Source organism: Pseudoalteromonas sp. SG41-1, from assembly GCF_014164575.1.
Lineage (GTDB): Bacteria > Pseudomonadota > Gammaproteobacteria > Enterobacterales > Alteromonadaceae > Pseudoalteromonas > Pseudoalteromonas rhizosphaerae.
On sequence record NZ_JACJFL010000018.1, the window covers coordinates 1 to 57,671 of the forward strand.

General features: G+C 45.9%; 57 protein-coding genes (1 of these 57 running past the window's edge). 41 read left to right on the forward strand and 16 right to left on the reverse strand.

Annotated features, from left to right (window positions below; genetic code table 11):
- Positions 1–32: 32 nt before the first annotated feature.
- The gene (locus tag H5203_RS11725; protein ID WP_145238009.1) at positions 33–737 is read right to left on the reverse strand and encodes a 2OG-Fe(II) oxygenase; all 705 of its coding nucleotides are present in this window, start codon (positions 735–737) and stop codon (positions 33–35) included.
- A gap of 31 nt (positions 738–768) precedes the next feature.
- On the opposite strand from H5203_RS11725, the gene H5203_RS11730 reads away from it, so the two are divergent.
- A complete protein-coding gene (locus H5203_RS11730; RefSeq protein ID WP_145238012.1) occupies positions 769–1,167 on the forward strand; it encodes a thioesterase family protein in 399 nt (132 codons plus the stop codon).
- Positions 1,168–1,174: 7 nt separating this feature from the next.
- On the opposite strand, the gene glpD is transcribed toward H5203_RS11730, so the two are convergent.
- From glpD to H5203_RS11765, 7 genes are all read right to left on the reverse strand, one after another.
- Positions 1,175–2,668, reverse strand: a complete 1,494-nt coding sequence (gene glpD / locus H5203_RS11735) for a glycerol-3-phosphate dehydrogenase (protein ID WP_145238015.1) — start codon at positions 2,666–2,668, stop codon at positions 1,175–1,177.
- Between the two features lie 47 nt (positions 2,669–2,715).
- Entirely contained in the window at positions 2,716–4,218 is a 1,503-nt protein-coding gene (gene glpK / locus H5203_RS11740) for a glycerol kinase GlpK (RefSeq protein ID WP_145238018.1), read from the reverse strand.
- Between the two features lie 175 nt (positions 4,219–4,393).
- Positions 4,394–4,639: a YdcH family protein gene (locus H5203_RS11745; RefSeq protein WP_145238021.1), complete on the reverse strand. Its 246-nt coding sequence runs from the start codon at positions 4,637–4,639 to the stop codon at positions 4,394–4,396.
- A 450-nt stretch (positions 4,640–5,089) separates the two neighbouring features.
- On the reverse strand, positions 5,090–5,293 hold the full coding sequence (locus H5203_RS11750; RefSeq protein ID WP_055647226.1) for an AlpA family transcriptional regulator: 204 nt from the start codon (positions 5,291–5,293) through the stop codon (positions 5,090–5,092).
- 88 nt (positions 5,294–5,381) lie between these two features.
- The gene (locus H5203_RS11755) at positions 5,382–6,608 is read right to left on the reverse strand and encodes a phage integrase central domain-containing protein (protein WP_182819754.1); all 1,227 of its coding nucleotides are present in this window, start codon (positions 6,606–6,608) and stop codon (positions 5,382–5,384) included.
- Between the two features lie 14 nt (positions 6,609–6,622).
- On the reverse strand, positions 6,623–6,766 hold the full coding sequence (locus tag H5203_RS11760) for a hypothetical protein (protein ID WP_182819790.1): 144 nt from the start codon (positions 6,764–6,766) through the stop codon (positions 6,623–6,625).
- A 125-nt stretch (positions 6,767–6,891) separates the two neighbouring features.
- Positions 6,892–7,866 carry a ParM/StbA family protein gene (locus H5203_RS11765; RefSeq protein ID WP_182819755.1) on the reverse strand — a complete coding sequence of 325 codons (975 nt, stop codon included), beginning with the start codon at positions 7,864–7,866 and terminating at the stop codon, positions 6,892–6,894.
- 464 nt (positions 7,867–8,330) lie between these two features.
- On the opposite strand from H5203_RS11765, the gene mobI reads away from it, so the two are divergent.
- Positions 8,331–8,774, forward strand: a complete 444-nt coding sequence (gene mobI / locus H5203_RS11770) for a conjugative transfer protein MobI(A/C) (RefSeq protein ID WP_000348524.1) — start codon at positions 8,331–8,333, stop codon at positions 8,772–8,774.
- Positions 8,775–8,897: 123 nt separating this feature from the next.
- Positions 8,898–9,563 (forward strand): pentapeptide repeat-containing protein, encoded by a 666-nt coding sequence (locus H5203_RS11775; RefSeq protein WP_099821775.1) that lies wholly within the window; start codon positions 8,898–8,900, stop codon positions 9,561–9,563.
- A gap of 200 nt (positions 9,564–9,763) precedes the next feature.
- Here H5203_RS11775 and umuC read toward each other — a convergent pair whose 3' ends face one another.
- Together umuC and umuD are read right to left on the reverse strand one after the other, a co-directional pair.
- The gene (gene umuC / locus H5203_RS11780) at positions 9,764–11,032 is read right to left on the reverse strand and encodes a translesion error-prone DNA polymerase V subunit UmuC (protein WP_182819756.1); all 1,269 of its coding nucleotides are present in this window, start codon (positions 11,030–11,032) and stop codon (positions 9,764–9,766) included.
- Between the two features lie 7 nt (positions 11,033–11,039).
- Positions 11,040–11,489, reverse strand: coding sequence for a translesion error-prone DNA polymerase V autoproteolytic subunit (gene umuD, locus H5203_RS11785; RefSeq protein ID WP_007105028.1), 450 nt, complete (start codon positions 11,487–11,489; stop codon positions 11,040–11,042).
- A gap of 655 nt (positions 11,490–12,144) precedes the next feature.
- Here umuD and H5203_RS11790 point away from each other — a divergent pair.
- From H5203_RS11790 to H5203_RS11870, 17 genes are all read left to right on the forward strand, one after another.
- On the forward strand, positions 12,145–13,050 hold the full coding sequence (locus tag H5203_RS11790) for a 3'-5' exonuclease (RefSeq protein ID WP_182819758.1): 906 nt from the start codon (positions 12,145–12,147) through the stop codon (positions 13,048–13,050).
- Between the two features lie 87 nt (positions 13,051–13,137).
- Positions 13,138–13,437, forward strand: a complete 300-nt coding sequence (locus tag H5203_RS11795; protein ID WP_182819760.1) for a hypothetical protein — start codon at positions 13,138–13,140, stop codon at positions 13,435–13,437.
- Between the two features lie 317 nt (positions 13,438–13,754).
- Positions 13,755–14,678, forward strand: coding sequence for a WYL domain-containing protein (locus H5203_RS11800; RefSeq protein WP_182819762.1), 924 nt, complete (start codon positions 13,755–13,757; stop codon positions 14,676–14,678).
- Positions 14,679–14,791: 113 nt separating this feature from the next.
- Positions 14,792–17,221 (forward strand): class I SAM-dependent DNA methyltransferase, encoded by a 2,430-nt coding sequence (locus H5203_RS11805; RefSeq protein WP_182819764.1) that lies wholly within the window; start codon positions 14,792–14,794, stop codon positions 17,219–17,221.
- Positions 17,221–18,528 carry a restriction endonuclease subunit S gene (locus H5203_RS11810; RefSeq protein ID WP_182819765.1) on the forward strand — a complete coding sequence of 436 codons (1,308 nt, stop codon included), beginning with the start codon at positions 17,221–17,223 and terminating at the stop codon, positions 18,526–18,528. The genes H5203_RS11805 and H5203_RS11810 overlap by 1 nt, the downstream gene beginning before the upstream one ends.
- A gap of 9 nt (positions 18,529–18,537) precedes the next feature.
- Complete coding sequence (locus H5203_RS11815) at positions 18,538–19,701, forward strand: DUF4268 domain-containing protein (protein ID WP_096991886.1); 1,164 nt, start codon at positions 18,538–18,540, stop codon at positions 19,699–19,701.
- Between the two features lie 14 nt (positions 19,702–19,715).
- Positions 19,716–22,733: a type I restriction endonuclease subunit R gene (locus H5203_RS11820; RefSeq protein WP_182819767.1), complete on the forward strand. Its 3,018-nt coding sequence runs from the start codon at positions 19,716–19,718 to the stop codon at positions 22,731–22,733.
- An 18-nt stretch (positions 22,734–22,751) separates the two neighbouring features.
- The gene (locus H5203_RS11825) at positions 22,752–23,837 is read left to right on the forward strand and encodes an ATP-binding protein (RefSeq protein ID WP_129980164.1); all 1,086 of its coding nucleotides are present in this window, start codon (positions 22,752–22,754) and stop codon (positions 23,835–23,837) included.
- 22 nt (positions 23,838–23,859) lie between these two features.
- Positions 23,860–24,411, forward strand: coding sequence for a helix-turn-helix domain-containing protein (locus H5203_RS11830; protein ID WP_015066549.1), 552 nt, complete (start codon positions 23,860–23,862; stop codon positions 24,409–24,411).
- 304 nt (positions 24,412–24,715) lie between these two features.
- Positions 24,716–25,084, forward strand: a complete 369-nt coding sequence (locus H5203_RS11835; RefSeq protein WP_129980165.1) for a metal-dependent hydrolase — start codon at positions 24,716–24,718, stop codon at positions 25,082–25,084.
- A 9-nt stretch (positions 25,085–25,093) separates the two neighbouring features.
- Entirely contained in the window at positions 25,094–26,248 is a 1,155-nt protein-coding gene (locus tag H5203_RS11840) for an SAVED domain-containing protein (RefSeq protein WP_182819769.1), read from the forward strand.
- The gene (locus H5203_RS11845) at positions 26,241–27,431 is read left to right on the forward strand and encodes a nucleotidyltransferase (RefSeq protein ID WP_182819770.1); all 1,191 of its coding nucleotides are present in this window, start codon (positions 26,241–26,243) and stop codon (positions 27,429–27,431) included. Before H5203_RS11840 ends, H5203_RS11845 begins: the two co-directional genes overlap by 8 nt.
- The gene (locus H5203_RS11850) at positions 27,432–28,145 is read left to right on the forward strand and encodes a hypothetical protein (RefSeq protein WP_182819771.1); all 714 of its coding nucleotides are present in this window, start codon (positions 27,432–27,434) and stop codon (positions 28,143–28,145) included.
- Between the two features lie 116 nt (positions 28,146–28,261).
- Positions 28,262–30,412 carry a MobH family relaxase gene (gene mobH, locus H5203_RS11855; protein WP_182819773.1) on the forward strand — a complete coding sequence of 717 codons (2,151 nt, stop codon included), beginning with the start codon at positions 28,262–28,264 and terminating at the stop codon, positions 30,410–30,412.
- 47 nt (positions 30,413–30,459) lie between these two features.
- Positions 30,460–32,280 (forward strand): conjugative transfer system coupling protein TraD, encoded by a 1,821-nt coding sequence (gene traD, locus H5203_RS11860; protein WP_113603069.1) that lies wholly within the window; start codon positions 30,460–30,462, stop codon positions 32,278–32,280.
- A 9-nt stretch (positions 32,281–32,289) separates the two neighbouring features.
- The gene (locus H5203_RS11865) at positions 32,290–32,850 is read left to right on the forward strand and encodes a conjugative transfer protein (RefSeq protein WP_182819775.1); all 561 of its coding nucleotides are present in this window, start codon (positions 32,290–32,292) and stop codon (positions 32,848–32,850) included.
- Complete coding sequence (locus tag H5203_RS11870; RefSeq protein ID WP_182819777.1) at positions 32,837–33,472, forward strand: DUF4400 domain-containing protein; 636 nt, start codon at positions 32,837–32,839, stop codon at positions 33,470–33,472. The genes H5203_RS11865 and H5203_RS11870 overlap by 14 nt, the downstream gene beginning before the upstream one ends.
- A 25-nt stretch (positions 33,473–33,497) precedes the next feature.
- On the opposite strand, the gene H5203_RS11875 is transcribed toward H5203_RS11870, so the two are convergent.
- Both H5203_RS11875 and H5203_RS11880 read right to left on the reverse strand, forming a co-directional pair.
- The gene (locus tag H5203_RS11875; protein WP_000058216.1) at positions 33,498–33,776 is read right to left on the reverse strand and encodes a helix-turn-helix domain-containing protein; all 279 of its coding nucleotides are present in this window, start codon (positions 33,774–33,776) and stop codon (positions 33,498–33,500) included.
- Positions 33,773–34,096 carry a type II toxin-antitoxin system RelE/ParE family toxin gene (locus H5203_RS11880; protein ID WP_001896384.1) on the reverse strand — a complete coding sequence of 108 codons (324 nt, stop codon included), beginning with the start codon at positions 34,094–34,096 and terminating at the stop codon, positions 33,773–33,775. The genes H5203_RS11875 and H5203_RS11880 overlap by 4 nt, the downstream gene beginning before the upstream one ends.
- 180 nt (positions 34,097–34,276) lie before the next feature.
- Between H5203_RS11880 and traL the strand changes: the two genes are divergently transcribed.
- The 6 genes from traL (at position 34,277) to traA (ending at position 38,383) form a co-directional block, all read left to right on the forward strand.
- Positions 34,277–34,558 (forward strand): type IV conjugative transfer system protein TraL, encoded by a 282-nt coding sequence (traL, locus tag H5203_RS11885; protein WP_000433889.1) that lies wholly within the window; start codon positions 34,277–34,279, stop codon positions 34,556–34,558.
- On the forward strand, positions 34,555–35,181 hold the full coding sequence (locus H5203_RS11890; protein WP_000667170.1) for a TraE/TraK family type IV conjugative transfer system protein: 627 nt from the start codon (positions 34,555–34,557) through the stop codon (positions 35,179–35,181). The genes traL and H5203_RS11890 overlap by 4 nt, the downstream gene beginning before the upstream one ends.
- Positions 35,165–36,061 carry a type-F conjugative transfer system secretin TraK gene (locus tag H5203_RS11895; RefSeq protein WP_182819787.1) on the forward strand — a complete coding sequence of 299 codons (897 nt, stop codon included), beginning with the start codon at positions 35,165–35,167 and terminating at the stop codon, positions 36,059–36,061. Before H5203_RS11890 ends, H5203_RS11895 begins: the two co-directional genes overlap by 17 nt.
- A gap of 2 nt (positions 36,062–36,063) precedes the next feature.
- Positions 36,064–37,353, forward strand: coding sequence for a TraB/VirB10 family protein (locus tag H5203_RS11900; RefSeq protein ID WP_023266687.1), 1,290 nt, complete (start codon positions 36,064–36,066; stop codon positions 37,351–37,353).
- 74 nt (positions 37,354–37,427) lie between these two features.
- A complete protein-coding gene (traV, locus tag H5203_RS11905; protein ID WP_146008853.1) occupies positions 37,428–38,000 on the forward strand; it encodes a type IV conjugative transfer system lipoprotein TraV in 573 nt (190 codons plus the stop codon).
- The gene (gene traA, locus H5203_RS11910; RefSeq protein ID WP_000180225.1) at positions 37,997–38,383 is read left to right on the forward strand and encodes a TraA family conjugative transfer protein; all 387 of its coding nucleotides are present in this window, start codon (positions 37,997–37,999) and stop codon (positions 38,381–38,383) included. The genes traV and traA overlap by 4 nt, the downstream gene beginning before the upstream one ends.
- A gap of 66 nt (positions 38,384–38,449) precedes the next feature.
- Here the strand turns inward: traA and H5203_RS11915 are convergent, their stop codons facing one another.
- A complete protein-coding gene (locus H5203_RS11915; protein ID WP_138686592.1) occupies positions 38,450–39,370 on the reverse strand; it encodes a nucleotidyl transferase AbiEii/AbiGii toxin family protein in 921 nt (306 codons plus the stop codon).
- Positions 39,360–39,896, reverse strand: a complete 537-nt coding sequence (gene abiEi / locus H5203_RS11920) for a type IV toxin-antitoxin system AbiEi family antitoxin (protein WP_007105006.1) — start codon at positions 39,894–39,896, stop codon at positions 39,360–39,362. The genes H5203_RS11915 and abiEi overlap by 11 nt, the downstream gene beginning before the upstream one ends.
- Positions 39,897–40,274: 378 nt before the next feature.
- On the opposite strand from abiEi, the gene H5203_RS11925 reads away from it, so the two are divergent.
- Positions 40,275–40,967 carry a DsbC family protein gene (locus tag H5203_RS11925; protein ID WP_001228924.1) on the forward strand — a complete coding sequence of 231 codons (693 nt, stop codon included), beginning with the start codon at positions 40,275–40,277 and terminating at the stop codon, positions 40,965–40,967.
- Positions 40,967–43,378 carry a type IV secretion system protein TraC gene (traC, locus tag H5203_RS11930; RefSeq protein WP_008305508.1) on the forward strand — a complete coding sequence of 804 codons (2,412 nt, stop codon included), beginning with the start codon at positions 40,967–40,969 and terminating at the stop codon, positions 43,376–43,378. The genes H5203_RS11925 and traC overlap by 1 nt, the downstream gene beginning before the upstream one ends.
- A gap of 62 nt (positions 43,379–43,440) precedes the next feature.
- On the opposite strand, the gene H5203_RS11935 is transcribed toward traC, so the two are convergent.
- Positions 43,441–44,544, reverse strand: a complete 1,104-nt coding sequence (locus H5203_RS11935) for an RNA-guided endonuclease TnpB family protein (protein WP_032479266.1) — start codon at positions 44,542–44,544, stop codon at positions 43,441–43,443.
- A 129-nt stretch (positions 44,545–44,673) separates the two neighbouring features.
- On the opposite strand from H5203_RS11935, the gene H5203_RS11940 reads away from it, so the two are divergent.
- From H5203_RS11940 to H5203_RS11970, 7 genes are read left to right on the forward strand one after another with little or no spacing between them, the layout of a single operon-like run.
- On the forward strand, positions 44,674–45,021 hold the full coding sequence (locus H5203_RS11940; protein ID WP_008305502.1) for a hypothetical protein: 348 nt from the start codon (positions 44,674–44,676) through the stop codon (positions 45,019–45,021).
- Positions 45,005–45,517: a S26 family signal peptidase gene (locus tag H5203_RS11945; RefSeq protein WP_169666767.1), complete on the forward strand. Its 513-nt coding sequence runs from the start codon at positions 45,005–45,007 to the stop codon at positions 45,515–45,517. The genes H5203_RS11940 and H5203_RS11945 overlap by 17 nt, the downstream gene beginning before the upstream one ends.
- A 10-nt stretch (positions 45,518–45,527) precedes the next feature.
- Positions 45,528–46,652 (forward strand): TrbC family F-type conjugative pilus assembly protein, encoded by a 1,125-nt coding sequence (locus tag H5203_RS11950; protein ID WP_182819788.1) that lies wholly within the window; start codon positions 45,528–45,530, stop codon positions 46,650–46,652.
- Complete coding sequence (locus tag H5203_RS11955) at positions 46,636–47,664, forward strand: TraU family protein (protein WP_182819778.1); 1,029 nt, start codon at positions 46,636–46,638, stop codon at positions 47,662–47,664. Before H5203_RS11950 ends, H5203_RS11955 begins: the two co-directional genes overlap by 17 nt.
- A gap of 2 nt (positions 47,665–47,666) precedes the next feature.
- Positions 47,667–51,359, forward strand: a complete 3,693-nt coding sequence (gene traN, locus H5203_RS11960; RefSeq protein WP_182819780.1) for a conjugal transfer protein TraN — start codon at positions 47,667–47,669, stop codon at positions 51,357–51,359.
- A gap of 52 nt (positions 51,360–51,411) precedes the next feature.
- The gene (locus H5203_RS11965; protein ID WP_259401943.1) at positions 51,412–51,921 is read left to right on the forward strand and encodes a hypothetical protein; all 510 of its coding nucleotides are present in this window, start codon (positions 51,412–51,414) and stop codon (positions 51,919–51,921) included.
- Positions 51,922–51,951: 30 nt separating this feature from the next.
- Positions 51,952–52,614, forward strand: a complete 663-nt coding sequence (locus H5203_RS11970) for a hypothetical protein (RefSeq protein ID WP_153644092.1) — start codon at positions 51,952–51,954, stop codon at positions 52,612–52,614.
- Between the two features lie 90 nt (positions 52,615–52,704).
- Here the strand turns inward: H5203_RS11970 and H5203_RS11975 are convergent, their stop codons facing one another.
- Positions 52,705–53,307: a hypothetical protein gene (locus H5203_RS11975; protein ID WP_012368370.1), complete on the reverse strand. Its 603-nt coding sequence runs from the start codon at positions 53,305–53,307 to the stop codon at positions 52,705–52,707.
- Between the two features lie 369 nt (positions 53,308–53,676).
- Between H5203_RS11975 and H5203_RS11980 the strand changes: the two genes are divergently transcribed.
- The 6 genes from H5203_RS11980 to H5203_RS12005 all read left to right on the forward strand — a co-directional run.
- A complete protein-coding gene (locus H5203_RS11980) occupies positions 53,677–54,003 on the forward strand; it encodes a hypothetical protein (protein ID WP_022609746.1) in 327 nt (108 codons plus the stop codon).
- A gap of 15 nt (positions 54,004–54,018) precedes the next feature.
- Positions 54,019–54,438 (forward strand): single-stranded DNA-binding protein, encoded by a 420-nt coding sequence (locus tag H5203_RS11985; RefSeq protein ID WP_008305489.1) that lies wholly within the window; start codon positions 54,019–54,021, stop codon positions 54,436–54,438.
- A gap of 79 nt (positions 54,439–54,517) precedes the next feature.
- Positions 54,518–55,336, forward strand: coding sequence for a phage recombination protein Bet (gene bet / locus H5203_RS11990; protein ID WP_000414662.1), 819 nt, complete (start codon positions 54,518–54,520; stop codon positions 55,334–55,336).
- A gap of 81 nt (positions 55,337–55,417) precedes the next feature.
- On the forward strand, positions 55,418–55,561 hold the full coding sequence (locus tag H5203_RS11995) for a hypothetical protein (RefSeq protein ID WP_001963282.1): 144 nt from the start codon (positions 55,418–55,420) through the stop codon (positions 55,559–55,561).
- Between the two features lie 60 nt (positions 55,562–55,621).
- Positions 55,622–56,638, forward strand: a complete 1,017-nt coding sequence (locus H5203_RS12000) for a YqaJ viral recombinase family protein (protein WP_115113641.1) — start codon at positions 55,622–55,624, stop codon at positions 56,636–56,638.
- A 209-nt stretch (positions 56,639–56,847) separates the two neighbouring features.
- Positions 56,848–57,671: the 5' portion of an AAA family ATPase gene (locus H5203_RS12005; RefSeq protein ID WP_109247983.1), read on the forward strand. 136 nt of this gene lie beyond the right edge of the window; 824 of the gene's 960 nt are visible here — the first part of the coding sequence; the start codon lies at positions 56,848–56,850; its stop codon lies off the right edge, out of view.

A 57,671-nucleotide genomic window follows, 5' to 3' on the forward strand; every position in this document is an offset into this window, starting at 1 on the left:
CCGCTTACCGCTTACCGCTTACCGCTTACCGCTTAGGCCTGTGGCTGCCCGTATATTTGCTCTGCGCGGTTAAATAGCACCCACGATGTTAAAATATATTTATCATTCGATACTGGCTTATTACCGCGATGAGTATGAGTAAAGTAGCCTGGGGCAATCACCATAGTGCCTTTTTTCGGAGCTATCTTACGATTTTGATAATAAAACTCGGTTTCACCGCCTTCTTCAACATCGTTTAAATAAAACATAAATAACAATACTCGATGCAGTGCTTCGTTATGGTGTAACTGTGGGTACACTTCACTATGCCAATACGGGTAGCCGCCTTTGTTAACTTCGTATTTTTGCGCTTGGATATTACCGAGTCGAAAAATTTGCTGTACCAATAAAGGTAATTGCGGTTTACCTACCTCGTCAAAATTAGCTTGCGTTAAATCAACAGGTTGTCCTGTTTGGGGGTGGTACACTTTTAAACCAAACGCCCCAATCATTATAAAAATATGTTCTTCAATGTAGTTAAAAACATATTGTGCAGTAGTTTGTTGAATATGTTTTAATTGCTCAGCGTATTCAGGATGATTGTTTAAGTGTAAGTCGTGGCTATCTTTTTTATTAAGATCTATGCCGCCTGATGTCATCCCTTGTTTTATATGCGGGCTTTGCGAAAAGGTGGTGATAAAGTTATCGCAAAAGTCATTACTGAGCGCGTTGTCATACACGCGGATAAAGTCCGTCATGAGTTACCTGTTTAATTATTATTGGATTATTATGTTTACTGAAAAAGTGATGCCGCGCTTTAGCGAAACGGATGCACTCGGACACATCAACAATACCGTACTCCCTGTTTGGTTTGAAGCCGCACGTGCACCTATTTTTAAATTTTTTACCCCCGATTTAAATCCTCACGATTGGAAGCTTATTATTGCTAAAATTGAGGTGTCGTTTGTAGGTGAGTTGTTTTACTCGCATGAAGTAAGTATTAAAACATCGGTAGAGCATATTGGCAGCAGCTCATTTGTGCTTCGCCAAGAGGCATGGCAGCAAGATAAATGCTGCGCAATCGGTAAAACAGTGCTGGTACGTTACGATTTTGCCGCTAAAGCTAAGCAAGCTTTATCTCGTGTTGAAAAAGCAGCCTTAAATGAGCATTTTATTGCAGCTTCTTAATGTGTAGTTAGTAATTTAAGGTGCGCAAGTAGTTATCTAAAGCGGTGACTTGCGCTTTCCTAAAGCATAGCCCGAGCTTTGTTCTGCGCCACAATATGTCATCGCTGGTTTTTGCCCACTCTTTGTTAATTAGGTAATCGACTTCTTGAGCGTATAGACCATGGCCAAAATGACAACCTAAGTCAGCCAATGCACTGCAATTACCTAGCAGTGCATTAGTTAGCGTGCCATAGGAGCGTACCAGCCTATTTAATAATAACTCAGGCAACCAATTATATTTTACTTGTAGTTGCGTTATTAACGTCGCTTTTTCACTAAAATCTCCGCCTGGTAACGGCGCGCTTTTTGTCCACGCTTCAGTCATATGAGGATAAAATAGCGCGAGTTTGTCCACAGCATTTTCTGCCAGTTTTCGATAAGTAGTTATTTTTCCGCCAAACACACTTAACAAAGCAGCCTGATTATCATCATTATTTAATATCAGCTTATAATCGCGGGTTACAGCTTGAGCATCTGCTGAGTGGTCATCGAGTAATGGCCGTACGCCACTGAATGTATGTACTATATCAGTCGCTTCAATCGGAGTTTTAAAGTAATGATTAGTAATATTGATTAAGTAACTAATTTCTTGTTTGCTAATTTTTACATCTTTAATATTGCCGGTATATTCTTCATCAGTAGTGCCAATGAGAGAATAGTCATCTTCAAAGGGAATGACAAAAACAATACGTTGATCTTCATTTTGGAGAATATAGGCACATGGCTCGTCATGAATACGTGGCACCACGATATGGCTGCCTTTGACTAAGCGAATATGCTGTGGTGATGGCTGAATAAATACATTATCAAACAATGAAGCAACCCAAGGGCCTGCGGCATTAACAATGCATTTGGCTTTGATTTGTAGTTGCTGCTGGGTCGTTTGTTGCGCTAGAGTTACATCCCAATGTTCAATATTGCGCTGTGCCTTTATACAACGAGTACGTGTTGCTATGGTTGCTCCGTGTTGTTCGGCGGCAAGGGCGTTTAAGATCACTAAACGCGCGTCATTTACCCAGCCATCAGCATATTCAAACCCTTGTGTAATTGATGCATTTAGCACACTGTCTTTTGTGAAAATAATCGACTTGGAAGCGGGTAGCGTGTCTCGTTTTCCTAGATGGTCGTAAATAAATAATCCTAGGCGGATCATCCATGGCGGCCGCAAATGTGACTGATGAGGAAGCCTAAACGAGAGCGGCCAAATAATATGCGGTGCTTTTTTTAATAACACTTCACGCTCTAGCAATGCTTCTTTTACTAACCTAAATTGATAGTGCTCTAAATAGCGCAGCCCGCCATGAATAAGCTTACTGCTGTTTGATGAGGTGGCTGAGGCTAAATCGTCTTGCTCACACAATAATACTTTCAAGCCTCTACCACTTGCATCTGCTGCAATACCAGCACCATTAATGCCACCGCCAATGACAAGTAAATCATATTCGTTATCGAGTAACTGCACGGGTGAACCTTAAAGTTAGTTGTTAATGCCAGATTATATTAACGCGATTAGCCGTCATTCTGCGGATTATTAGCAAGCGTCACTTGCGCAATACAATGTAGCCATTTTGCATATAAATCGTTACGCTCAAAGCTACTCATAGTTGGCTCAAAGCGGCGGTCACATCGCCACATAGTTGCCAGTTGTGCTGTTGATTCATAAACACCACTTTGCAGGCCTGCTAAATAGGCGACGCCAAGCGAGGTGGTTTCGGTTAAGGTGGGGCGCTCAACACTCGCACCTAAAATATTAGCTAAAAACTCCATAGCCCAATTATTATTAGCCATACCGCCGTCAACGCGCAAGATGCTGGGGCGCAAGCCATCCCCTTCCATCGCTTTTTGTAAATCTTTAGTTTGATAACCAACTGATTGCAAAGCTGCAGCGACAATCGTACTAATACCTGAATCTCGAGTAAGCCCTAAAATAGCACCTCGGGCATTGGCATCCCAATAGGGAGCGCCTAAACCTGTAAAAGAGGGCACTAAAAATACCCCATGATCTAAGGGAACACCTTTGACGAGGGCTTCACTTTCTCCCGCGCTTTCTAATAATTTCAAGCCCTCTACAATCCACTGCATGGTGGCACCTGCCATAAAAATACTGCCTTCAATGGCATACGTAGGTTTGCCGTTAAGTCTATATGCGATGGTGGTTAATAAGCGATTGTTTGACTTTAGTGCTTTATCGCCGGTGTTAAGCATTAAAAAACAGCCTGTTCCGTAGGTGCTTTTTGCCATACCTTCTTCAAAACAAGCTTGGCCAATTAAAGCGGCTTGCTGATCACCCGCTATGCCGTTAATTGGAATTTCACCACCAAATAACTCGCTGCTAGTAACACCAAAGTCAGCCGCTGAGTCCATTACTTCAGGTAGCATCGAGGCTGGAATATCAAATAAGGCGAGTAAGTCTTCATCCCAGCATTGCTGGTGAATGTTAAACAGTAATGTGCGAGAGGCATTGGTTGCATCGGTTTTGTGTACTTTACCATCGGTTAATTGCCATAGTAAGTAGGTGTCTACCGTACCAAACGCCAGCTCACCTGCTTGTGCTTGCTCTTTAGCGCCAGTGACGTTATCTAAGATCCAACGAATTTTGGTGGCAGAAAAGTACGGATCGAGTAATAAGCCGGTTTTATCATTGACGATTTTACTGTGCCCAGCATCGCGCAAACTATCACAGTACTGGCTAGTGCGTCGGTCTTGCCACACAATCGCGTTGTAAATAGGTTGCCCGGTTTTTTTACTCCACACTAAGGTGGTTTCTCGTTGATTAGCAATGCCTATGGCAATAATGTCGGCAGCCGTTACCCGTTGCTGCGCCAATACGTTTTTAACGCTCGCGAATACGGTTTGCCAAATATCTACAGGATCGTGTTCAACCCAACCATTTTGCACAAAGTGCTGCGGGAAGGTTTGTTGGGCTGTGCCAAAAACCTCGGCATCTTTGGTGTATAAGATGGCGCGAGAGCTCGTCGTTCCTTGGTCAATCGAGAGTATGTATTTGCACATAAAATATAATGCTATTTAACTTAGATAAAGATAGCTTGTCTCTAAGCTAAACGAATAGCAATGCTTTTGCACCATAATGGATGTAATTTTAGGCAAATAGGATGAGTGAAAGGGAGTTAAGGCTCAGTGCTGGCGCTTAGTTTTAAATAAGCGCCAGATATATATAATATAATTATTAGTTGGCAGCATCAGCTAATTGCTGATGGAGCCAATCTTTTAATGCCATTCTATCGTGTTTTAATTGATGCATTGCTTCATCATCAATAGGGGCATCTTGTAACTCCAGGACACGGATTTCTTTATCAATTGCATTGTATTGCTTTGCCCTTGCCGCGAACTCTTCATTATCAGTGTTGAGCTTAGTGATAGTGCTTTGGTATTCAGGGAAATCTTTAGTTAATGAATGATCTTCGCCTAACATAGGTCGCTCCTTATTAAAGCGTGTTACATATTAATCTCGATAGATAAACACGCATGGGTTTTAGTCAAATTAAATGCTCTGAGGCGTTTTGCCAATACAATAGAGCTTGGGCTGATTTAAAATAAATCAACATCAAGCTCAGTATTATCGTTATTAAAGTAATTTCCCTTTGCCTGAATACAAAACACTGACACTCGTGCGGGCTTAAGTTAGAATATGAACGCAGGCAGTTGCCTGCAAACAATTTCTATTTTGAGTGCTTTATTACATGCTTTTAATGATCGATAATCTGCATGAGTATCTAGCGTTGTGTATAAACGTCCAGTAGTTACAAGTCATTTGGTTGATTACAAAACTTTTTTTTCCTGTAGCGTTTATTGCTATCTAGCACCATCTTGATAAATTGCGGGTATGAATGCGGGTATGATTCTGGCCATACCCGCACTATCTTTAGTTACTGGATGCATAGTGTTGAGTATATGATGCTCTGGTATTTATCCAGTTGGTGATATCCTGCTCCTTCCACCCCACAGCCCTTTGTCCAAGCTTGATGTTGAGCGGAAATTCTCCAGTCTTCATGAGTGCATAAATTGAGCTTCGACTGAAACCAGTTAACTCAATAACTTGGGGTAAACGTAAAATTCGATTATCCATGACTAACTCCTAATGTTTAATTCAGAAGTATTATGAAGTGTGAGGAGAGCCGGTGCTGGTCAGCAAGATGCAAAAATTTATCACTTAATCAATCAACCACCAGTGCCTTAGATTCGATTTCATCCAAATAATCCGCCCACCATTGCATCATCTCTCTGCGCTTAGATAGATGCTGAGCATGGTTATAAGCTTTTACTACAGAATTTCGTTCGGCATGCGCGAGTTGCCTCTCAATAATTTCGTGTGGCCATTCGTGCTCATGAAGCACTGTTGATGCCGTACCTCTGAATCCATGCGAAGTAATACGGGCTTTATAGCCCATGTACTCTATGGCTCTATTTATCGTGGTGTTGCTCATCGCCGTATTTGCAGTAGAGCGATTTGGAAAAATAAAACCAAATGGCCCTGTAAAAGTTTTAAGCTCTTGCAAAAGTTGCATGGCTTGTTTGGATAATGGTACAACATGGGGCTCCCGCATTTTCATACGTTCGCCAGGAATTCGCCATATCGCATTTTCTAGGTCAAATTCATCCCAAATTGCAAGACGTAGCTCGCCGTTTCGAACAAAGGTAAGCAGTAGTAACCTCAATGCAATTATGGTTTGTCGCATTCCTCGTTCTTCATAGGCGTTTAACGCTCTCATAAAACCGCTTAGTTCTGGGCCTTCTAAATGAGGGTGATGCCTGACTCTCGGTCTTGTAATAGCTCCTTGAATGGGGGCTGCTGGATCGTACTCAGCCCTTAATGTTACAACTGCATACCGGAAAATTGCTCCGCACCATTGCTTTACAAGCAATGCAATTGAAGGTGATCCTTTCTTACCTTTTCTTTTATCAACACCTTGTTTCTCTATTTTCTGGACAATTACCAAAATATGGGCAGATTCAACAGACTTGATTGGCAACTTGCCAATTGACGGAAACACATAACGCCGTAAATTGATTTCAATCTGGCGCTTGTAGTTTTCGGACCACTTGGACTTATTCTTTTCTATCCACTCATGCGCCAACGCTTGAAAGGTATTAACGCTTTCCCATTCGTTTTTAACCTTTCGAGACTGTCTGATTGTCGTTGGATGTTTACCTTCTTTTACTAGTTCAGTCGCCTCTTGGCGCTTAATTCTGGCTTCACTAAGGCTAATTGTAGGATAATCACCAATTGTAAAAATTGTTTCTTTTCCAGCAATGCGATACCGGTAACGCCATTTTTTTGCTCCTGATGGTTTAATTTCTAAATACAGACCTGCGCCATCGGTTAATTTTTGTATTTTTTCGGTAGGTTTGATATTTCTGCATTTTGCATCTGACAACTTCATAAATACCCGCCTATTTAGTCAAACCGAAGTTTTGATTTTAATGATTGTTTACGTGATTCTGCTTTGGGTTCTGGCGCTGTACTCATGGAAGTAACGTCACCATCTGGTGCATGGCCATCCACCGGTACAGATGTCATGGATAGATTGGGTTGGCTCATGTGAATTAACCCAAAGGTGGCCAGCATCCGCAGACGCTCAGCGCGTTCCCGTGGCGGAGTCTTTTCTAATTCTTTTAGCAGTTCAGGGTGGCTCCCTGGGGGAATGTTGACGACAACTCTCATGATCAGGACCCATAAAACCAGAAGCCTCGGACGTTCGCCAAAACAGACTGTTCCGGCACGATGATCTTGCTTCGTGAAAAAATCTCCTTGGCCGCTTCCTTATAAGCCATGGCTCCACCTCCGGCGATCAATACCAAGTCCGCATTAATGCTTTCGTCACGCATGGATTGGCGCATGGCTGTAAGAGCAACAGGCGCTACCTTTTTCATGGCAGCATTTAGATAAGGTGAAATATCGACCTTTTCTCCAAACAGCAGGACCTGCAAGTCGCCGGTTCTCATGGCTTTTTCAAGTCGATCCATACCTACTTTGGCACCGTGATCTTCCGAAATCAGCTTATCAATGGTTTCCAGTAGCACGGACATTGCCTGAAGACTGGTTCCTGATGAGCTGTAGCGAATTTCTCCGGCCTCAAGGGCAACCCAGTCAACAGAAAAAAAGCCGGGATCGATGACGACGACGCGACCTTCTTCAATCAAGCCCAAATCTCCACCTGTTTGAACCAGATCCATATAGGCACCGGCAGGCTGCGGCAGCACTTTGACGTCATGAACAGTGATGCTGCGCTTAGGCGTCACTTGATGGACACCTTTTAAACGCTGCACAAGGTCAGACTTACGTTGTGGTTCATGAAACTGGGAAACCGGTAATCCAGTGACAACCAAATCGATGGATTCTGTTTCAGCCATTAACAAGGCGGCATGAAAAAGTGCCTTATAGGTTTTTGTGGTGGGATATTCCGGGTGAAGCTCTCGTTCCCAGCCTTGAAGGCGTCCAGCTGGCACACCGGCGGCCCAACGCTCATTATCGACAGATACATACAAACAAGTTTCATCATCGCCTCCACCGATACGCTCCGGCATACGTTCCGCAGGACCGGCACCCGCAGGCAGAATAATGGTTTTCGGTTCACTGCCTGATTGGCCAATTGCCAGCTTCAGGTTTGAGTAACCGATATCTACGCCTAGTACAAACATACTTATCTCCTGTGCACTCAAAGTGCTCTAACGGTTTTCAATCAACCGCACTGGTCACGCTTGGGCATTTCCAAGTGCTCTGGCGGTTCACTCAAATGTCATTATCAGGATTTGGTGCACTGGCGGTGGGCAGAAAGGTGACAAATCCTTTCATCTATCTGCCTATTGCATTTTCGCAAAAGTATGAGAATAGGCTTTGTTTGGCGGCTGGTGATCTAGCCAAAAAAATCGAGACGCCAAACGTCGTTTGCATTCTGGCCTGAACTTGCCAAACGGTTTGTATCCTCATGGCGATACGTCTTTTTAGGTGTTTTTAAGTGAATTCAGCCTGTATCCCTTGTCAGGTATGGGATTGCGCGAGTTGATTTATATCGAGACGCCAAATAGTGATTGTTACGGCAGTTTTACGTTTGGCGTTTCGATCCAAAAGCCAAACGGATAGTGGTTTTGGCTTTTGGGGTTAATTGGATGGGGAAATTGGTTTGGTAGAAATCGTCAATGAACAATGGAAAGCAGATGTATCAGATTTACTTCAGCAAGAAACGGACAGGCTAAAAGCACTGGCACGAGCTGAAGTTGATGACTTTTGGGTTACCCATTACAAGGTTCGAGAGAATGAGCCCTTTAAAGACTGGGGTCTGCTTGGTGTCCGTATCAGAGACTTTAAGTATGGCTTTGGCATAGAGTGGTACATCAACAGTTTTCACGGTCAACGAGGCAAACGCGTGGTCTTTAGCAAGGGGCTGCGTATTTCAAAGACGAAGCTGAGATACGCATTTTTGGACTGCCAAGGTTTGGCCAAAGAATGGGAGTTAGCGCTGGCTATGGAGAAAGAAGAATTTTTCAGTGATATTCGACGCCAGGTTGATAAGCTCAACATGCTTCGTCGAAGAGTCAATGCATATTGACGTATTTGATTTTCTAAAGCAGCAAAAAAACAGAAATGGCGTATATGATCTCCTTAAAAATCAAGGAGACTAGTCTCTCCTGTTGTATAGTTGCTTGAAAATTTAGGCTTAACAGGAAGAGTTATGGCAAGGAACAAAAAAAATAATCGATATAGTTATGTGCAAAAGCAGGCAGAGCACACTAAATTTTACAACAAAAACTTCAATAAAACTTCGAGTTTTAGCTCCGTATTCAGCGAGTCACATTTCAAAAATACATCTCTGGTTGGTGCAAAGTTCAAATATTGCAACCTCAATAATGTGAGATTTGAAAACTGTTTTTTACAGGGAACTCATTTTAAAAAGTGTACACATGACGGCCTTAAGTTTGAAAGATGCATATTGATTTCAACTTCCTTTGAGCGTATGCAGTTACATGGTGTCGAATTTGTTGATTGTTATATTTTAAGTACTAACACTCATGCATGTAAGCAGTTTCAAAACAGCAAGGTATATAACAGTTTTCCTGATGGTGCCCAGTATCCTTCTGATTTAATGAGTATTGTTGATGTTTTGAGAGAGAATTCTTTTATAAGAAAATCCGGGGTGCTTCATAGGAAGGGCGGCAAAGTAAATACAATTGCACTGGATTTTTTGCTTGATGAATTCGGAGTTAACTACCTAATCAATAACTTGTCTAAGCTAAACACACTAGAGTCCGATTTCTATACATTGAGTTATATTTCGGCATTCTTGCGGAGGGTTGGAAATCCTGATAGCTTAGACATTACCCGGCCCACAGCAACATAGAAAATACCTACGATAACGGACGGATACCAGTCTACGGACCGATGCGGGTTGAAAGTTGAAGTCGTTAAAACGTTAGTGGAGGTGATGCCTATGGTGTTGGATTTTATGACAGTGACAGCATTTTTTGTTCTTTGTGCCTACAAACTTTTAGTAAAGCTCCTTTCTATGTCTAGCTGTGTGGTTAATTTACATTTATTTCATTACTTCACTCGCGGTAACTGGTCCCAGCGTGTTGTGTAGGCGGGAGACAAATGCTCTCGCTTCATTGACCAATCTTTCTTCGTACCTTGTCCAGCAAAGAAAACCTTTCCGGCACCGCTTTGATTAATAGTGTCCAATACAGACATCAGCTGCTGGCTATTAGAGCGGGTCGATACGTCATCGAATAGTCCTGGTTGAAACATGCCGGGATCGTAAAAGTCAGACAGCATGACGCCCGCTTTGGCATAACGAAAACCATCCTTCCAAATCCGCTTGAGTAAGTGATTGGCCAGCTCAATAAAATCCCGCGTATCACAACTGGGGATCAGCAACTCACCCGATGCGGAGTTGCTGTATTGCGGCTCGCTGTCCTTAAAGGGGCTGGTTCGTATGAACACGGTCATCACTTTGGCTTGCTGCTGTTCTTTGCGAAGCTTCTCAGTGGCGCGGGTTGCGTATTCGCAGACGGCTTCACGTAACAATTCAAATTGCGTTACTTTTACGCCAAATGAACGGCTACAGACGATTTGTTTCTTAGTTGGCGGGATCTCTTCAAGTTCAATGCACGACTCACCATTGAGTTCTCTGACGGTTCTTTCTAAAACCACCGAGAACTGGTCTCTGATGGCTCTAGGAGAGGCGTTGGCGAGGTCTAGGGCTGTGGTGATACCCAACGCATATAAACGCTTAGAAAGCCGTCTACCAACGCCCCAAACATCATCAACTGGGACTAATGCAAGCAATCGACGTTGCCGATCTAGATTGGTCAGGTCTACAACCCCCTGAGTGGCTGGGTACTTTTTGGCTGCATGGTTTGCCAGTTTGGCGAGTGTTTTAGTCGGTGCAATGCCTACACAGACGGTGATCCCGATCCAGTGACCTATCCGCTCTCGCACTTGTTGTCCGAACTCGACGAGGGATATGGCAGACTCAATACCGGTTAAGTCCAAAAACGCTTCGTCAATGGAGTAAACCTCTACTCGTGGTGCCATCTCCTCCAAAGTGCGCATCACTCGACTGCTCAAATCTGCGTACAGCGCGTAATTGGACGAGAATGCCAAAATACCATGACGCTGCATTTCAGCTTTGATTTGAAAGACGGGTACGCCCATTTTAATACCGAGTAACTTAGCTTCACGTGAGCGTGCAACCACGCAGCCGTCATTGTTAGACAGAACCACAACCGGCGTATCTTTTAAATCAGGACGAAACAGCTTCTCACAACTGGCGTAAAAGTTGTTGCAGTCCACCAAGGCAAATACTGGCATGGGATAGTCACGACTTACGGCGCATGTTTCGCACCACATTGGTGACCACACCAAATATCTCTAACTCTGTCCCTTCAGGAATATGAATGGGCTCATACACCTGGTTTCTTGGGATCAGCATGACGCACGGCCTTAGTTGAAGCTCCTTTACCGTGAGTTCACCATGGATACCAGCGATGACAATGTCACCGTGTTCTGCTTGGACAGAGCGATCAACCACCAAAATATCATCTGGGTGAATCCCGGCATCAATCATTGAATCACCTTCAACACGCACAAAGAACGTTGCAGCTGGTCGCTTGATGCACAGCTCGTTGAGGTCGAGCGTTTGCTCAACATAATCCTGCGCTGGGGAGGGAAAACCAGCAGAAACACGTTCCATGAACAATGGAATACGAAGGCGCTTGGCTTTGATGAAGGCAAGTGCGCCGCTACGGCCTATCAGCGAGACACTCATGACGAACCTCGAAAAATCATAATTAATACTGTTTGTTTATACAGTATCTAATGCTATGCTGATTTCTACAAGTAAAATTGTAGGTAAAACTGTAGTTGTTCGAGTAAGACGCTGTGTTGTGGGTGATTTATTTTTTGTGATGAAAAACTAGATGTGGGGGATCGCTCGCCCTCGTCAAAGCCTGCAAGGCTTGGACAATACTGCTTCTGCCTACTGCTCTTGTTTCTGTTACTGATCCTGTTACTGCTACTGGTTAACGCATGGGTCAAGTAACCGTCAGACAAGGCTTGTTGAACCCTTTGCAAAGGGTTTCAAAACAGTTAGTAAAATTCTGCTTCGTATTGAATTTACAGGCTTAAAGCGAAGTCAGGAGCATCATTAAAATGCTCAGTCGAACTCAGTTCAAGCCTTTTGCAACCGTTTGAAAAGGGGTTGGCTAAGCCATACGTAAAGGGTGTCGGTAAGGGTTACCTAAACGGTTTAGCTAAGGCTTTCTGAAAGGCTTAGCCAAAGCCTTCATACATGGGTTCACCCAGTAGAAAGATTAAAAAAACGCTGAGGTATCCAAGGTGCATTTTGTACAAAAGCGTTTATAAACGAACAGGGCACAGTGAAATAGCCCAAAGCGAACAATAGAATTGAAGAGGAACCATCAATGACAAGAGCCCCTGCGCCATTTCCGCTAGAGCGCCTGGCGGATATCCCAGAAAGACCAGAAGATTTTAGATTGCTGGAGCGTATTCCATTAACGCGTGAGCCGCAGTCCTGGCCACTTGAACTATCTCCTGTAGTAGGTGACGAACAGCCAATAGTGCTGCTCGATACAGAGACAACCGGACTGTCTGCCGAAGATGAGTCCATTATTGAGCTTGGTATGGTTAAGGTGCTTTACAGCCCCTCTGCTAAGCAGATTGTGTCGATTGTTGATGTGATCAGCATGTATGAAGATCCCGGCAAGCCAATCCCCGAGCTGATCACCGAGTTAACCGGTATCACCGATGATATGGTGCAAGGCCAGCACATTGATGATTCACTGGTAGCGAGTTGGTTATCCGATGATCCGCTGGTGGTTGCACACAATGCACAGTTTGATCGTCCTTTCTTTGAAAAGCGGTTTGCTGCATTAGGCCATCTATCTTGGGCCTGTTCAGCCAGTGGCATAGATTGGAAAGCACTGGGCTTTGAAAGTCGAAAACTTGAGTACCTGCTGCTTCGCTTAGGTTGGTTCTATGAAGGACACCGCGCTGCAACCGATTGTTTGGCGATGGCCTGGTTGTTTCATTTGTTGCCCGATTCCGTTGCAAACTTGTTGTCTGAAGCAGACAGGCGAACTGTGTTAGTTCGTGCGTTTGGTGCGCCGTTTGACGTAAAGGACTATTTAAAAGAGCGTGGTTACCGCTGGCATGACGGTGTTAAAGGTGCCAACAAACATTGGTGGCGCGAAATCAGCGAAGACGAGTTGCCGCAGGAACAAACTTACCTGGATGATTTGTATCATCGTGGCTCAGAACATGCCCACTATGACTACAAAGATGCCCGCAATAGATTTAAAGCTTTGTAGCTCTCTACAAGGTAAGCCTTGCATATTTGAAAACCTCTGGAAAATGGAAAGTGAACTCATGGTTTAACCAATAAGAGGAATCTTTCCATGTACCAAGACACCTACATTGAATACTGGGGCGAAATCTTCGTCTCTGCCCGCATCATTGAATTTGGCATCACGTTCGAGCGCTTTCTTAAAGATCCATGGAAGCATTTGATGTCCTGTGGCCAAGAGTCTGCCCCAGAGGCGATTGCTGAAGGGATGCTGCCATTGCTACCAGCCCAGGCAGAAGTTGCCAGGCGCATTCGGGAGAGTGAGCAACGGGCTCTGCTGTCTACAGAGTCGGACAAAGGGGTATCTCATCGCAGTAAAATCGTGGTGCCACTGGTTCGGGTAGCGCATTGATAGCGGCTATCATCAATGGTATGAAACAATGTCTTCACGCCCATACCTGAGCGGCAATTGCAATCCAGATCAAAAAGTTGCCGCTTAGTCTTCCCTACAAAATAATTTGTGATAGGATGATACCTAATAAAATTAATTAGGTTGAAGCCTATTCAGTGTTTTATGGCCATCTGTCCAGCTTCAACCGGTAGAGATTGCTAAGTCATTGCGAATGAAGAGCAGCATTGAGTGATGCTTTTCAATGTGATTACGCGATGTCGGTCCTTACTGTATAAACAGAGTTTTAAGAAACTGGTTGAATTGGATAAACAAGACGCATGACAAATGATGGTCTGAAACAAACAGTAGTGGCGAAGTCAGATAGGCTTTTGCAGATAGCGCAGTTGCCACAAGCAACCAGGGATCGCATTGCCCACATCGATTTCACCTTATTGTTTAAGGGAGAAGCGGTACGGGCGGACTTAGTCGATCGCTTCAGCATAGCCGCTGCACAGGCAACGAAAGACTTCACAATGTACAGAGAGCTCGCGCCAGGCAACATTGAGTATGACCAAAAGCTCAAGTTGCATAAGCGTGGTGAAGCTTTTGAACCCTTGTTCGACTACGACGTTGTGAGAACACTGGCAACCATTAGCCAAGGGTACGGTGATGGCTTCACTGGAAAGGTAAAACCACCACTGGCGTGTGAAGCGCCTTATCACTTAAACAAGCCAAGCCTATTTATAGTGGCGAAAGTCACCGAGGCCATACACAAAGGCGAAGCCTTGAGTATCACCTATGTGTCGTTATCGAGTGGTGAAACAACGCGTGAAATTGTTCCGCATACGCTGGTGGACAATGGCCTGCGTTGGCATGTTCGTGGTTTTGACCGCAAACATAATGAGTTCCGTGACTTTGTACTGACCCGCATTAAAGCAGCGGTTGTGCTTGAAGACTCTACGTTGTCTGAAACGGAGCTCGAAACCCAAGATCGGCAATGGAATCGCTTTGTAGAGCTGGAGTTGGTGCCGCACCCACGCATAGAGCATAGCGAAGCGATTGAGCTGGATTATGGTATGACGGGTGGCGTTCTAAAGGTTGAGATTAGAGCAGCAACCGCTGGGTATTTACTACGCCAATGGCATGTGGATTGTTCTACGGAACACTCATTAATGGGCTTTGAGTATCAGCTTTGGTTGCGTAACAGCCAGGCACTTTATGGTGTCACAAACTTAAGCATTGCGCCGGGTAGAACAAGTTAATCGAACGATGTAGCGACCATTGAGACGTTACATAAAGAACAGAATTTTAAATTTATAGTGAAGCCGTTGCAGCAACCAAGTGGGGTGCAACCAACACTGAACAGGAAAATAAAATGGATCATAGTGTACATAACAAGCTCATCTCATTTATTTGGAACATTGCCGACGACTGTTTACGTGATGTGTACGTTCGCGGTAAGTACCGCGATGTGATTTTACCTATGGTGGTATTACGACGTTTAGATACGTTACTAGAACCTACCAAAGAAGCCGTGCTTGATGAGGTAAAGTTCCAAAAAGAAGAGATGCAAGCCACGGAGCTTGATGATGAACCATTAAAGGCGGCCAGTGGCTATGTTTTTTACAATACATCTAAATGGACGCTGAAATCCCTGTTCAACACCGCGACTAATAACCAACAGATATTACTCGCCAACTTTGAAGAGTACCTGCTTGGCTTTAGCGATAACGTTAAAGAGATCATTGAATGCTTTAACCTCAAATCGCAAATTCGTCACATGGCCTCCAAGCAAGTCCTTCTTGATGTCGTCGAAAAGTTTGTTTCCCCTTACATCAACTTAACTCATGAAACGGTCGAAGACCCGGATGGCAACAAGATGCCAGCCCTTACTAACCTGGGTATGGGTTACGTGTTCGAAGAGTTGATCCGCAAGTTCAATGAAGAAAACAACGAAGAAGCAGGTGAACACTTTACGCCACGTGAAGTGATTGAATTGATGACGCACCTGGTGTTCGACCCAGTCAAAGACCAGTTACCGCTTACCATGACAGTGTATGACCCTGCGTGTGGTAGCGGTGGTATGTTGACTGAATCTCAAAACTTCATTGAAGAGAAATACCCGAACGACAGCCGTGATGTTTACCTTTACGGCAAAGAGATCAACGACGAGACCTACGCGATTTGTAAATCGGACATGATGATCAAAGGTAACAATCCTGAGAACATCAAAGTAGGCTCAACCTTGTCTACCGATGAGTTCGCGGCTTCACGCTTTGACTTTATGTTGTCTAATCCGCCATACGGTAAGAGTTGGGCGTCTGAACAGAAGCACATTAAAGACGGCAGTGATGTGATTGACCCACGTTTTAAGGTTAGCCTGAAAGACTATTGGGGAAATCTCGAAGTGGTGGATGCCACGCCACGTTCAAGTGATGGCCAGCTGCTCTTTTTAATGGAAATGGTCAACAAGATGAAAGATCCGAGCGTAAGCCCATTAGGCAGCCGGATTGCTTCTGTTCATAACGGCTCATCGCTCTTTACCGGTGATGCGGGCGGTGGCGAAAGTAACATTCGTCGCTTCATCATTGAAAACGACATGCTAGATGCCATCGTTCAGTTACCTAATAACCTGTTCTATAACACCGGCATTACCACTTACATTTGGGTGTTGAACAACCATAAACCTGAAGCACGCAAAGGCAAGGTGCAACTGATTGATGCCAGCTTGCTATACCGTAAGTTGCGTAAGAACTTAGGTAACAAAAACTGCGAATTTGCGCCTGAGCACATCACGGAAATCACCGATACTTACCTCGCGTGTATGGACGTTGAAAGAGCACTTGATGCAAACAATGATCCTGTTGGTATCGCCAGCAAGGTGTTTAGTAATGACGATTTTGGCTATTACAAAGTCACTATCGAGCGCCCAGATCGCCGCAAAGCCAAGTTCACTCAAGATGCAATAGCACCACTGCGTTTTGATAAGCAGCTCAGTGAAGTGATGGAGCACGTTTACGCAGAGCATGGCGAACGCGTTTACGAAAAAACTGGCTATGGTCCTGACAAGAAAAAGAGCTTCTTAAAATCCATTGAGAAGGACATTCTTTCTTGGTGTGAAGAAAACGACATCAGTCTCAATGCCAAGGCTAAGGCTAAACTGCTTGATGTGAAACACTGGCTGGCGCTAAAAGCATTGCTTGAAACTGCACAAACGCTGATGGCTGACATCGGTAGCATTGAATTTGATGACTTCAATAGCTTTAAAACCCAAGTTGATAAATCGCTAAAAGCCCACGCCATTAAGCTTTCAGCACCTGAGAAAAATGCCATCTTGAACGCAGTGAGCTGGTATGACGAAACCGCCAAGAAAGTGGTTAAAAAGATCGTTAAATTAACGGGTGATAAATTAAACGACCTGCTGGAGCGCTATGAATGTGAAGTCGCTGACCTGCCAGATTTTGGTTATTACCCCGTTCCTACAGCAGAAGGCGGTAAAAAAGGTGAGTTCATCACTTACGAGACCAACTCAGACCTGCGAGACACAGAATCTGTCCCGCTGAAGCAAAGCATTTATCAGTACTTCCTAGACGAAGTGAAGCCTCATGTTGATGAAGCATGGATAAACCTAGATACGGTGAAAATTGGCTATGAAATCAGTTTCAATAAGTATTTCTATCGTCACAAACCGCTGCGTAGTTTAGAAGAGGTCGCAACCGACATCATCAACTTAGAACAAAAAGCCGAAGGTCTTATTGCACAGATATTGGGTGTGAAAGTGGCGGAAGTTCAGGGAGAAGCGTAATGGAAAGTTTAGCGTTGATGCCGAAATATGAGTCTTATAAGGAGTCTGGGGCAGAATGGTTAGGAGATATACCGGACTCGTGGGAGCTGCTTTCGAATAAGCATATTTTTACACTTAAGAAGAAACTTGTCGGTAAAAGGTCAGCTGATTACGACCTTCTTTCTCTAACCCTTAGAGGCATAATTAAACGAGATATGGATAATCCTGAGGGGAAATTTCCTGCTGAGTTTAATACATATCAAGAAGTTAATTGTGGTGATTTTGTTTTTTGTCTCTTTGATGTGGAAGAGACACCTCGAACAGTTGGTTTGTCCTCTTATGACGGGATGATTACGGGTGCTTACACCGTTTTCCAGACAAATGCAGGGTTCGACAATAAGTTCCTGTATTATTTTTATCTGAATCTTGATTCAACAAAACGCCTAAAGCCTTTATATAGGGGGTTGAGAAATACAATTCCTAAAGATTCATTCATGAGTTTTAAGACGTTTGTTCCTCTCCTTGGGCAACAAACCCTAATAGCCAACTTTCTCGACAAGAAAACGACTCAAATTAACGACGCGATTGCGATCAAAGAGCAGCAAATTAACCTGCTCAAAGAGCGTAAGCAGATCATCATCCAACAGGCTGTGACCCAAGGGCTTGATCCTAATGTGCCAATGAAAGATTCCGGTGTGGATTGGATTGGAAAGATTCCAGAGCATTGGGAAGTTAAGCGACTGAAGTATGTTTTAGAAGAGAGAAACGAACGCTCTAAAACAGGGGAGGAACCTTTGTTTATGGTCAGTCAAGTTCATGGGCTTGTTGTGAGAGCTGATTATCACGACAAGGCAGAAGTGGCTGCCAGTAATATCGATAATAAAGTCGTTTATAAGAATGATTTGGTTTTTAATAAGCTTAAAGCACACCTCGGAGTCTTCTTTAAAAGCAACATTGAATTCAAAGGATTAGTTAGTCCTGATTATGCCGTCTATAAATGTAAGGAACATATTTATGACGCCAAATACTTAGAGATATTATTCCGTCACCCTTCATATATTCAGCAATTCATTATCAGGGCGACAGGAGTTGTTGAAGGATTGATTCGCCTTTATACAGGTGATCTTTTTGATATTCCCGTGCCAGTAGCACCATCAGGTGAACAAGCTGAAATTTTGGCATATACAAAAAGTCAGTCTAGTGCATATGAGAAAGCTATCGAGATACAACAGAATCAAATCGAAATGCTCAAAGAATACAAAACCTCCCTGATCAACAGCGCCGTGACAGGAAAAATCAAGATCACCCCAGAAATGGTTGAGCAATAGGATACGATTATGTTCACGGTAAATCATCAGACCAATAGGATTAGTCCGGTTAAGACGAAGAAGTTCAGTGAGTTGGGCTTTACTGAGCGCAAGCATCTTCAGGAATGGTTGGCACACGAACCTTCCGCACTGGGTGAAGAGCTACTGATTGTTCAAAAGGAGTTCGATGGCTTTGATGATACCCGTGAACGCTTAGATTTACTGGCACTGGATAAAGATGGCAACTTGGTCATTATTGAAAACAAGCTGGACGACAGTGGCCGAGATGTAGTTTGGCAGGCGCTTAAATATGCCTCTTACTGTGCCAGTTTAACCAAAGCGCAAATAGTTGAAATTTACCAGCAGTATTTAGACCGCTATGAGCCTGTAACAGGAGAGGTTGACCTGTTAAATGCCCCTGCAAGTGCTTCGGCGAGAATATGTGAGTTTTTGGATGCGCCCGATCTGGATGAGTTAAAGCTCAACCTGGGTAACAGCCAGCGCATTATGCTAGTTGCGGCAAACTTTCGCAAAGAAGTGACCAGCACAGCGCTGTGGTTATTGGGTCAAGGAATTAGCATTGCCTGCTTCAAAATTACGCCTTATTCACTGGGTGAACAGCTACTGATTAATATTGACCAGATCATTCCAACGCCAGAAGCGAAAGAGTTGATGATCGGCATTAATGCCAAGGAAGCGGAAGAAAAAACCACCGAAGTGGTACTAAAAAACCGCCATACCGTGCGTCGCGAGTACTGGGAGCGTGCCTTAGAGGCGTTTCAGAAAAGCTCTTGCCAACTCTATAACAACATTAGCCCAAGCAAAGATCATTGGTTATCAGCAGGCTCAGGGCTAAGTGGATGTCCGTATAACCTGATATTTCTGCAAAAAGAGCTTCGAGTAGAGCTTTGGATCAGCCGTGGGGTTACTGAAGAGAATAAATACCTTTTTGATTTGTTGAGTCAGTCCAAACAAGACATTGAGCATACTTTTGGTGCAGAACTTGAGTGGATGAGGCTGGATGAGAAGAAATCTTGCCGTATTCAGTTTTCGACCAAAGCTGATGGGTTTAACAAAGAGACTTGGCCCCAAGCGGTTGCGTGGCACTTAGAGCAGATGACAAAGTTAGAAAAAGCCTTAAAAGGACCGCTGCAAAAAGCGGCTGAGGCAATGAAACAGAAGAATTTTGATTAAGGGAATTTACAATTATGGTCAGTCAAACCAATGAACAAGCATTAGAGTCGGCCATTGAGAAATGTCTGGCTGGGATCAGTACTGAAGAGCTCAAAGAGGGGCTGAGTCAGCAGTCACTGGGTGCTGGATACTTCATTGGTGCTGCTAGTGACTTTAATATGCAATATGCCATTGATGAACGTTTTTTCTGGCAATTTCTGCAAAAGACACAAGAAGTAGAGTTGGCCAAACTGCAAAAGAACAACCCCTCAGATTGGCAGCGTAAGTTACTCGAACGATTTGACCGACTGATTAAGAAGCATGGCATTCTTCATTTACTTAAGAAAGGGCTAAGCGTAGACGATGCTCACTTCAATTTGCTCTATCCAGCCCCTTTGGCAAGCAGCAGTGAAAAGGTAAAGCAAAACTTTGCAGACAATGTGTTTAGTTGTACTCGCCAAGTGCGCTATTCCATGGCAAATCCCCTACAAGAAATCGACATGGTATTGTTTATCAACGGAATACCATTGATAACGCTGGAGTTAAAGAACGCATGGACGGGGCAAACAGCACGTTATCACGGCCAAAAGCAGTATCGAGATGATCGAGATGCAACGCAAGCCTTGCTGACCTTTGGCCGCTGCCTAGTGCATATGGCGGTCGATACCGACGAAGTGTATATGACCACCAAGTTATCAGGTGGCAGTACCTTCTTCTTGCCGTTCAATAAAGGACACAATCTTGGACAGGGTAATCCACCGAACCCAACTGGCCATAAAACGGCATACCTATGGCAAGAAGTATTCACCAAAGAAAGCTTGGCGAATATTATTCAGCATTTTGTGCGTCTGGATGGGTCAAGCAAAGATCCATTACCAAAGCGAACCCTGTTCTTTCCTCGATACCACCAATTGGATGTGGTGAGAAAATTGGTGGACCATGCCGCCCAGCACGGTGTCGGTCAGACTTACTTAATTCAACACTCTGCCGGTTCAGGTAAGTCTAATTCGATTACCTGGGCTGCTTATCAGTTAATTGAAACCTATCCTGCATCGTCTGATGTGGCAGGCGGAAAAAGCTTGGAGCAGCCGTTGTTTGACTCTGTGATTGTGGTCACCGATAGACGCCTATTGGACAAGCAGCTGCGGGATAACATTAAAGAGTTTTCTGAAGTAAAGAACATTATTGCCCCGGCGAACAAGTCATCTGAGCTTAAGCAGGCGCTCGAAAATGGCAAAAAGATCATCATAACGACGATTCAGAAATTTCCGTTCATTATTGATGGTATCGCCGATCTTAGTGATAAGCGCTTTGCGGTGATCATCGATGAAGCACACAGCTCACAGTCTGGTTCGGCGCATGACAATATGAACCGAGCGATGGGCAAGTCTGAAGTCGAAGAGGCAGAGGATGCTCAGGATAAAATCCTTCAGGCGATGAAATCGCGCAAGATGCGCGGGAATGCATCGTACCTGGCATTTACAGCGACACCAAAAAACAGCACTTTGGAGAAATTTGGTCAACGCCAAGAAGATGGCTCTTTCAAGCCGTTTCACTTGTATTCGATGAAACAAGCCATTGAAGAAGGCTTCATCTTGGATGTGCTGGCAAATTATACGACGTACAAAAGTTATTATGAGATTGAGAAATCAATCGCTGATAACCCTGAGTTTGATACCAAAAAGGCGCAGAAAAAACTCAGAGCTTATGTAGAGCGAAGCCAGCAAACAATTGATACCAAGGCAGAGATTATGCTGGAGCATTTTGTTCCACATGTCGTGAATGCGAAAAAGCTCAAAGGTAAAGGTAAGGGAATGGTGGTCACTCAAAATATTGAGACTGCCATTCGATACTACAAAGCGATTAGGCGGATACTTGAGGAGCAAGGAAACCCGTTTAAAGTTGCCATTGCTTTCTCAGGAACCAAAGAAGTTGACGGTATTGAATATACCGAAGCAGATATTAATGGTTTTGCCGAGTCAGATACCAAAGATATGTTTGATACCGATGAGTATCGACTTTTAGTGGTTGCTAACAAATATCTGACTGGGTTTGACCAGCCTAAGCTTTGCGCCATGTATGTGGACAAGAAGCTCGCCAGTGTCTTGTGTGTACAGACATTGTCTCGTCTCAATCGAAGTGCGCCTAAATGGGGTAAAAAAACTGAAGACCTGTTTGTTTTAGATTTTTTCAACTCGGTTGAAGATATTCAGTCAGCATTCGATCCTTTCTACACAGCAACGTCATTGTCGCAGGCTACAGATATAAACGTGCTGCACGAGTTGAAAGATGAAATGGACGATGTCGGTGTGTACGAGTGGTATGAGGTTGAAGACTTTGTGACGCGTTATTTCAAGAATGAAGACGCTCAGACACTCAGCCCAATCATTGATGTTGCAGCAGCTCGGTTTGACCATGAGCTGGAGCTTGAAGCTGAAGCTAAAGTTGACTTTAAGATTAAAGCCAAACAGTTCGTTAAAATCTATGGGCAGATGGCTTCTATCATGCCTTATGAAATGGTCAGCTGGGAAAAACTGTTTTGGTTCCTGAAGTTTTTAATACCGAAATTGAAAGTGGAAGATCCCGATGCAGATGCTATTGATGAGCTTCTCGATTCTGTCGATCTGAGTTCATACGGTTTGCAACGTGTGAAGCTTAACCACAGCATTAAACTTAGTGACCAAGAAGCGGAGCTTGATCCTCAAAATCCGAACCCACGTGGGGCGCATGGCGGTGAAAAAGAAACTGACCCGCTGGATGAAATCATTCGCACATTTAATGAACGATGGTTCCAAGGCTGGAGTGCCACACCTGAAGAGCAAAAAGTTAAGTTTGTGAACATCGCTGAGAGTATCCGCAATCACCCAGATTTCGAATCTAAATACAAAAACAACCCAGATCCTCATAATAGAGATTTGGCTTTCGAAAAAATGCTCAAGGAAATTATGCTGCAACGTCGTAAAGACGAACTTGAGCTCTACAAGTTGTTCGCAGGAGATTCAGCATTTAAAGCCTCGTGGACGCAAAGTATGCAACGAATGGTAGGTATGTAGGTAGAAAGGAGTGATGGTTTGCTGAAGGCAGTCTCAGAGTTATTAGATGGGTCACCAGGCCTGAAAGGACGTCAAATTGCCAAGGAGCTGGGGCTGGATAAGTCTCAAGTGAACTCGTTTCTTCACAAAAACCAGGATACGTTTGTGAAAAACTCAAATCATGAATGGTGCTTGATACGGGCTCAGCATGTGGAAATTGATTTCGCTACAGGTTGGATTGATGATAAAGCCTTTGAGAGTGCTATCGGTAAGCTTGCGTATCAAAAAGATGCAAACAAGATAACATTTAGATTCGGCATCGATTGTAAGTTTTTGCTGATAGCATTGGCCCGTTTTCTTGCTCTCGCGAATCAGCTTACTGCGAATGGTAAGGATGTGGTGATGGATACTACAGCATGTCCTAATACACGCGGTTTTTTCAGCAGAAATGGCTTCTTTGATTATCTTAATCAAAGTGTCACTTGTCTTCCTGAAAGGCCCGTTTTGTCAGCTGCTAAAACTTATCGGGATAATAGCGATACCTTGGTCGAACTAGGAGAAATTGCACAGCCAACCCAAAACAAGGAGCTTGTAATTCGTTTGGGCGACAGGTTTGTAGAGCATTCTTCAGCTAGCTATTTCTTAGCGGCTAAGACTGTTTTTTCAGAGCTTGTAGGCAACGTTACTGATCACAGTGAATCCAAAATACCTGGACTAGCAGGTCTGCAAGTGTATCGACCGTATAATAAACCAAAGCATATTCAAACAGTCATATCCGACTCTGGTTTAGGTATTGCCGCTACCTTGAGAACAACGTTACAAAGTGAACATCCGAAGTTGTACGCACAGTTTTCAGCGGAAACTGTTGAGAATGACATTGCGCTCGTTCAAAAATCATTTACATCTGGTGAGGTTAGTCGCTTTGGTAAAGGCCGGGGGCTAGGCTTTAAGAGTAGTCGAGAGCACGCTAGCAAAGAGAAAGTTATCATTGTTATTAGGCAGCTAACTTTCTCATTGGCTTTGGAATATGCGAAGGGTCAACTCATCAATGTTTCTGAAGATCGAGGGTTGGTCCCTATCACAGGAACCCACATCTGTTTTGACTTCTATGTTGACAATTTCTGATAAATAGTGTCAACTTAAGCAGATGAAACAGTTAACTCATAAAATTCTTCTTTCAGAAGTCGTAGGTTCTGACCATGCCTTTGGTAACGATGAAGGTAGTGAAGCCTATGTGAAGATTAAAAAGATCGTTGATGGTCACCCATCATGCGATATTTTTGCTATCAGCTTGGAAGGCATTCGATTCACTGATGCTTCATTTCCTCGTGAAAGTGTAATCTCGTTGGCTAAAGCATTGAAAGGAGAAAAAGGTTTTTACCTTTCTAATGTACCGAGTCGTGACCTTCTGGATAATTGGTCTTATGGCGCTACAGCCAAGGATCAACCTCTTCTAGTAAAGAGCGATAGCGGTTACGAAGTACTTGGTATAAAACTCAGTGCGACTGTCAAAGAGCTTCTAGATTTTGTTATTGCAAAAAAGACAGTTACTTCGTCACATGTATCTAAGCACTTTGACATTTCAGCACAGAATGCCAGTGGTCGATTGAAGAAGCTTCATGCTACAGGTCTTGTGTTAGGTCAAAAAGAAGTGGCAGAGTCAGGTGGACTGGAATTTGTCTACCGATCAATTTTGTAGTTTTTTTTGATTTTCTGGTTAATCTGCTTGCGTTAATCAGAATTGAAGTTTATTATTTGATCAGATCCTTTGGATCTTTTTTATTAATATCTGATAAATGTGATTAAGTTAAGCAGAATAGGAGGCTTTATGGCTACAAATCCCCCATCAGGTGACGGACACAGAAACGGTGCCGTTAAAGGTAGATCTCAGACTCAGACGCCAAGCGGACATTGGGTAAAGCGAGATGCTGATACTGGTCGATTCATGGATGTAAAGACATCCGACAAAACACCTTTTAAAGGTGTCAGGAAGGAGAAATAGTTTGGCTAATGGTAAAACCCATTTGGCCGTCGGGGCTGCGGTTGGTTTAACCGTTGCCTTGGCGGACAACAAAAAACAAGCTGTCAGTCACCATCCTGTAACTGCCATTACGGTTGGCTCTCTATTTGGCAAGCTTCCAGATATTTTGGAACCCTCTTTGGGTAACCCTCACCATCGCCAGTTTTGCCACAGTCTATTGGTGTTAACTGCACTAGGTGTTGGTCTCAAACATTTGTATGAGTGGCAACCGGAAGAGGCAATTGATAAGTGTCTTCGCGGGCTGGGGCTAATAGCCGGATGTGCTTATGTAAGCCATTTGCTCTGTGATGCGACAACACCGCGCTCACTTCCGTTAATTGGCAAACTATAGGAGTTTTGAATGGTCGTTGAAGTCACGAGGCACATTAAACGCCCTGTTGAGCGAGAACTTTGGGCTCGTGCCGCTGCGCGTTGTCAGTTTAGCGGGTGTAATAAGTTGCTATACAAATCAGCGGTGACCCAGGAATCGGTCAATGTCTCTCAAAATGCTCATATTTACGCATTTTCTGAGAATGGGCCTCGTGGTTGGGGACTCTTTAAAACTAAGCCAACCAGCTTGAATGACGTCAGCAACCTCATGTTGATGTGCTATGACTGTCACAAAAAAATTGATCAGAAAGGCAGCGAGGATAGGTATCCAGCCGATCTCTTGATTAGTTGGAAAATGCAGCATGAGCAACGTATAGAAATACTCACAGGCATTGATCCTGATCGCAAATCAAATGTTGTTTTATATGGTGCCAATATTGGAACTGAAAGATCACCGATTAATTATCACGGTTGTGTTGAGGCAATGTTTCCGAATTGGTATCCGGCAACTGAAAAGCCAGTGACCCTATCCATGGTATCAGAGCTGAAGGATCACTCTGAACAATATTGGCAAGCAGAGTCGCAACACCTAACGAAGCGTTTTCAAAGTAAAATTTCATCGATTATCGAAGAGGATTCTTGTAAGCATTTTTCATTGTTCGCGTTAGCTCCTCAACCATTGTTAATAATACTTGGCGCTTTGCTCACCGACAAAATTGACGTCGAGACTTATCAGCTGCATCGAGAGCCTAAAGGCTGGTTTTGGCAAGACTGTTCAGATGATTTTGAGTACATCATCAACAGACCTCAAAATATGGAGGGAAAGCCAGCCCTGGTACTTTCTTTGAGTGACCATGTGTCGCATGAGCGAATTACTCGGGTTATAGGGCCAGATACATCGATTTGGGAAGTGACTATAAAGCAGCCTCATAATGATTTCATGCAGTCAAAGCAGCAGCTCTCCTTGTTCAGAAAGTGCATAAGAAAGCTGATTGTTGAAATCAAAAATACACACGGGGATGCGACGCCACTGCAAATTTTTCCTGTGATGCCAGTATCGTGTGCCGTCGAATTAGGACGGGCCAGAATGCCTAAGGCTGATATGCCATGGCTTATTTATGACCACGACATAAAAACACAACAATTCGTAATGGCAGTCGAGCTTCGAGGAGATCTACATGAGTAATACTAAAAGTAACGACGTTCTAAACACAATTCTGGAAAAAATTGAGCTACCAGACAGTGCTTATGAAAAGGCTGAAAAACGCTATAAGGATCTAGGTGATTGGTTACATCGCCCAGAGTCAACATGCGTGAATTTTGATCCCCACGTGTTTTCTCAAGGTTCCTTTCGTCTAGGTACGGCGATTAGGCCCGATTCAGAAGAACAGTATGACCTAGACATGGGGTGCAATCTTCGGCGTGGCCTGGATAAAACGTCTATCACTCAAAAGCAACTAAAGCACCTAGTGGGTCATGAATTAGAGCTTTATCGAAACGCCAGAGGAATTAAGGAAAAGCTAGCCGAGAAGAAACGCTGTTGGCGCTTAGAGTATGCCGATGGGCTTAGCTTTCACATGGACATAGTTCCGTGTGTGCCAGAGAGTGATATAGGAAGAGGCCTTTTGAAAAAGCTGATGGTCGAAAACTCTAAGTTTGATGAAAACTTGGCTCAAAACGTGTCTCAGCTTGCAGTTTCGATTACCGACAACACAGATTTCACTTATGCAGTTGTGAATGAAAACTGGCGTATCAGCAATCCTGAAGGATATGCTCGATGGTTTGAAACGCGCATGAAGACGGCACGGTTAGTAATAAACGAACGTGAAATGCGATTTAAAGCCAGTATAGATAGTCTGCCATATTATCAATGGAAGACACCCTTACAGCAGGTTATCCAATTATTGAAGCGTCATCGTGACACTATGTTTAAAAACAATGAGGATAGTAAGCCAATATCGGTAATCATCACTACATTGGCTGCTAAATCATATAAAGGTGAAAGTGATTTGGCTTCAGCGTTGAATACGGTACTCTCGGAGATGGATGACCATATTTCTGCACAAGCGCCAATGATTCCGAACCCAGTCAATCCGGCCGAAGATTTTGCGGACAAGTGGTATGACGAAAAATCTGCTCAATACCGATTACAAGAAAACTTTTATAAATGGCTGTATCAAGCTAGAGCTGATTTTAGTGCTCTTTGCTCAAGTGATGATACGCAACGAATAGTAAATGCGGCGCAAAATGGTTTGGATCTGAAGCTTGATTCAAGTTCGGTAGCACGTCTATTGGGTATTCCTGCGGTGACAGCAAAACCAACTTTCGCAATTCAATCATCTGATCCAAAGCCATGGTTTAAGCAATAGATGAAGCACTGGAAGGCTGTAGGCCTAGAGGCTTTTCTATCGGCCTATCCGAACATTAGATTGGTAGATGTCCATGCAGATAAGATTGAGTTGCAGGGAGAGTATCAGTTAAAAGCACAGCTAGCTGGAAGTCGGTTTATAGAGCGAACATTTTCTCTAAGGATTGTATGCCCAAGTGATTATCCTAGGGCTTTACCAGTGGTGTTTGATATCGCTGGTTACTTTCCTCGTAATCAGGACTTCCATACTTACTCTGATGGATCATTTTGTCTTGGCTCAGACCTGAAAATTAAGTCAATTTTGAAAGCCGACTCGTCATTGACAACCTTTTTCGAAAAGATTGTTGTCAGGTTTCTTTATTCGGTGTCCCATAGGGTTGAATTTGGTAACTTTCCCTATGGCGAACTGGACCATGGTGAGAAAGGCCTGATTGATGATTATTCTCAGTTGTTCAATGTTAATGGTAAAGCATCAGTTCTACGGGCACTGAAAGCGTTAGGTTTGCGCAAGCGTGAGGCAAATAAATTACCTTGTCCATGTGGTTGTGGTGATCGTCTTGGCTCGTGTGACTATCGGTTTGTCTTGAACGAGTTTCGCCAAGTTGAGCGCCGCCGATGGTTTCGCGATCACCTACAAGAAGCTTTTACACCGATTGAAAAACCCAAAAGGAGAGTTGGGGAAAAAACTAAAAGGCCAAGTAGAAATACGCCTTAGCTTAATCAGCTCCCTCAGCATTTTATGGCGTATGTGTTAATACATATCGGATTTTTGAGTCTAATCAACCGGCAACGCCAGATTGAACCTTCACACTATCGTGTCGGAGGTTCACTATGTTCAAAAACCTATTTTTTCAAGCCAAAGCACTACCAGAGCTGTCATCTCAACTGGATACAGACATTCCACGCTACCCGCCATTCCTGAAGGGGTTACCAGCTGCGTCACCTGAAGATTTGCAGTCCACACAAGACGAGCTAATTGCCAAACTTCGCCAGGTACTTGGCTTCAATCAGCGTGATTTTCAACGGTTGATTCAGCCCTGCATTGATCATCTGGCTGCTTATGTCCACTTGCTGCCAGCTTCTGAGCATCATCATCACAGTGGCGCTGGTGGTTTATTACGTCATTCGTTGGAAGTTGCTTTCTGGGCGGCACAAGCTGCTGAAGGGATCATCTTTGTTGCCAGTGGCACACCTGTTGAAAAAAAAGAGCTGGAACCAAGGTGGCGTGTTGCGGCGGCTCTTGGTGGTTTGTTCCATGATATTGGTAAGCCCGTTTCAGACCTGTCCATCACAGACGAAGATGGACGATATCAATGGAACCCTTTTTTAGAAACCTTATCCCAGTGGACCACTAATAATAGCATTGAACGCTATTTCATTCGCTGGCGCGACGGACGGTGCAAGCGACACGAGCAGTTTTCAATTCTGGTGTTAAACCGGGTGATGACACCTGAGTTGCTCGCCTGGTTAACTCAACCTGGCCCTGAGATTTTGCAAGCCATGCTGGAAGCAATTGGCAATACCGATCCCGAGCATGTCCTTTCTAAATTGGTCATTGAAGCCGACCAAACCAGTGTCCAGCGAGACCTTAAAGCTCAACGAATTTCCGTTGACGACAATGCCCTTGGTGTCCCAGTCGAACGCTATCTACTTGATGCCATGAGGCGACTACTTGCCAGTTCGCAATGGCTGGTCAATCAGCGAGACGCCAGAGTCTGGGTACGAAAATCAAATCAATCAACCCATCTTTACCTGGTTTGGAAAAGTGCCGCTAAGGAAATCATTGAGCTGTTGGCCAAAGACAAAATACCTGGCATTCCAAGAGATCCCGATACCCTTGCGGACATCCTCATTGAGCGAGGATTGGCCACGAAATCCGGCTCAAATGAGCGATATGAAAGCCTTGCCCCTGAAGTACTGATCAAAGACGACAAGCCAATCTGGCTACCCATGCTGCATATATCTGAGGCCGATTTATTGTTCAGCTCGAATGTACCAAGTAGCGTGGCACTGTTTAGCAAATCTGAATGGGAAGCAAGAAAGCAAACACAAGCAGAGCCTCAGAGTCGCTCCAGTGAGCATCCAGACCTGCCTGAAGAGTCATTATCAATTGAACACAGAAATTCGTCTGAGTCGCCATCGACAAACTCGTCCGAACAAGAGGATGAATTTTGTCATGCCTGTGATGTTAATCACCTTCAGGAAAATGAAAACGTTCCGGGTGATGGATGTGAAAAGCCTCACCATTCATACGATGCTGCTATCGCAGATAACGTAAATCAGCAAAACGAAGCAGCATTGAATCTACCTGAATCTTTAGCGTGGCTCCCAGAGGCCAGCAGTGCGTTGGTTATGGTTGGTGAACAGATACTGATCCGCTATCCCGATGCCGTAAGGCCTTGGTGTGCTCCTCGAAAACTGCTTGCTGAACTCAGTCAATTAGATTGGCTTGAATTAGATCCTGTAAACCCAACACGTAAGGCCAGAACTGTGACCTCGAATAATGGAGTTCAGGAGCAAGGGTTACTGCTGAAGGTATCGATTTCTAAAAGGCTAATTGCACTGATAGACCTTTCCAATCAAGACGCAGAATCAGTGTCAGTAATTCAGAACGATGAGACTTCACTGCGTCCGAGTCGAATTAATACAAGCAATGCTCAAGCAAAAGAGCCCGCCACAACAGCGGAGCGTAGGCAAAAGCCGATTGCGGCCAATACGAACTCATGTACAGACCCTAAACACGCGCAGCGCCAACAGATGGTTAATTTTGTGAAAGATTTGCCCATCTTACTGACCGATGGCGATTACCCGGACGTGGATCATAGTGCCGATGGTATTCGCGTCACGATTCAAACCTTACGCCAAGTCGCCAATGAGCATGGCATTCCAGCCGGACAACTGCTTCGGGGGATCTCGGCCAGTGACCAATGCCAGTTTGATGAGGGGGAAACGGTTCTGTTTACCGCTCACGCTAAACGTTAATCCATTTGAAATTAAGCGGATTGCAAACGGTTATTTGCGGAGCATGAATGAAAGAAAACGCATATGAGATGCCTTGGCGCACGAATTATGAAGCCATGGCAGCAGCAGGTTGGCTGGTTGGGGCCACTGGGGCGATTGCCGCAGAAATGCTGACTGAGCTACCACCTGAGCCATTTTGGTGGATGACAGGGATTTCCTCGGGCATGGCGTTGTACCGCCTGCCTGAGGCTTATCGTCTTTATAAATTGCAGAAGGGACTAAAAGGAAAACCATTGGCTTTTATGGCGCTGTCGCATTTGCAAAAGGTGATGGCAAAACATCCTGATGAATTGTGGTTAGGTTATGGCTTTGAGTGGGACCAACGCCATGCCCAACGCGCTTATGAAATTCTAAAAAGGGATAAGCAAACCTTACTTAACCAGGGCCACGGCAAGCAAATGGGCTCGACTTGGATTCATGGTGTCGAGCCCAAAGAAGAAGATGTGTACCAACCAGTTGGACACACTGAGGGGCATACCTTAATTGTCGGTACGACCGGTGCCGGAAAAACCCGTTGCTTTGATGCGATGATCACTCAGGCCATTTTGCGCAATGAAGCCGTGATTATTATTGACCCCAAGGGAGACAAGGAACTTAAGGATAATGCGCAGCGAGCCTGTATTGCCGCCGGTAGTCCTGAGCGCTTTGTGTATTTTCATCCGGGTTTTCCAGAGCATTCAGTACGTCTTAATCCCCTGAGAAACTTTAACCGAGGCACTGAAATTGCCAGCCGAATTGCGGCATTAATACCATCTGAAACCGGTGCTGATCCATTTAAAGCTTTTGGCCAAATGGCACTGAATAACATCGTGCAAGGTTTGTTGCTTACTTCACAGCGTCCTGATCTGAAAACACTGAGGCGATTCTTGGAAGGCGGCCCAGAAGGCTTGGTAGTAAAAGCCGTCACAGCCTGGGGTGAGCAGGTTTATCCGAACTTTAGTGTGGAGATCAAGCGCTTTACCGAAAAGGCCAATACCTTGGCTAAACAAGCCATGGCGATGCTGCTTTTCTACTACGAACGCATTCAGCCCGTTGCCGCAAATACCGATTTGGAAGGACTTTTGAGTATGTTTGAGCATGACAGAACCCACTATTCCAAGATGGTGGCCTCACTGATGCCGGTGCTCAATATGCTCACATCAAGTGAATTAGGGCCACTGTTATCACCGATTGCAAACGATGTGGATGACAGCCGGTTAATTACGGATTCTGGCCGTATTATCAACAATGCCCAAGTGGCGTATATCGGCTTGGATTCATTAACTGACGCCATGGTTGGCAGCGCCATTGGTTCGTTGCTTTTGTCCGATCTCACTGCTGTGGCCGGTGATCGCTATAACTATGGTGTTGAAAATCGTCCCGTAAATATCTTCATCGATGAGGCGGCTGAAGTCGTCAACGATCCTTTCATTCAACTGCTCAACAAAGGCCGTGGCGCAAAAATGCGTTGTGTAATCGCTACTCAGACCTTTGCTGACTTTGCAGCTCGAACAGGCAGTGAAGCTAAAGCTCGCCAGGTGTTAGGTAACATCAACAACCTGATAGCACTTCGGGTGATGGACGCCGAAACGCAGCAGTACATTACCGACAATCTGCCTAAGACTCGGTTGCAGTACATCATGCAAACTCAAGGTATGTCGTCCAACTCGGACAGCCCCGCGTTGTTTACCGGCAATCATGGCGAACGCTTGATGGAGGAAGAAGGCGATATGTTTCCACCGCAGTTATTAGGCCAGCTACCTAACCTGGAGTACATCGCCAAGCTTTCAGGTGGCCGTGTGATTAAAGGTCGCATTCCTATTTTAACCAGCTCTACACAGGCAGCATAAGGAGTCTGTATGCATCATTCTGTCTGTCTGAAAATGACAACACTTACCAGTAAAGAAATGCTCGCTCAGTGGCAGCAACATAATCCCCAGTTCAAGGAAACCTTAAGACTACTTGAAACCGACTGGCCTCATGCTTTGGCCTCAGTGCACTGTTTGGCGGACTATTTAACAGATGCGCTCACGTTAGATGGCCATTCCATCTTTGATTTGTGCCTTTGTAATGGCTTGGGCAGTTATGAAGAAGTCAGTTGTGATGATGACAGTGTACGCCTTTGGCATTTCATTGAGGCACTGACCTGGACTGCCGCCAGTGCTTTAACGGGGATTCGCCTGCGTGATCCTGACCATTTCGAGTGGGCCGCCGTGGATGGTGTATATTTCCACACCTGGATTCGTAATCGTCCAAATCGAATGGCGTATTTGGCTGAAGGACGCATCGATGTGCGTTATGTCAGTGGCCATACGACGACAAAACGGCTTCAACAAGTGATTAAAGCCCGGATTATGACGCCAACCGTTGCAGCCATGCTGGCCCGAGTAGAAGAGGATGTTTGGCATGAGCAAGCATAAGTCGGTTTGGCTACTGTGTCTGGCACTGATGCTGGAGATTATTGCCATTGGCGTATTAGTGCCCGGTGATTGGACTGGCCGGGTCATTAGTAAAGAAAAGCAGATGATCCAAAATCAATTGGGCACTCAAACAAGCTATTGGATAGGTCAAACTAGCCATCGCTGGTATCAATCATGGGTTGTGGATACGCAGATGGAGCAATCTGTGCGTGATTTTCTAATCCCCACTGAAGAGCAGCGACTGCGTTCTAAAGGGATGGAGAACATGGGCGGCTTTTGGTTTGTGTGGGTAGAAGACCGTATTCAGGCATTTTTTGATGTGCTGTACCAAGTGTTCACTCGATTTGCTTTGCTGATGGTCTGGTTGCCCTTTGCGCTTATTCTCATGTTACCGGCTTTGTGGGACGGCGTGATGACCTGGAAGATTAAGAAAACAACCTTTGATTTTTCGAGCCCTATCATTCACCGCTACAGCATGATTATCTTGGGCTCAGGTGTCATTTTGCTGTTTATGGGATTGTTCGCCCCGCTGGCCATTCCTCCAGTGGTACTACCGTCGCTGATCATCGGTTTGGCATTGATGGCGGGGTTGGCGTTAAGTCACTTGCAGAAGAAAATATGAGGCCAGTTAGGCCTCATGAATGACGTTAACTCATTTTTTGTGGCTTGAGTGTTAGTTCAAAGCCACATGCGTGAGCATATTTTAGAAGAGTTGACCAACTTGGATTGGCATTACCTTTTTCTAAACGACTGACATTACTTTTTTGGGTATGCATTCTTTCAGCAACTTGTTCTTGAGTAAGTCCTGCCTTTGTTCTCATGGTAAGCAATTGATCAATAAAGCTGAACTCACTCTCAAGCTTATCGTACTCATTCTTAACTTCAGCATTGGCTAAAGCACGTTGTTTCAGTTTTTGCAGACTCATGATTTTTGAACCTCTTTTTGTCTATCTCTGGCAAGATTGAGCTCATTTTTGGGCGTCTTTTGAGATTTTTTTACAAAAGCGTGTAACACATAAATGTGCTTCCCTTTTAAGTAGCAAAATAAGCCTCTACCAATACCTTCTTGAGCTTTGGCGCGGATTTCAAATAACCCATCGCCCATAGACTCAGTATGAGGAGGCCCCAAGTTTGCACCATGCTTTTCCATCAGCTCTAAAAGCTTAATCATGCGAGCTTGTATTTTGGGTGGCATATCGAGGATCTGATCCTCAACGCCATCGTAAAAGTCGATCTTCCAGCTCATGGGTATCCTTAACTTAGGTTATCATAAATGATAACTCTGGTTGCGCGGTTTGTCTAGAACTTAACCGTCTTGTCTGAGTAGAACCCTCAAAACCTTCAAGAATTCGGCATCTAGCTGACCACTGAAGCTGCCAATCCCGAGGCATCCTTCACTTCTCAATTCAAACAACGAGGAGTGACTATGGAACCTGTAAATATTCCATCCTATATCGATGACCCGCCGCACTTCCTGCTTTGGAGTGCCGATGAGATGGCTCCCATTCTGTTGGGGCTAGTGATCGGCATTTTTACCGGTAATGCCTTGGTTTTATGCCTGTTGGGGTTGGTAACAACCAAGCTCTATCGGCGTTTTCGTGATGGTCGCCCAGATGGTTTTATTCTTCACGCCATCTACTGGGCCGGACTGTTGCCAACCAAAGCCAAGACGATTCCTAACCCATTTATCAGGAGCTATCTGCCGTGAAGTTCGACGTGTTTTTAAAATCATGGCAAGGCACGCAATTAGAGAACCGATGGCAACGGTTCTTGATTGCAGTGCTGGTGCTATCTAATTTGCTGCTTGCGGTAGCGGCATTTTCTCGCAATACCGTGGTAGCTATTCAACCACCAACCTTGTCTGAAACGGCTGAAGTGTCACGAAACCAAGCCACTCAACCTTACCTGGAGTCCTGGGGGCTCTACCTGGCTGAGCTTATGGGCAACGTGACGCCGGGTAATGTGTCTTTTATCCGGGTTGCCATTGAGCCGCTACTTTCTCCAGCGGTGTACCAGCAAGTGGTCGATGCACTGGAGATTCAGGCAAGACAAATCCGGGAAGACCGAGTCACGCTCAAATTCCAACCCAGACAAGTGGAGTATGAGTATGAAACCGGCCATGTCTTTGTGACCGGTTATTCCTTGGTCTCTGGACCATCTGGAGATGAACAGCGCCAAACTCGCACCTATGAGTTTGACATCGATATTGAGCAATACCGTCCAAAGCTCAGTTGGATGGATACGTATGAGGGGCAAGCTAGAACGAAGCGAGTTCGTGAAAAGTTGACCCAAGAGCAAAACCGGAGGGTGAATGATGCGAACCAAAATTAGTCGATTGATGACACCAAGCTTAATCGCAATTAGCTTGAGTGGCGTCCTGTTATCTCAAGCGTCGTATGCAGACGTGGAATTGCCGATTGTGCCAGCCAGTGTGATGAAGCAGTCTGCTACTGCAAATCCACCGGTTCAAAGCAATTCGGTTGCAGCGGATACGCCAACAATGCTACTGATGACACCGGGGGTTAATGAACTGATCCCTGTAGCACTTGGTCATCTGAATCGGATTGTGACGCCGTTTGAATCGCCTCAGGTGAGAACAACCAGTGATGCTCAGACGCAAATCAAGGGGAATGTTGTATATGTGGCCACGGACAAAGAATCACCGGTTTCACTTTACATCACTCCGCCTGGTCAGGAAGCGCCCGCGTTATCTGTCACCTTAGTACCTCGTCGTATTCCACCGCGTGAAATCACCTTAGCTATTGATGGTCAGCAGTGGCCTATCAAGGGCGTCGTGAACCGAAAAGCCGCCACTTGGGAAACGACTCAGCCATACGTCGATAGCTTACGTGATTTACTCAAACGCCTTGCACTAAATGAGTTACCACAAGGCTATGACATCCGTTTAGCTGGCCAAACTGACACAAGCCCGAAATGTTTTCAGCCGGGCTTAAAGTTTGGTTTTAAGCAAGGGCAAATTGTGACGGGACATTACTTCACAGTCTATGTAGGACTGGTTGAAAGCTTTGCCGATGAGCCGATAGAAGCCAGTGAAATAGCCTGTCATGCACCAGATATAGTGGCAAGCGCCTACTGGCCTCGCAATATCTTGTTGCCGGGTGAAAAGACTGAGTTGTATGTGGTTGTTCGCAATCATCGTGAAGAAGCGGTGGAAAGTCAGCGACCTTCGCTTCTTGTGGGAGGTGAATAACGATGAAAGCACAATGGGAACAAATGAGCCCGAACATGAAGCGGGGCCTATCGGTTGCAGGTATTGCTGGTGGTCTCATCCTTATGGTGATGGTGTTTTCACCTAATCCTGACGATGGCTCAAGTAGTCGGAACCGACAGGAAACGATCCGGCACATTCTTACGGATACCAATACTCGTGATGTTGGGGTCGATAGTTTGGCTGCGAACGTAAAACTACTCAGTGAGCGCAATGAACAGTTACGTCGTGAAGTTGAGCGCTTGCGTCGTGACGTCGATTCAGGACGGCTAAGCCCAGGTTCGCCTTCTATACCAAGTGAGGTCAATGCGGAGCTGGCCCGCCTTAGAGCGGAACTTGATGATGTTCGCGCAGGAGGTGATGCAGCAGTTGAAGGCACAAATAGCCGTTTTGAAGTGCCTTTATCTGCCATGGAATTGCCTAAAGACGAAAAGCCACTGCCGTCTAACCCAGACGACTATTTTGCCAATGCGCCGCTGCCTGATCCGCTCTATCAGCAGCCAGCCAATGGCCAAGGTACACGAGCACGAGATGTTCCATTGCCGCCAATCACGATTCGTATGATTGAGCCTGAAGTGGTTGCTGAACCAGAGGTTGTTGTGCAAGAAGCGCCGCCTTTGTATCTACCGGCAGGCAGCATTATCTCGGGTACTTTGATCACGGGTTTGGATGCACCTACTCACGAGTCCGCAAGACGCGAGCCTTTTCCTGCATTGCTGAGGATTCAAAAGGAAGCCATTTTACCCAACCGATTTAGAGCGGATATCAAAGAGTGTTTCTTGATCGCCGCAGGTTACGGTGATTTGAGCTCTGAGCGTGCTTATTTGCGAGGCGAGACCATTTCATGTGTGAGAGAAGATGGTGGCGTCATTGAAACACGACTGGATTCTTATGCCGTGGGTGAAGACGGCAAAGCCGGTATTCGTGGCCGATTAGTGTCGAAACAAGGCCAACTGGTGGCCAAATCGATGATGGCCGGATTCCTTCAGGGCTTGGCAGGCGCATTTGATGTGAATCCTGTACCAACGATTCAGACGGGTAATGCCGGTGATACTCAGCTGTACCAGCAAGTCATGAGCCAAGAAGCATTACAAGGTGCTGCAATTAAAGGCACTGGTAAAGCATTGGATCGAGTGGCCAAGTTCTATCTGGACATGGCTGAAAATATGTTCCCAGTCATAGAGGTAGACGCTGCAAGGAAAATTGAAGTCATAGTCACTCGTGGGGCCTCGTTGTCGTTGGCCACTTCGCAAGGGGGAGGTGCAAGAAGATGAAAAAATCCTGCATGTTGCTGACCGATCGAAGTCCGTTTCAGACAATAAGATGTGTATCCAGAGGAGAGTTAACCATGACGACATCAATGCAGAACAACCCAAAGCACCAGTCAAAACAGTGGTCTAAAGCTGGATTACTTTTATTGGCAGTCGGCTCAACCTTATTGTCTGGCTGTAGTTCATTGGGTCTTGGGAGTAGTGAATATGGATGCCCAGGTATGCCTGACGGTGTGCGCTGTTTATCCGCTCGTGAAGTCTATGAGCTTACCAGTAATGGCGCTGCACCCAAGACGATTGATGCTGTGGCGACTCGAATTGGTTCTCCCTCTGGGTATTCACAATCTGATTTAGAGACAGGACTGCTGAGCCATCCAGCATTACCTGAGACGCAGCAATCTGCACCTCTTCGCATTCCTTCAAGGGTGATGCGGATTTGGATTGCGCCTTGGGAGGATGACCGTGGAGATCTGAATTTATCCAGCTACGTGTTTACCGAAATTGAACCGCGCCGGTGGGATATTGGGGTGTCAGCACCTCGAACGGTTTCGCCTGTGCTACGTCCACTTCAGACTCAAAGCGATTCAGCCTCAGCGGGAGCTGATGGTAAGCGCGATAACTTGAGTATCTACGGAGAAACTAACGAATGACAAATGCAGTTCGCACCATTCAAACTCAGCGCCTAATGACCATTGGTGCGCTTGGTTTGATGGCGTTAATGATTTCGGAGCCCTCATTTGCGGGCACCGGTGGTGATGCTTTCACTGATGTGTGGGATACCCTAAAAGATTGGACCCAAGGTACTTTGGGACGGATCGTAGCGGGAGCCATGGTACTGGTGGGTATTGTGGGCGGTATCGCCCGCCAAAGCTTGATGGCTTTTGCCTTGGGCATTGGTGGCGGTATGGGTCTCTACAATACGCCAACCGTCGTTGAAAGTGTTATGTCTGCAACCTTACCTGTTGTTGCCAGCACTCAAGAAGTTATTGGCACAACTGTTCCAGCAATCAGCGCCGTCTTACTGGGCACCTGATAAACTCAAAAGAGGCCTTTTAATAGGTTTGGGTCTACAAAGTCACTGCTTTTTAGACCCGATTTTTTACATTCTAAACTCATTATTAGTAACGTTGCCTAGTAATTCGTTACTCACAGTTTTAAATAGTTTCGCCAAAGTATTTTGCAGGTAAACTTGAAACTTATCCTGAGCTAGGGTTCTATCAAATACATCTGTTGGTAAGAAACGTTTCATTTCTGCAATGAACGCTTCACTAGATACAATATCAGGAAGTCGGTCGAGAAAGTTATCCAACATTTTGTTGAAGTGCTCAAGTTTATAATCTGACACCTTGTTTTTAACTAAGTCCATATTGAGTGTCGCGCCTTGTTGCTGTAACCAAGCTAAATCCCATATATCTCGGTGGCGGACATACCTTGTAGTGGCAGGCAAGGAAATGATTTTATCCGCCATGACTTCATCCAAGCTTTCTGTCAAAATTAGCGTATCACTGTATCCATCAGGCAAAAAATCATAGTTTATTTGAAGAGGTTGGGGCTCTCTTGTATAGGCTGGAATGTTTGCCACTTCTACTTTGATTTTTTGTTTTGGCAGATCTTTTCTCTCAGGAGAAGTCACTACAGCTATTTGCCACTTATCAATGCTCAATTCAGAATATTTAGGATCTTGCTTTAGATCCTTTGGTTCTTTTACTGTCACTTCAAGCCCGTATCGTTCGCCAATGTACTTTTCTATACAATGTTTCATGTCTGCCAGCATCGCTGAGCTGAAATCCTTCCCGCCAGCAAAATCCAGATCTTCGCTGAAACGATTGCCGCCATAACAAAGGCGCAATGAAGTGCCACCTTGAAAAGTTAGTTTGTCTAAAAGTCCACCTTTCTCTAGCGCAAATAAAATATCGTAGTGTAAGAGCTCTTTCTCTATCACTGAGCGCATATGAGATACATTTTCAACCTGCATTGCTTTATTTACCAATTGCGCGAAATTTTCTTGATCAATTTTCATATAGCCCATCCTTGCTTACTAAATGTGTATTTCGGCCAACTCGTTTTAAGTCTCTGTATGCAGTTTGTTTCGTTGCTAACCTAAGCGGTCTGCCGACTAAACTGGTATTTTCTAAAATATCCATTGGATCTCGTTTCGTATGCGTAAATTCAATTGTACCCAAAGGTGTTTTGAATTCACCGGAACGTCCCGTTGTCATAACAGTTAAGCGATCTACTGGAATTTGCGAAATAACTCCAAAATCAGAAAGTGCAGACTCTAGGCTAATGTAGTTATATTCTCCACGCCGAATGGTTTTAGCAATTTGCTCCAACGTATCGCTGCCTTTCGACTGCGCTAAATTGTATAAGTACACACCATTAATGATTCGGGTGAGTAAGCCATCGTCTTGCAAACGTTTAATTCCCGCACGCAATGCTCGTTCATTATCTTGATGAAAGATTTTCGCCAGATCTGAATTAGTAAAAACACAGCGACCACGCTTGTCATATTCTAAGAGCTTTTTAATTGCCTCAGCCTTTTTCACAATACGCCTCTAGTTATCAAGGATGACACTTAAACATGTCATAAGTGTAGACTTATTTTTTATGGAGCGCAAGTGTACAATAATGACGCTAAAAGGTATCAAATTTGTCAACTTGACCTCTGGGGGTATTAAAAGGACTTGGTTAGTTTACACAGTGATGAATTTTAACACCCAGAGTGTGAAAAAGCGGGTTTAGATAAACTAGATGAATTGGGGGAAGCCTGTAAGGCTGCCAGAATGAAAGCTATATCTGAACTAATAGTGCGTAACAACAAGTGGCACCCTAGCAAGGCATCCAATTCTTCAATCTATCTAACCGAGTCCACATAGGACAACTGCATAGACTGGAGCCTCGATTTACATTAACGAGGACTCCTCATGCGAAAACTATCTCCAATTATTCTGGCGCTTGCGCTGTCTCCATTGGTTCAAGCTGAACCTGTGTCTGAAGTGTCGCCCGTTGGCAAAATTGACGGCATGGTTTCTTTACCTGTCACGGGTATGAAAGCGGTCGAAAGCAATGGCCGTATTGTTTTCATGTCAGACAGTGGCCGGTTCGTCATTGATGGCACGCTCTATGATGCCTGGTCGAAAAAGCCGCTTACCAGTCTTGAAGAAATTCGAGAAGCGGGAAACACGCTGGACTTAAGTCGTCTTGGCTTAAAAATGGATGATTTGAACCCACTGACGCTGGGCGAAGGCAAAAAGAAAGTGGTGGTCTTTGTTGACCCACGATGCCCGCACTGCCATGAGCTTTTGAAACAAGCTTTACCGCTAACCAAAGAATACACCTTCCAAATACTCCCTGTGCCAGTGCTTGGTCCTGATTCAGAGCGTCAGGTTCGCCAGCTTGGCTGTGCGCGTGACAAGAAAGCGGCCACCGATGCATTGCTCAATGGCCGGATTGGTAACCTAGAACAGGATGATGCCTGCAACTTAGAGCCAATGCAGCGTACCTTGGTGACGGCTCAAATCCTGGGCATTCAAGGTGTGCCTTTCATCGTCGCCAATGATGGTCGCATCAGTCGAGGCCGTCCTTATGATCTTTCTGCTTGGTTGGAGGGGCGTTAATGAAAGCCTCTCTGTATTCAGGGCAACGCGCTTCAGAGCTCTTGCCAGTATTGGCCTATTCAGACGATGAGCAACTGTTTTTCATGGAAGACCAGAGTGTTGGCTTTGGTTTTCTATGTGACCCATTGCCGGGTGGTGATGAGTCTGTTGCAGACAGGGTTAATGTTCTACTCAACAACGACTGGCCAAAAGACACTTTGCTGCAATTTGGCCTGTACGCCTCGCCTGATATTCAAACCGACCTTCAGCGCATGATGGGCTTACGGCATCGTCAATCCGATCCATTACTCAGGGCGTCGATACGCAAACGTGCGGATTTTCTCGATGGGGGCACGGTTCAACCGATAGAAGAATCGACCCAGACTCAGGTTCGCAACTTTCAACTGATCGTCACCTGCAAATTGCCTTTGGAAAGTCCTATTCCGACGGAGCGTGAGTTGAGTCGAGCATCCGCGCTTCGGGCTTCTTTCTCGCAAGCGCTGGCAACGGTTGGTTTTCGCGTCACTGAGATGACTGACCGAAATTGGCTCGCGGCATTAAGTGCTCAGCTTAACTGGGGAAAAGATGCTTCCTGGCGCAATCCATCACCAATCCGCAGTGAGGCAGATAAACCACTTCGAGAACAAGTGTTGGATTATGACCGAGCTATCAAGGTGGATAGCCAAGGTCTGATGCTGGGTGATTACCGAGTTAAAACCTTATCGTTTAAGCGCTTGCCTGAGCGGATCTGGTTTGGTCATGCCGCAAGTTTTGCGGGCGATATGATGACGGGCAGTCGCGGTTTACGCGGCAGCTTTTTGCTGAATGTCACCATTCACTTTCCTTCAGCTGAGGCCATGCGATCTCGTTTAGAGACGAAGCGTCAATGGGCGGTCAATCAGGCCTATGGCCCGATGCTCAAGTTTGTGCCGGTGCTTGCAGCCAAGAAAAAGGGATTTGATGTTCTTTTTGAAGCCTTGCAAGAAGGTGATCGTCCTATTCGGGCAAATATGACTTTGACGCTGTTTTCACCAACGGAAGAAGCGTCCATCAGCTCTGTTTCAAATGCCCGAACTTACTTCAAAGAACTTGGATTTGAGCTGATGGAAGACAAGTACTTCTGTTTGCCCATTTTCCTGAATGCCTTGCCATTTGGTGCTGACCGCCAGGCGATGAACGACTTGTTTCGATTCAAGACCATGGCGACACGACATGTGATCCCACTGTTGCCTTTGTTTGCAGATTGGAAAGGCACGGGCACGCCAGTGATTAACTTTGTTTCCCGCAATGGCCAGATCATGAGTGTGTCCCTTTATGACTCGGGCAGTAATTACAACTGTTGCATCGCGGCGCAATCGGGATCGGGCAAGTCATTCCTGGTGAACGAAATCATCTCCTCCTACTTATCTGAAGGCGGGCAATGCTGGGTAATTGATGTTGGCCGCTCTTATGAAAAGCTGTGTGAAGTCTATGATGGTGAGTTCTTACAGTTCGGGCGGGACAGTGGCATTTGCTTAAACCCGTTTGAAATCGTTGAGGACTATGACGAAGAAGCGGATGTACTGGTTGGGTTATTGGCCGCAATGGCCGCACCTACGCAGTCATTAACCGATTTTCAGATGGCCAACCTAAAGCGTCAGACCCGTGAACTGTGGGAGAAAAAAGGTCGTGCCATGTTGGTTGATGATGTGGCAGAGGCCTTGAAAAATCACGAAGACCGACGTGTGCAAGACGTGGGTGAGCAGCTCTATCCGTTTACGACACAGGGCGAATATGGCCGCTTCTTTAATGGTCACAACAATATTCGCTTCAAAAACCGTTTCACCGTTCTGGAGTTAGAAGAGCTCAAGGGGCGCAAGCACCTGCAACAAGTGGTGTTGCTTCAGCTTATCTACCAAATCCAACAAGAGATGTACTTAGGTGAGCGGGATCGTCGCAAGATTGTGTTCATTGACGAAGCCTGGGATCTGCTGACTCAAGGTGATGTCGGTAAGTTCATCGAGACGGGTTACCGTCGATTTCGAAAATATGGCGGCAGTGCTGTAACGGTAACGCAGTCGGTCAACGATTTGTATGACAGCCCAACAGGTAAAGCCATCGCTGAAAACTCGGCCAATATGTACCTGCTTGGCCAAAAAGCTGAAACCATCAACGCGCTCAAAAAAGAAGGCCGCTTGCCACTAGGTGAAGGCGGTTATGAGTACCTAAAAACGGTTCATACCGTCACGGGTGTCTATTCCGAAATTTTCTTTATTACCGAAATGGGCACCGGGATTGGCCGCCTCATTGTCGATCCGTTTCACAAGCTGTTGTACTCGTCCCGTGCAGAAGATGTAAACGCGATTAAACAGTTAACGCGCAAAGGCCTTTCTGTTGCTGATGCCATCTCTCAGTTGTTGAAGGAGCGAGGCTTTGACTGCTCCCCTCCCTAAAGGAAGGGGATTCTTGTTTCAAGGCGTTATGCCCGAAGTTCATTAGAACAATCGGGACTTACTTACGCTCCACAAGCTAACACCGCTTGCCCAGCGGCTTTGATATTAATAGCGGCATTGGTATCACGGTCTAAGCGCGCTTCACACGCTGGACAAGTCCAATGCCTTATATGTAACGGTAGAGAATCAACTACGTGACCACAGCAATTACAACGCTTACTAGACGGATACCACTTGTCAATCTGGACAAGTGTTCTGCCGCGCCATTCTGCTTTGTACTCAAGCTGCCTAACCATTTCGCCCCAATTGGCGTCACCAATGGCCTTAGCAAGTCGCGGATTCTTGACCATGTTTTTAACGCTCAAACTCTCACAGCTAATCACTTGGTTTTCGTTTATCAACGTAGTGGTGAGTTTGTGGGTAAAGTCGCGGCGGCAGTCGGCAATCTTCGCCTGAATGCGAGCAACTTTGATTCTGGCTTTGTGGAAGTTGGCAGTTCCTTTCTTCTTCTTGGAAAGGCGGCGTTGCGCCTGAGCCAATTTCTTCTCGTACTTTGCAGTATGGCGGGGATTGCCAGATTTAAACCCGTCAGCGGTAATCACAAGGTCGGTCAAACCCAAATCAATACCCGTTGTCTTTTTGGTAACAGGCAGTGGTTTAGGCTCGAAGCGGCAAAGCATAGACACGAAGTAGCGGCCTGCACTGTCTTTCGAGATAGTGACGGTAGTTGGTTCGCTAGGAAGTTCACGCGACCAGCGAATATCAAGCGGCTGTTTGGACTTGGCAATGTAGATATTGCCATCTTTGAACTTAAACGCCGACTTCGTGAATTCTGCGCTTTGCTTGCTGCGCTTCTTCTTAAAGGCTGGATACTTCGCCCTTCCTTCAAAGAAGTTCTTAAACGCAGTTTGTTGATGGCGCAAAGATTGTTGGAGCGGTACACACGACACGCTGTTAAGCCATTCAAACTCAGTTTGCTTCTTGAGTTCGGTCAGCTTAGAGCTTGCCGTGTTGTAGTTAACCTTTTTGCTTTCGTTGTAGAAAGCGTCGGTACGCCATTTAAGGATCGCGTTATAAACGAAACGCACACAGCCGAAAGTCTGCGCAAGCAATTGAGCCTGTTCAGTCGTTGGGTAAAAGCGTTGTTTAATAGCGATCTCTTTCATAGTTCACAAGAATACAGTTGTTTTTGTGAAAGTAAATATTAACATTAACCAATCGGGTAGTTTTTGCTCCTTCGGAGCAACCGCTATCCCTCCTCGCCCTAGAAGGACGGGGTTTCTCGCGGGATTTAGATGAATAAGACCACGCTTTGGCCATTTATGGCCTCTATTACTTTGTCTATTGCTGGTAGCGGTTTAATGACCAGCTGGCTTTTAATGAAAACACTCGAACCCATCCACAGCCAGTTGGCGTTAAGTACGCCCATTGCAGTCGTGGATTTTGGGGATGCGGTGTTGTCACTGGGTCCTAATGCCAGCGAACAAGACATCGAATCCAGGTTGCTTCAGACCAATCAGCAAATTGAAAAGTTAAAAGCAGCCGGTTTTATCGTGCTGGATGCCCAAGCGGTGGTTGGCGCTGATGATTCTGTTTTCGTGCCAGTAGGCTCAAAGGAGGTGTCTCATGCAGATACTCCGTAAAAGAATGCCTTGGCGGCCATATCTCATCCGGCTGACCATTCTTGCGTTAATCATGGCCTTGGTAGGCACCTATGCCATGATGCGCTACCGAATAGGTATTGATACCCAGCAAGAGCGCTGCCTTCCTGATACCACGGTATATCTGATTGACTTATGGAATAAAGAGCCCGTTAAGGATGGTCTGTATGCCTTCCACTCAAAAGGACTCGCTCCGTTATATAACGACGGTACTCGGATGCTGAAACGCCTAACAGGGATGCCAGGGGATGAAGTCAAGGTGACGCCTGAGCATGTGCTGGTGAATGGTGCTGAAGTCTCTACCGGCATGGCATTAGCCCAGCGTCTTGGTGTGGCTGAAACAGAATTTAGCCGCTCATTGACGCTGCAAGAAAACGAGTATTGGTTTTCCGGTGAGGCCGCAACGAGTTTCGACTCCCGTTATTGGAATGCCGTTAAGCGCGAGCAGATTGTCGGTCGCGCTTGGCCGCTTTGGTAGGAGGTGGATGATGAGAAGACTATGCCTCTTATTTTTGTTGGTTGCTCCATTGGCTTGGGTGCAAGTGTCCTGGGCACAAGAGCCTTATCCGTTGTCTGACGAGGACAAAAAGATCGTCGAAATGAGCCGCAGCATTTTACAAAGTGCTGTGGATGGTGCATCTGAATTTATAGAGCCTTTTGCACCGGTTGAACAACCTGCGTCGCTCAAACACAGCGATGAATGGTTGATATTTGCGTCGTCCTCACTGGGAGATTCGTCACTGAAGCAGCTTTTCAAAGAGGCCAGTGCTACCGGCGCTATTGTGTTGTTTCGGGGAATTCCTGAAGGAAAGACCTTGGGGGCAGCTATCCGTGATTGGCATACCCTGATGACGGGGCTTGATCCTGTTCCTCAGGTTCGAATCGATCCGAAAGCCTTTGTGCACTGGCGGGTGACTAGCGTGCCTGCCATTTTTCGCATAGACGATGACAAGGTGACTGCAAGTGCACTAGGGGTTTACAGCAAGGACTGGTTGCAACGCCAAATTGAAACCGGCAATACCGGTTCATTGGGTCAACGCGGTCCTATTCATTCGATTTTAGAACCGGATTTGATGCAAGTAGCGATGCAGCGTTTACAGTCGATTGATCTGGGCGCGTTAAAGAAAAAAGCCATTGAGCGTTTCTGGTCTCGCCAAACATTTACTGAGTTACCCAAAGCCACGCAGTATCGGATAAGAATGGTTGATCCAACCATCGTCATGCAGCGGCCACTATTGGATGCCAATGGCCGAACATTGATCCCAGCAGGAACGCGTATTAACCCGCTAAAAGCCTTGCCGTTCACTCAGCAGCTTGTGGTGTTTAATGCGGCGAACGCTGAAGAAGTGGACGCAGTAGCGCATTGGCTTGAGACGCAAGATAGGACACTGCGCCGCATTACACTTATCACCACGCAGCTCGACCGTGCCCAAGGCTGGAGTCGCCTCAATGCGCTCGAAAAGACATTGGATAGTCCGGTTTACCTTCTCAATGCCTCGCTAAAGCAGCGCTTTGATCTGCAAGTCACCCCATCGTTTGTTCAAGCAAAGGGGCTCGCGTTTGAAATAGAAGAAATTCCAGCAAAGGAGCTTGTTCATGAAAAAGCTCAATAATACGTATCGTCTGTTGCGGACTCTCGTTGTCATGTTTGTCCTGGGCGCATCTATTCCTGCAAAAGCCGAACTGACCTGCCCAGACGCGGGGTTATTGTCGGGTAAGTTGCTGACGGATGTTTGCTGGTCATGCATTTTTCCTATCCGAGTTGCGGGTCTTCCTCTTGGCTCTGGCAGTGTCCCAAGCGGCGCATCAAACAAGTCATTTTGCTTATGTGAAGACAACTTAGGTGTGCCAAGGCCAGGTATTGTTACCAGCATGTGGGAGCCAGCGCGTTTGATTGAACTGGTCAGAATGCCAGGTTGTTCGCCTTCACTGGGAGGGATTCGCTTACCGTTAGGTGATAGGCGATTGCAAGGTGGTCATGGCGAGGGTGAATACGACACCGGTGATCTCGCTTTCTACCATTACCATTATTACGCCTTTCCGCTTTTGGTCATGCTCGATTTGTTCATGGATGGCAATTGCAATGCCGATGGTTACATGGACTTTGACTTGATGTATTTGTCGGAATTGGACCCAACATGGCTGAACGATGAACTGGCCTTTTTTACTCAGCCTGAAGCGGCTGCCGTTGCCAATCCATTGGCTATATCTGCTTGTACCGCTGACGCTGCTTCATCAACGCTTGGTAAACCCATCGACCAGTTGTTTTGGTGTGCTGGCAGTTGGGGCCATCTCTACCCGTTATCTGGCCACACCTTAGCCTTTGGCTCATTAGCAGAAAACACCAGCCATTTAGCGGCGCGAGCAATCGCGGCTCAACACAGGCGTGGTCTTGCAAGGCGAACAATGGGGAACAGTGCGCTATGCCGACCTGTTATCGAACCCATGCTGCCGAAATCCCAATACAAGATGAGTATGTTCTTCCCTGTACCAGAAACTGAAAGTGCGCATGTCATCGGTGAAAGCACCATGAAATGGGGAGAGTGGCGAACGATCCCCGGTGCCGGTGAAGATGCGCTCTACATTTTGTGGCGCTGGCAAGACTGCTGTAACTCGGGAGGTTAACCATGAAACCAACACTTTTTACCCGAGTTTTAGCGGGTATTTTATCAATCACTATGGCGTGCCTGCCCTTACATGGTGTGGCCGCTGATGTGCAGCGCCAATCCGGCCTAAGCGGACAACAAGAAGGTAAGCAATTGCTGCAAAACTGGACGATGCCCGCACTCAATGGCAATACATTGTCGGTGCCGAATGGCAGTGGTAATGAGTCCATTAACTTGCAAGAGCTTTTCCCTGGTATGGATCAGGGCTCATTGGATGTCTTAACGGGCGTTTATGGCTCTGATGCCAGCATGAATCAATTGGGGACACAGCGCCAAGAGAGCATGGCATCCGAAAGTGGCGCTACGGGTGAAGCATTTCGTTCGCTACAGGAAATCAAAGACAGGTCTCGGCCAGATATGGTCAATGATCCGCTTTGGGCATTAACTGATGCGGTTCAAACTGACCCAAATCTATTAACGCAAAGCTTCCCCGGCTGTGAGTCTCAAGGTGAAGGCAGCCCAAACTACCAGCAATGTGACAGGCTCAATACAGCGGTTAACAGCTGCACTATCACTCACGATTACACGGCAGGTATCATTGAGCATGTTTCAGGGCCGATGAACCTTCGCTCTTGTGGTGAAGGGTGTCTTGAAGTTTGGATAGGACGAATTGGTGACAACTACTGGAGTGGCCGTTGTAAAGTGTTCGAGCAGGCCATCACACTCAAAGTCGTGAACCCCGATGCGATTACCTCAGCCGTTCTTGAGTACGCCAAATGGGATGACTACATGCAAGTGTGGCTTGGTGATCAGAAAGTTTGGTCTGGGCCGAATAATAACTTTCCACCAGAAACGGCAGGTCGCTGCGAGCTTAGTACCAGTTGGGAACGCAATCCTAATACTGACCTCACCGCCAAGCTAAAAGCGGTAGAGCCCGGTTTAGAAGTGCCAATAAAAATTCGCGTATCGGTAACGGGTAGTGGTGAGGGCTATGCACGCATCAAGGTTCGCTTTGATCCAACCAAGGTGGTGATGAATGATAGTTGGTCACCACAGTCCTGTATCGAACAAGCAGCGGATATCCCGGCTAAGTTTTCAGACTACAGCATTCAATGTACGGATCAGCCGTCATCAACCAACGGATGTACGGTGGTCAATGGTGTTTCAGTTTGTGAATCCTATTTTGCCCCAAGCCCAGTGGCTGGCATATCGCCTTTGTGTCGGCGTGTACAAGTTAGTGTGGATGACGAAAGCTATAAGGGGATTGAAAATCAGGCCTGCCAAGTGCTTGAAGCGAATCCTTCCTGTGGATTCATGTCGTCAGAATGTGCCGAAACCAATGATAAAGGTGAATGCATTCGTTTTACCGATACCTATGACTGTGGATTGCAAACCAGCGATCCAAAGTGTGTGGTATCCAACCTTATGCCAAGTAGTTTTGAGGCCTGTGAGCCTACTCAGACGATTACGCCATTTACTGAAACCAAGCATGTACCGGATTACCAGGTGTGCGAGAAGATCAGCACGCTTACTCAGTGTCAGTTAGAGCGACGTGTATCCGCTGAAACCCATCAACAAAGCTGGTCCATTGAGCGTGGTTGCTTTAGCTCTGAAACGCTCAGCTTTGTTCCACAGCACAGCAATACTATGCAAACTGGAAACGCGACACTGAGGATTTTTGATAATCAAAATACTGAGATAAAAATCACCGAGTCGCCGTCCAAGGCAAATGGTTGGAAAACGACACTCTCATTGACGGGCAATAAGGAGACGGTGACTGAGACGAAACCGTCCATTAAATACCCTGAAATGACCTGTCCAAAAGGAACCTTGGTTGGCTCATTGTGTAAAGTCGTCAATGGTTCGATTATTTCGTGGCATGAACCCCAGGAAGTCACTCGTTCCAGATGCGAATCCGGCTGGAACAAAGTCGATTTCGACACTTGCAGCCGAGAAGTTCAGAAGTGTTTGGCTCCTGCGAAACTGAGCGCTTCATTGACCTTCTCTGGCAAGTACTTAGAGCAAGACGTTGTTCATCAATCAAGTGATCCGGGCATAGACCAATGCTTGATGCAAACGGATCAGTTTACTGCGGTGCAGTGGCAGTGTTTGGATGCGGGGACAAAACGAATCGAGGGGTTAACGGTTGGTAGTGGCGAGTTGGCAAAGCTTGGAAGTCTTTATCCGGCGGTTGTTTCGTCTCCTGCTCATTTAACCAGTCGTGGCAGCTCTGATGGACTGGGGTTCTCATGCTGGAGGGCAAGAGCGACCTACAATGCTTCGACTGCTCACCCAGAGTTCAACATGGGCAGCTCAGATAGCTGGGTAGATGCCAATGGTAATACACAAACCATCGTCAATAACGGACAAAACACGACCACCAATACGTGTGCCGAGCTAGAGCAAAACCCGGCCTGCCAGTACGTCAGAACCGAATGCACTGAAGGCGGGGCTGGTCATGAAGGCTTCTGCTATATCCAAAGTTTGGTGTATGACTGCGGACAAAGCGTCGAAGTGCAAAATGCACGAATGGAAACTCAATACAACTGTGAGGGGCCAGTTCGCTGCATGGGCACAGATTGTTTAGAGCCAGAGTCAATCAAGCAGGCTAACTTTGCAGAGGCCGCTGCGATGCTTAATGCGGCGCAGTTTATGACCAATGATATGTCATGCACGGGAGCTGATGGCCAAGATAACGTCGAGTGTACGGTCTTTAAAGGTAATGCTGGCCAGTGCAAAAAAGCCGTTGGTGGCATAGTGGATTGCTGTGAAAAGCCAAGTGGCGTGTCGTTATCGGATTACATCACGATGATAGTGGCGGTTAACAAGCTTGATACGGCAGTCATGGCCATGAATCCGTCTTCGGCAATCTATGGTTCGTGGAATATGCTCAGGGAACCAATCACCAGTACTTGGAGTGCGGTCAAAGAGCCCTTTGTGTCTGCATGGGACTCTCTAATGGGGGCTGGGCCATCAACGGCTGCTGGCGCGGGAGCGGAGCAAGCTGCGACTGGCTTTATGCAGGTGTTGACCAACAAAACGGCTGAGTGGGTAGGCACGACCTTTGGTTCGGGTGCGCAATCGGCACTGTTTAGTAACGTTGGTGGCGCAGTTGGAGCCGATGGTGTCGTTTCGGGTGGTAACTTTGCGCTGGGTGGCGCTGCGGGCGCGGTTCTGAGTACGGTTATGACGGCCTACATGATTTACTCAGTCACCATGATCCTCATTCAACTTATCTGGAAATGTGAGCAGAGTGAGTTTGAAATGAACGCCAAGCGGGTATTGAAGAGTTGCCACTATGTAGGTTCTTACTGCAAGTCTAAGTTCTTAGGTGCCTGTGTTGAGAAACGGCAATCATATTGCTGCTTTACTTCGCCGCTTTCACGGATCATTCAAGAACAAGTTCGTCCGCAATTGGGACTTGGCTGGGGCAGTGCCAAGTCACCAAACTGTGAAGGTTTGACCGCGAGTCAGTTAAACCGGGTAGATTGGACTCAAGTCAATCTGGATGAATGGATAGGTATCTTGTCAATAACAGGCAACCTACCAGAAATACCGTCACTGGATTTGGAAAGACTCACTGGCTCAGGAAGTACGCTAAACGTTGATGGAAATCGTCAGAGTGCCGCAGACAGAGCCATTGACCGGCTAAACGGAATGGATGCCCAGAAATTACGCCAGGAGGCAACGGAAGAAATTTCGGGGAATAATTGAGCTCGTCCTTATAAAAAAGCTGCGCCAATAATGTTCCATATTGGTTACTTTAATGAGCAAAATGCGCCTTAAGGTAACCAATTTGGCACTTTGGGCCTCTTATGCTTTCTGTTCAGCGTGTGCGCAATTTGCTCTTATTTTTACCATTTTCAGCCTTAGGAGGCTGCTGCAAAAAGGAAAAGCTGATAGTCTGGCACATATAAAATTTATGATAAAAGGAAAATTAATAATGCCTAATTTCGATCAAAACTTTGAAGCTACTCGTTTGTCTATGCTTTCAAAACAACACCCTGACATTGTGAAGGTGTCGGGTGAGGTGGTGTTTCGTGCGGAAGATGACGAAGACCGCCTAAGCGGAACATCTTGGACTCTTGAAGATGACATTTTTGATCAGGTCACCGAATCAGGCTTCAAATTACACTTGCTTGAACTTCTGGATAATTTCATAGAATACCGAGGTCAATGTAACGAGCTGCCGAAAAAGGAAGGGATTGTGCGTTTTGGTGGTGGCACTTTAAATATTGAATGGCTACCTAATGGAACTACCCATCTATCCAAATGATGTTTTATAAGAACCAGCCTGAGTTTTCCTATGGATGATAAATATGTTTCAGAAATAGACTGTCTTGATAAGTTAATGGTTGCATGGTCAGAGGCATTCCCGAAGGATTGGTATTTCAACTACGATGGAGTGATTTCAACTGAGGACTGGGATAGTTGTGGTAAAAAAGTTTTGTTTGTTTTAAAGGAAACAAATGAAGCAAAGCAAAATATTGTCAACGCTATTAATAGAGCTATTGAGGTGAAGGCAAGTGGATGGTGGCGAGGAAAGGTTCTTCGTCGGGTGGGGCGTTGGGCTTACGGACTTCAAAAATATGATGGGGTTGTGCCGTCCCTGAGAGATGCCAAATTAAATGAAAAAATTGCCGTTAAGAGTATTGCATACATAAACATAAGGAAAACCTCGGGAAGTGCGCGAACCGACCAAAAATCGTTTGACGCCCATGCAAGAGAATTTGCCCCTTTTGTTAGAAGGCAAATTGAGTTGATTAACCCTGACATTGTTGTACTTTGCGGCACATATAATCAAGTTAAACGTTACGTATTCCCTGAGCTTAAAAAAGTTAGCGAACGAGTGCATGTTAATGACGGGGTTGTCTTCATCAATGCCTTCCATCCTGCCGCAAGAAAAAAGTCGGCAATGCTTTATCATCAGGTACTGGATAACTACCACGCTTACAAAAATCATATATAACCAATGCTTGAATAGTTATATGCAGCGCAAGCCTTGCGTCGTATCTTGAAAAAGCCCCTTCAAGAGGGGCTGTGTGATGGGAGCCGTTCGCTAGTTGGCGGGGGTATCTGTTTCCTCTTCAGTGATATCGTCATCGGTTAAAGGCACCGCTTGTTCAACCTCTGCTTCTTTACCCTTGGCTTGAGCTGATTTTCGTGCTCGAATTTCGATATCAATAATGCGTCGAGCCAGTTTGATGATGCGCTGTTGCCATGCGTAGTTACCATCAACACGTTGCTTGTTGCTAAGCACGCTAGATAACCAGAGTGTGTCCATTGAGATCATCAACGCATCGAGTTTGCGAACTAAGCCAACAAACTGGCCAACTTGGGGCGAGCTTATTTTGGCGTTGAAGGTAATTGGGTCGGTGTAGTCAGGTACTTCATCGATGCCGTTGGACTCCATTAGTTTGTCCAAACGAGCTTGTTCGCTGTCTACCGCCTTAGCGCAATCCTCGATCAACTGGCTAATGATCTGTTCCACTTCATCAATTTCGTTCTCATCGCCAATGATGCGCAGGATGACATCGATTCCGTAAAGCGCACTGACCGTCCGTCTAAAAACACGGTCAACGACACGTTGCGCCTGTAAGCTGTTAATTGTGAATGATTGTTCAAAGATGGGTTTTGAGTAATTGGGTTTTGCTTGGGCCATAAGATTTTGCTCCTGATATGACAATAATCAGTCCCTAGCCTAATCCTCTGTGCGGTAATGGCCTTTCAGCTAGGTGGAAGAATTGAGCATCTTTCTAACTATCCTGTCTGGATAAGACGGTTACACTGACTATCAAATATTGCTGATCTGTTTCAGTGATATCTGCGCCTGAGAGCATGAGCTCAAAGGAAGCCCGCCGCTGAGTTTTCTCAGTGGTACTAAGAGGTAGCTAGCCTCCTTAAACAAATAGCCTGCATGTTTTTACATGCTCAACCATGCGTTCCTTGCGGTTCGCCCTTTCACCACCCAACTGGGGGAGTTTTCCCCAGTTGGGGGTGACTCCTTCAAAACCAACATAAGGAGTCACCAATGGAATATATCTTCGGATTTATTATCCAAATCGCAGGCATTATGTTGCTTGCAAAACTGAGCTGGTCGCTTTTGCGATTGTTTGCTCGTCAAAGCGTGCGCCCGTTTCGATTTGTACTTACTCAAATCAAGCGATTGCTCACACCAACACCAAAACGTCGTCCAATGGCAGTGCCTAAAGCTCCTGGTATGCCCCGTTTGACATCTGCGTTTTACAAAGAGCCACATCAGTACGACATGGCTTTACTCGAAATACCAACCTATCTGCGTCGTCAGTCTTCTTTGCCCAGCCGGGCAGAAACGATTGTTTGCACAGAGTTCAATTAAGACGAGGAGAACATCATGAAAAACCAAGTAACACTCATAGGCTACGTTGGCTCTGAGCCAGAGACGCGAGCCTATCCATCAGGTGATTTGGTGACCAGCATTTCGCTGGCCACTTCTGAGAAATGGCGCGACCGTCAATCCAATGAGCTCAAAGAGCATACGGAATGGCATCGGGTTGTTTTTCGAGATCGTGGTGGATTTAAGTTAGGGCTAAGGGCAAAAGATTTGATCCAAAAAGGAGCGAAGCTTTTTGTTCAAGGGCCCCAGCGCACGCGCTCATGGGAGAAAGATGGCATTAAGCATCGATTGACCGAAGTGGACGCGGACGAGTTTCTGCTTCTTGATAGTGTGAATAAAGCATCTGAGCCATCACCGGCGGATGATGCGAGCTCCCAAACTAATTGGGCACAAACTTATCCTGAACCAGATTTTTAACCGAGCAAAAATGCTTTAACCCAGCCGGGAGTACTTTCCCGTCAGGGGCAGACTCCCACTTTGATTGTCGGAGTCCACAATGGAAAAACCAAAGCTAATCCAACGCTTTGCTGAGCGCTTTAGTGTCGATCCAAACAAACTGTTCGATACCCTAAAAGCAACAGCATTCAAGCAACGTGACGGTAGTGCACCTACCAATGAGCAGATGATGGCGCTCTTGGTGGTTGCAGATCAGTACGGCTTGAACCCTTTCACCAAAGAGATTTTTGCGTTCCCTGATAAACAAGCTGGAATTATTCCAGTGGTAGGTGTCGATGGATGGTCTCGCATCATCAATCAACACGACCAGTTTGATGGCATGGAGTTTAAGACTTCAGAAAACAAAGTCTCACTGGATGGCGCGAAAGAATGCCCTGAATGGATGGAATGCATCATCTATCGGCGCGACCGTTCGCACCCAGTCAAAATCACTGAGTATCTGGATGAAGTCTATCGACCACCTTTTGAAGGTAACGGCAAAAATGGCCCTTACCGTGTAGATGGTCCATGGCAGACGCACACTAAGCGAATGCTAAGACATAAATCCATGATCCAGTGTTCCCGCATTGCGTTTGGCTTTGTGGGAATTTTCGATCAAGACGAAGCAGAGCGAATTATCGAAGGCCAAGCAACACACGTTGTTGAGCCATCGGTGATTCCACCCGAGCAAGTTGATGATCGAACCCGAGGGCTTGTTTACAAGCTTATCGAGCGGGCGGAAGCTTCAAACGCTTGGAATAGTGCATTGGAATATGCCAATGAACATTTTCAGGGTGTTGAGCTGACGTTTGCGAAACAAGAAATCTTTAATGCACAGCAACAAGCAGCCAAAGCGCTCACACAGCCTTTAGCTTCTTAGCGCCACGCATTTATTTTACTAACCCTGGCGGGATTATTCTCCCGTCAGGGGGAAGGTCTCGTCTTTTTTTGGAGATCTTCCATGACTAAATCAGCCTCACTTTTTCGCTTGGTATTGGTTGTTGCCCTTGTCTTAGGTTCGATTCAAGCCGGTATAGCGGCAATTGATTCGGTTCAAGCAAGTGTTGTTCAGCACCAAACAGCGTTAGCACAAGCTGCAAAGTAACCACTTAACCCTGAAGGGGAGTTCTCTCCTTCAGGGGAGTCTCCCTTCAAAGGAGGCAATATGAAGGTTATCGACCTATCACAACGTACTCCTGCATGGCACCAGTGGCGCATTGCAGGGGTTACGGCATCTGAAGCCCCAATTATTATGGGGCGTTCACCCTACAAAACACCTTGGCGATTATGGGCAGAAAAAACCGGATTCGTATTACCGGAAGACCTGTCGAATAATCCAAATGTGCTTCGTGGTATAAGGTTGGAGCCTCAAGCAAGGCGAGCATTTGAGAATGCGCATAATGACTTTCTTCTGCCGTTATGTGCAGAAGCCGATCATAACGCAATCTTTCGAGCCAGCTTTGATGGCATCAACGATGCGGGCGAACCCGTTGAACTGAAATGTCCTTGCCAGTCAGTTTTTGAGGATGTGCAAGCTCACCGAGAACAAAGCGAGGCGTACCAGTTGTATTGGGTGCAAGTACAGCATCAAATACTGGTCGCCAATAGCACGCGAGGTTGGTTGGTTTTCTATTTTGAGGATCAACTGATTGAGTTTGAAATACAGCGAGACGCGGCGTTCTTAACTGAGTTGCAAGAAACAGCGCTTCAGTTTTGGGAGTTAGTACAGACCAAAAAAGAACCGTCAAAATGCCCTGAGCAAGATTGTTTTGTTCCCAAGGGTGAAGCCCAATACCGTTGGACATCGCTGTCTCGACAGTATTGCTCAGCACATGCCGAAGTGGTCCGACTGGAAAATCACATTAAATCTTTGAAAGAGGAAATGCGAGACGCCCAGTCAAAATTGGTCGCCATGATGGGTAACTACGCTCATGCCGACTATGCTGGGGTCAAACTCAGCCGCTACATGATGGCGGGCACGGTGGACTATAAGCAATTGGCCACCGATAAGTTAGGCGAGCTGGATGAACAGGTTTTAGCCGCTTACCGAAAAGCGCCACAAGAGCGGTTGCGCATTAGCACCAATAAGCCAGAGCAGCCCGCTGAAACACCAATCAAAATCAGTCTTGAGCAAGATAACTTGGTTCTGCCAGGTGACTCGCCGAGCTCATTTTACTTTTAACGTTCACTTGGAGCCGATTTCGGCTCCTTTCTCATGCGCTTACATCGAGTGCATCAGAAAGCAGTTTCACTCGTAGCCAATGCTGGGTACGAATGATAGAGCGAGCTGAACTCTTACATACACAGCCATACCACAATCAACACACCACCCGACGGGGACTTCATTCCCTGTTGGGGCATGGGGCCTCGTTAAAACTAATGAGGTTTACCATGACTGAACAATCCCCATTTTTGGTTCAAGTGAATCAAGCGTTTAATGTCCCGGCTCCTGATGCTTTCGTTCTGGAAGGATTTAGTGCCGACACTACCCATCCAAACATTCCCGTTCGCAAGGACGAGTATGTTTTTAGAAAAGAAGACTTACGTGACGTATTGGCGTTCTTGTCTCACCCAGACGGTGACGGTTTGTATATTACAGGCCCCACGGGATGCGGTAAGACCTCGCTAATTTGCCAAGTTGCTTCTCGATTGAATTGGCCTGTTCAGCAAATTACTGCGCACGGTCGATTGGAGTTGTCCGATCTTATCGGTCACCACACGCTGGTTAATGGCAACATGACCTTTGTGTATGGACCGCTATCGCTGGCTGTAAAGCATGGCCATTTGCTGATCATTAATGAAATGGATCTTGCTGAGCCTGCTGAACTGGCTGGACTCAATGACATTTTGGAAGGTGCCCCGTTGGTTATCGCACAAAATGGCGGTGAGATCATCATGCCACATAACAAGTTTCGTTTTATCGCTACCGGCAACAGTGCGGGCAGCGGTGACCAGACGGGCTTGTATCAAGGTGTGCTTCAACAAAATTTGGCTTTTCTTGATCGCTTTAGAATCATCGAAGCGACCTATGCAGAGCCTTCTGTAGAGGAAGCCATTCTGGAGAACGTTGCGCCGGGCTTGCCAGAAGTCTTTCGCCAGAAAATGGTGAAAGTGGCTGGTGACATTCGTCGTCTCTTTATTGGGGGCGCGGATGGCGGTGCTGAGCTTAGTATCACCATGTCCACTAGGACCTTGGTGCGCTGGGCAAAGTTAAC

Excerpts from the sequence above, each read along its gene's own strand:
- H5203_RS11725 (WP_145238009.1), bottom strand. The coding sequence starts at position 737 with ATGACGGACTTTATCCGCGTGTATGACAACGCGCTCAGTAATGACTTT.
- H5203_RS11730 (WP_145238012.1), top strand. The coding sequence starts at position 769 with ATGTTTACTGAAAAAGTGATGCCGCGCTTTAGCGAAACGGATGCACTC.
- glpK (WP_145238018.1), bottom strand. The coding sequence starts at position 4,218 with ATGTGCAAATACATACTCTCGATTGACCAAGGAACGACGAGCTCTCGC.
- H5203_RS11745 (WP_145238021.1), bottom strand. The coding sequence starts at position 4,639 with ATGTTAGGCGAAGATCATTCATTAACTAAAGATTTCCCTGAATACCAA.
- H5203_RS11750 (WP_055647226.1), bottom strand. The coding sequence starts at position 5,293 with ATGGATAATCGAATTTTACGTTTACCCCAAGTTATTGAGTTAACTGGT.
- H5203_RS11755 (WP_182819754.1), bottom strand. The coding sequence starts at position 6,608 with ATGAAGTTGTCAGATGCAAAATGCAGAAATATCAAACCTACCGAAAAA.
- H5203_RS11760 (WP_182819790.1), bottom strand. The coding sequence starts at position 6,766 with ATGAGCCAACCCAATCTATCCATGACATCTGTACCGGTGGATGGCCAT.
- H5203_RS11765 (WP_182819755.1), bottom strand. The coding sequence starts at position 7,866 with ATGTTTGTACTAGGCGTAGATATCGGTTACTCAAACCTGAAGCTGGCA.
- H5203_RS11775 (WP_099821775.1), top strand. The coding sequence starts at position 8,898 with ATGGCAAGGAACAAAAAAAATAATCGATATAGTTATGTGCAAAAGCAG.
- umuC (WP_182819756.1), bottom strand. The coding sequence starts at position 11,032 with ATGCCAGTATTTGCCTTGGTGGACTGCAACAACTTTTACGCCAGTTGT.
- umuD (WP_007105028.1), bottom strand. The coding sequence starts at position 11,489 with ATGAGTGTCTCGCTGATAGGCCGTAGCGGCGCACTTGCCTTCATCAAA.
- H5203_RS11790 (WP_182819758.1), top strand. The coding sequence starts at position 12,145 with ATGACAAGAGCCCCTGCGCCATTTCCGCTAGAGCGCCTGGCGGATATC.
- H5203_RS11795 (WP_182819760.1), top strand. The coding sequence starts at position 13,138 with ATGTACCAAGACACCTACATTGAATACTGGGGCGAAATCTTCGTCTCT.
- H5203_RS11800 (WP_182819762.1), top strand. The coding sequence starts at position 13,755 with ATGACAAATGATGGTCTGAAACAAACAGTAGTGGCGAAGTCAGATAGG.
- H5203_RS11805 (WP_182819764.1), top strand. The coding sequence starts at position 14,792 with ATGGATCATAGTGTACATAACAAGCTCATCTCATTTATTTGGAACATT.
- H5203_RS11810 (WP_182819765.1), top strand. The coding sequence starts at position 17,221 with ATGGAAAGTTTAGCGTTGATGCCGAAATATGAGTCTTATAAGGAGTCT.
- H5203_RS11815 (WP_096991886.1), top strand. The coding sequence starts at position 18,538 with ATGTTCACGGTAAATCATCAGACCAATAGGATTAGTCCGGTTAAGACG.
- H5203_RS11820 (WP_182819767.1), top strand. The coding sequence starts at position 19,716 with ATGGTCAGTCAAACCAATGAACAAGCATTAGAGTCGGCCATTGAGAAA.
- H5203_RS11830 (WP_015066549.1), top strand. The coding sequence starts at position 23,860 with ATGAAACAGTTAACTCATAAAATTCTTCTTTCAGAAGTCGTAGGTTCT.
- H5203_RS11840 (WP_182819769.1), top strand. The coding sequence starts at position 25,094 with ATGGTCGTTGAAGTCACGAGGCACATTAAACGCCCTGTTGAGCGAGAA.
- H5203_RS11845 (WP_182819770.1), top strand. The coding sequence starts at position 26,241 with ATGAGTAATACTAAAAGTAACGACGTTCTAAACACAATTCTGGAAAAA.
- H5203_RS11850 (WP_182819771.1), top strand. The coding sequence starts at position 27,432 with ATGAAGCACTGGAAGGCTGTAGGCCTAGAGGCTTTTCTATCGGCCTAT.
- mobH (WP_182819773.1), top strand. The coding sequence starts at position 28,262 with ATGTTCAAAAACCTATTTTTTCAAGCCAAAGCACTACCAGAGCTGTCA.
- traD (WP_113603069.1), top strand. The coding sequence starts at position 30,460 with ATGAAAGAAAACGCATATGAGATGCCTTGGCGCACGAATTATGAAGCC.
- H5203_RS11865 (WP_182819775.1), top strand. The coding sequence starts at position 32,290 with ATGCATCATTCTGTCTGTCTGAAAATGACAACACTTACCAGTAAAGAA.
- H5203_RS11870 (WP_182819777.1), top strand. The coding sequence starts at position 32,837 with ATGAGCAAGCATAAGTCGGTTTGGCTACTGTGTCTGGCACTGATGCTG.
- H5203_RS11875 (WP_000058216.1), bottom strand. The coding sequence starts at position 33,776 with ATGAGTCTGCAAAAACTGAAACAACGTGCTTTAGCCAATGCTGAAGTT.
- H5203_RS11880 (WP_001896384.1), bottom strand. The coding sequence starts at position 34,096 with ATGAGCTGGAAGATCGACTTTTACGATGGCGTTGAGGATCAGATCCTC.
- traL (WP_000433889.1), top strand. The coding sequence starts at position 34,277 with ATGGAACCTGTAAATATTCCATCCTATATCGATGACCCGCCGCACTTC.
- H5203_RS11895 (WP_182819787.1), top strand. The coding sequence starts at position 35,165 with ATGCGAACCAAAATTAGTCGATTGATGACACCAAGCTTAATCGCAATT.
- H5203_RS11900 (WP_023266687.1), top strand. The coding sequence starts at position 36,064 with ATGAAAGCACAATGGGAACAAATGAGCCCGAACATGAAGCGGGGCCTA.
- traV (WP_146008853.1), top strand. The coding sequence starts at position 37,428 with ATGACGACATCAATGCAGAACAACCCAAAGCACCAGTCAAAACAGTGG.
- traA (WP_000180225.1), top strand. The coding sequence starts at position 37,997 with ATGACAAATGCAGTTCGCACCATTCAAACTCAGCGCCTAATGACCATT.
- H5203_RS11915 (WP_138686592.1), bottom strand. The coding sequence starts at position 39,370 with ATGAAAATTGATCAAGAAAATTTCGCGCAATTGGTAAATAAAGCAATG.
- H5203_RS11925 (WP_001228924.1), top strand. The coding sequence starts at position 40,275 with ATGCGAAAACTATCTCCAATTATTCTGGCGCTTGCGCTGTCTCCATTG.
- traC (WP_008305508.1), top strand. The coding sequence starts at position 40,967 with ATGAAAGCCTCTCTGTATTCAGGGCAACGCGCTTCAGAGCTCTTGCCA.
- H5203_RS11935 (WP_032479266.1), bottom strand. The coding sequence starts at position 44,544 with ATGAAAGAGATCGCTATTAAACAACGCTTTTACCCAACGACTGAACAG.
- H5203_RS11940 (WP_008305502.1), top strand. The coding sequence starts at position 44,674 with ATGAATAAGACCACGCTTTGGCCATTTATGGCCTCTATTACTTTGTCT.
- H5203_RS11945 (WP_169666767.1), top strand. The coding sequence starts at position 45,005 with ATGCAGATACTCCGTAAAAGAATGCCTTGGCGGCCATATCTCATCCGG.
- H5203_RS11950 (WP_182819788.1), top strand. The coding sequence starts at position 45,528 with ATGAGAAGACTATGCCTCTTATTTTTGTTGGTTGCTCCATTGGCTTGG.
- H5203_RS11955 (WP_182819778.1), top strand. The coding sequence starts at position 46,636 with ATGAAAAAGCTCAATAATACGTATCGTCTGTTGCGGACTCTCGTTGTC.
- traN (WP_182819780.1), top strand. The coding sequence starts at position 47,667 with ATGAAACCAACACTTTTTACCCGAGTTTTAGCGGGTATTTTATCAATC.
- H5203_RS11965 (WP_259401943.1), top strand. The coding sequence starts at position 51,412 with ATGAGCAAAATGCGCCTTAAGGTAACCAATTTGGCACTTTGGGCCTCT.
- H5203_RS11970 (WP_153644092.1), top strand. The coding sequence starts at position 51,952 with ATGGATGATAAATATGTTTCAGAAATAGACTGTCTTGATAAGTTAATG.
- H5203_RS11975 (WP_012368370.1), bottom strand. The coding sequence starts at position 53,307 with ATGGCCCAAGCAAAACCCAATTACTCAAAACCCATCTTTGAACAATCA.
- H5203_RS11980 (WP_022609746.1), top strand. The coding sequence starts at position 53,677 with ATGGAATATATCTTCGGATTTATTATCCAAATCGCAGGCATTATGTTG.
- H5203_RS11985 (WP_008305489.1), top strand. The coding sequence starts at position 54,019 with ATGAAAAACCAAGTAACACTCATAGGCTACGTTGGCTCTGAGCCAGAG.
- bet (WP_000414662.1), top strand. The coding sequence starts at position 54,518 with ATGGAAAAACCAAAGCTAATCCAACGCTTTGCTGAGCGCTTTAGTGTC.
- H5203_RS11995 (WP_001963282.1), top strand. The coding sequence starts at position 55,418 with ATGACTAAATCAGCCTCACTTTTTCGCTTGGTATTGGTTGTTGCCCTT.
- H5203_RS12000 (WP_115113641.1), top strand. The coding sequence starts at position 55,622 with ATGAAGGTTATCGACCTATCACAACGTACTCCTGCATGGCACCAGTGG.